Origin of the sequence: Streptomyces sp. NPDC057694 (genome assembly GCF_042799415.1) — a bacterium.
Taxonomy (GTDB): domain Bacteria; phylum Actinomycetota; class Actinomycetes; order Streptomycetales; family Streptomycetaceae; genus Streptomyces.
Genome location: NZ_JBHVIX010000016.1, coordinates 130507 through 187270 on the forward strand (window position 1 = coordinate 130507; position 56764 = coordinate 187270).

Genomic DNA, 56764 nt, shown 5'->3' on the forward strand with positions numbered 1-56764 from the left:
GGGTTCCCCCTCTCCTTGGGAGGAGGTTTTCGTCCTCCGGGGGGGGGGGGGAACTGCGCGAGAAGCGGCCACCGGCCGGCACCCGACGACGAGACCTCGATCAGCCCGTCTCCTCGACCAGCGTCAGGACGATCTTGCCCTGGGTGCGCCCGGTCTCGCTGAGTTCGTGGGCCTTGCCCGCCCCCTCCAGCGGCAGCCGGGCCGAGACGTGCGACCGGACCCGGCCGGCGGCCATCAGCGCGGCCACCTTCCCCAGCGTCGCCCCCGACGGCCGCACCGAGACCGGCACGAAGGTCACCCCGCGGGCCTGCGCGTCCCGCGTGGTCACCCCCGGATCGGAGAGCACCACCGACGCGAGCAGCCCCCCGGGCCGCAGCGTCGCCAGGGTCCGCGGCCCGTACGCGCCACCGATGAGGTCCAGGGCCACGTCGACGTCCCGGACCGTGCGGGCGAAGTCCGTCGTCGTGTAGTCCAGCGGCTCGTCGACCCCGAGACCGCGCAGGAACTCGTGCTTGTCGGCGCGGGCGGACCCGATCACGTACGCGCCCTCGGCCTTGGCGATCTGCACCGCGATGTGCCCGACACCGCCCGCCGCCGCGTGGACGAGGACCCGCCGCCCCGGCGCCATGTGCCCGGTGTCGATCAGGGCCTGCCAGGCGGTGAGCGCGGCGGCCGGGACCGCGGCGGCGTGCACATGGTCGACCGTCGCCGGTTTCGGGGCGAGGTGCTCGGTGCGGACGACGACACAGTCCGCGTAGGCCCCGCCGGGGATCATGCCGAAGACCTCGTCGCCGGGCCGTAATCCGGTCACGTCCCCGCCGCACGACTCCACCACCCCCGACAGGTCCCGGCCGAGGGTGAACGGCGGATCCCCGAAGAGCGGTGCCTCGCCGGTGCGGGCCAGCCGGTCCACCGGGTTCACCCCGGCCGCGTGCACCCGGACCAGTACCTCTCCCGCGCCCGGCACGGGCCGCCCCACCTCGACCAGCTCCAGCACTTCGGGTCCGCCGAGCCTCCGCTGAGTGATCACACGCATGGTGGACTCCCTCCCCAGGGGTCCGGCCGGGCCACCGCGGCCCGGCCGGTTCTGGGTCCATCGTGGAGTGCGGCCGCGCCCCGCGCCATGGGCCCTGTCCGGAGCGGGTCCGCCGTGAGGTCCGTCTCAGATAGTAGGAAGTCCGAGTAATTGTGGAGACAGAAGCAGAGACCTGCCCTAGCTTTGTAGGAGCCGAACGACTCGCCCGATCCGGCGAATGGCGGCCGTGAGCCGAGCACTTGGCAGGCAACCCCTGCAGCTCTGGTTCCCCGCCCCTTCCGGCGCCTCGAAATCCCCGTGGGTCAGCGCTTCCCGCGCGACCTCATGCGATCTCAAGGAGTCGATCTCCATGGCCACTGCGACGCCCGCTCGCCGCCGAGTCCGCCACGTCTCTCCCTCCACCGAAGCCGACCGCAGGGCGGCCAAGAGTGCCGCCGCCGCCCTCCAGCGCTCCTTCGACCGCAGGGACAACGGCGGGGAGACCGGTCACTGAGACCGGTCGGGCCCCTCAGGCCCCCCGCTTCACCTCGAAGTGGTCGACGCGCGTGCCGTCATGGGCCAGTGCCGACACTTTCAGGCGCGGGTGCGCGCCGGACTCCGCCTCGACCTTGAGCAGCGAGAATCCGCGATAGCGCACCCGTGACCAGTCCACGGTCTCGTTCCTGGCCTGCCCCGACTTCGTCGCCCAGACGAAGCTGTCGACGGGCCGGTGCGTCCGCTCGTGCCCCTCGTAGCTCTCCTTGGCGCCGGGCCGGAAGCCGTACAGATCGCGGCCGCCGCCGCCCGCGGTGACATAGACGATGCCGTCGCGCACGGGGTCGGCCGTGCCGCCGATCGGGACGGCCCGGCCGACGGCCCCGCCGCGCAGGGCGTCGGTGCGCTCGTAGACGTGGTTGTGCCCGTTGATCACCAGGTCCACCCGGTGGTCGTCGAAGAGGGGCAGCCACTCCTTGCGCACTCCGCCGTCGGAGGCGTGCGACGAGGTCGAGTACGCGCAGTGGTGGAAGAACACGACGACGAAGTCGATGCCGTCGGCCGCCCGGAGTTTCTTCAGCGTGCGCTCCAGCCACGCCGTCTGGCGTCCGCCGCTGTGGCCCAGGTTCGCCGTGATCTCGTAGCTGACGTCGTTGGCGTCCAGCGCGATCACGCCCACATTGCCGTACGTGAAGGTGTACGCGCCCGGTGTCGAGCGGGCGTCGAAGCCGCTGTCCGGCAGGGACCAGCGGGCCAGCTGGCCGCCGTAGCCCTCGGGGGAGTACCAGGCCTCCATGTCGTGGTTGCCGGTCGTCACCATCCAGGGGACAGTCCTGGCCACCTGTTCGTTCTGCTTCAGGAACAGGTCCCAGAACCCGGGGTCGTAGCCGTCCGTCTTCTTGCCGTGCCCGGTGCCGTCCGCGTAGCAGAGGTCGCCGGCGTGCAGATGGAAGGCCGGATCCTGCTTCAGCATCAGATGGTCGCTCGCCGCCGCCGTCTCCCCGACGCCCTGGTCGCCGAAGGCGGTGAAGGTGAAGGAGCCGGGCGCGGTCGCCGGGGCCGTGCGGAAGTGCGCGATCGTCGAGCGGTGCGCGGCGGCGGCCGGGTCGTAGCCGTCGTGGCCGACGCCGTAGTAGTACGTCGTGCCCGGCGTCAGCCGGTCGAGGGCCGCGTGCACATAGAACTGGTCGAGCGCCGGGCGGACCCCGGTGACCCCGGGGGTGTGCAGATCGCGCACCTCCGCCGCGATCTTCCGGCTCAGGTCGTCGGGGCGCAGCCCGATGCGCACGTAGGGAGTGCGGACCGCGCGCGGCACCTGCCAGGAGATCCGCATCTGGGTCCGCGGGTCCGCGCCGAAGGCGAGATGGCGGCCGAACGGCGGCAGCGCCGAGCCGCTCGTCGCGGAGGCGGCGGGCGACGCCTGCGTGCCTGTCGCGGAGCCGTCGCCCGAACAGCCGGTGAGCAGCCCGCCCGCGACCGCGCCGGCCGTCACCAGCGCCCGGCGCCTGCCGAACGCCGCCCGCAGATACTCGTACTGCTCCGGCATGCTCATCCGCCGCGCGAGTCGCGGCGGGATGCCGACGTCGGGGGTCTCCGTGCCGGGGGTCTCCATGCGGGTCAACTTCCCAGCAGGCCCCAACTCCCGCCACACCGGGGGGTGAACAGCAGACGACCGTACGGGAGCCTGTCCGGATGATGGACAGCGAGTGTCATCCCATGGGACTGGGAGTACGGTCTTGGCCATGTCGGCAAGCTCTCGCATCCTCAATCTCGCAGTGATCCCCGGTGACGGTATCGGCCAGGAGGTCGTGGCCCAGGGTCTCAAGGTCCTCTCCGCCGTCCTTCCCCAGGACGTGAAGCTGGAGACCGAGGATTACGACTTCGGCGCCAAGCGCTACCACGCGACGGGTGAGACCCTCACCGACGCCGACCTCGACTCGCTCAAGAAGCACGACGCGATCCTGCTCGGCGCCATCGGCGACCCGTCGGTGCCGTCCGGTGTCCTGGAGCGCGGCTTCCTGCTCAAGCTCCGCTTCGCCTTCGACCACCACGTGAACCTGCGCCCGTCGAAGCTGCTGCCCGGCGTCTCCACCCCGCTCGCCGGTCAGCCCGAGATCGACTTCGTCGTCGTCCGCGAGGGCACCGAAGGCCCGTACACCGGCAACGGTGGCGTGATCCGCAAGGGCACCGAGCACGAGGTCGCCACCGAGGTCTCCGTCAACACCGCGTTCGGTGTGGAGCGTGTGGTGCGCGACGCGTTCGCCCGCGCCCAGGCCCGCCCGCGCAAGAAGCTCACGCTGGTCCACAAGAACAACGTGCTGACCTTCGCCGGACACCTCTGGACGAACATCTTCAACAAGGTGGCCAAGGAGTTCCCCGAGGTCACCACCGACTACATCCACGTCGACGCCGCGACCATCTACCTGGTCACCGACCCGGCCCGGTTCGACGTGATCGTCACCGACAACCTCTTCGGCGACATCATCACCGACCTCGCCGCTGCCGTCTCCGGCGGCATCGGCGTCGCGGCCTCCGGGAACATCAACCCGGGCCGCGAGTTCCCGTCGATGTTCGAGCCCGTCCACGGCTCGGCCCCGGACATCGCCGGACAGGGCAAGGCCGACCCGACCGCCACGGTCCTCTCGGTCGCCCTCCTCCTGCGTCACCTCGGCTACGAGTCGCAGGCCGAGCGCATCGAGACCGCCGTCTCCGCCGACCTCGGCGAGCGCGGCGACACTCCGCGCTCGACCGACGAGATCGGCGACGCGCTCGTCGCCCGAGTAGTAGCCGGCTGACCCGGCGCGCATTCAGCAAGAGAAGCCGCCGGGTCGCCCACCAGCACCCGGCGGCTTCTCCTGTGCGGCCCCAGGTGCCACCATCGACCCCGGGCCGCATCACCCTCCGCACCCGTCCGGAATGTTTCGAGCACAGCCCCGCGCGCGCGATAATCGAACGCGGGGCCGCGATCTACGCGAAAGCTCGGACGTCCTAGTACAAGGAGTGCAGACGTGAGCGCGGTCCGTCACAACCAACGGTGAAGGACACGCAACCATGACGACGCCCACGATCGAGCTCAAGCCCTCTTCGACCCCGCTGTCCGCCGCGGAGCGCGAGGCGATCCTGGAGAGCCCGGGATTCGGCCGGCACTTCACCGACCACATGGTGACGATCCGGTGGACCGAGGGCCGCGGCTGGCACGACGGACAGCTCGTGCCGTACGGCCCGCTCTCCATCGACCCGGCGACGAACGTCCTGCACTACGCGCAGGAGATCTTCGAGGGCCTCAAGGCCTACCGGCAGCCCGACGGCACCGTCGCCACGTTCCGCCCCGACATGAACGCCAAGCGCTTCCAGCACTCGGCCTGGCGCCTGGGCATGCCCGAGCTGCCCGTCGAGACGTTCGTCGAAGCCTGTGACCTGCTCGTCCAGCAGGACAGGGACTGGGTCCCGGCGCACGGCGGCGAGGAGTCCCTGTACCTCCGCCCGTTCATGATCGCGACCGAGGTCGGGCTCGGCGTGAAGCCGGCCTCCGAGTACCTCTTCATCGTCATCGCCTCGCCGGCCGGCGCGTACTTCTCCGGTGGCGTGAAGCCCGTCTCCATCTGGCTCTCCGAGGACCGCGTGCGCGCCGTCCCCGGCGGCGTCGGCGACGCCAAGACCGGCGGCAACTACGCCGCGTCCCTGCTCGCGCAGGCCGAGGCCGCCGCCAAGGGCTGCGACCAGGTCGCCTACCTCGACGCCGTCGAGCACAAGTGGGTCGAGGAACTGGGCGGCATGAACCTGTACTTCGTGTACGGCGACCGGATCGTCACGCCGACCCTGACCGGCTCGCTCCTCGCGGGCGTCACCCGTGACTCGCTCCTCCAGGTCGCCCGCGACCTCGGCTACTCGTCGCAGGAGGATCGCGTCTCCATCGAGCAGTGGCAGGCCGACGCCGCCTCCGGCGAGCTGACCGAGGTCTTCGCCTGCGGCACCGCCGCCGTCATCACCCCCGTCGGCACCGTCAAGCGCGCGGGCGCCGAGTGGCAGCAGTCCGGCGGCGAGGCCGGCGAGGTCACCATGAAGCTGCGCAACGCCCTGCTGGACATCCAGCGCGGCAAGACGGCGGACGAGCACGGCTGGATGCACAAGCTGGGCTGAGCACGCGACGCCGGACGGCCCCCGCACCGCGATCCGCGGTACGGGGGCCGTCCGTCGTTCTCAGGCCTGCTCGGGGCCGAACCCCGCGAACAGGTCGAGCAGCCTCCGCTGCGCGTCGGAGCCGAACATCATCTCCAGGTTGGCCGCCGACTCGGCCGCCGTCTCCGCGCTGCGCGGGAAGAGCTCCTTCTCGTACGCGGTCAGCGCGGCCTCCGGGTCGTCCGGGTGCTCGACGATCGCGCGGGCCAGCTCGGCGCCGTCGAACATGGCGAGGTTGGCGCCCTCGCCGGCGAACGGCGACATCAGGTGCGCCGCGTCGCCGAGCAGCGTGACGCCGGGCACCCGCTCCCAGGAGATGCCGACCGGCAGGGCGTGGATCAGGCGCGGCACCAGGGGTCCGTCGGCGTCCGCGATCAGCGCGCGCAGCCGGTCGTCCCAGCCGTCGAACCGGGCGAGCACCGCGGTGCGCGCCGCCTCGGTGTCCGTGAAGTCGATCGAGCCGAGCCAGTCCTCGGGCGCCTTCACCGCGACGTAGGTGTGCACGCGGTCGTCGCTCTCGCGGTGCGTGAGCAGGGCGCGCTCGTCGCCGAGGGCGAAGGCGCTGCCGCCGCCGTTGAACGCGGCGATCTCCGCGTGCCGCGCGTTGCCCGGCAGCACATCGGCCTCCACGAAGGAGATGCCGGTGTACGCGGGCCGGGCGTCGGTCAGCAGCGGACGGATCCGGGACCAGGCGCCGTCGGCGCCGATCAGCAGGTCCGTGGTGAAGCGGCGGCCGTCGGCGAGGGTGACCAGGTGGCGGCCCGGGACGTCGGCGGGCTCGGCGCCGGTGACCTTCGCGCCCCACCGGATGGTGCCGTCGGGCAGCGAGTCGAGGAGCAGACGGCGCAGCTCGGCACGGTTGACCTCGGGGCGGCCGCCGTCGCCGGTGTCCGGCTCGTGGCTGACCAGAGTGCCGTCGGGGGCGATGACCCGGGTCTCCTCGCCGCCGGACAGGACGATGGCGCGGAACGCGTCGTGGAGTCCGGCCGCGCGCAGCGCCGCCTGCGCCGTCTCCTCGTGCAGGTCGAGCATGCCGCCCTGGGTGCGGGCGTCGGCCGAGGCGTCCAGGTCGAGGACGGTGCAGTCGATGCCGTTCACGTGCAGGACGCGTGCGAGCACGAGGCCGCCGAGTCCCGCGCCGACGACGGCGACAGGGAGGTGCGGGGTGTGCGGGGTGGTGGTCGTGGTGTTCATGGTGGCCTCCCTGGGTGCCGCGGTGTCCGGTCTTGCCCTTCCACGGTAACGAACATGTTCGTAACGAACAAGTTCGTTAAGGGGTGCGGGTGTGTACGTGCGTGTGCGGAGAGGCGGTGCCGCGCAGGTCAGACGGGCGGCTCGGGTGCGGCCTCGATGCCCGCGATCAGGGTCGTGATCCCCCAGTCGAGGCGTCCCGGGGCGCCCGCGACGAGCACGTCGGCGAGCCGGACGATCTCCGGGTGCCGGGCGGGCGATGCCTCGGCGATCGCGGTGAACGTGGCGTCCATCGTGTCCGTGCCGCTGTCGCCCGCGTGCTCGGCGGCCGTCGCTGTCGCGTACTGCAGGAGCAGGTCCACGCCCCAGGCGGCCCGGGCGTCCGGCACCCCGCCCTCGCGCAGCAGTACGAGCACGGCCTCCACCAGGTCCAGGTAGTGCTCGCCCGAGGGGTGCACGGTCAGCGCGGAGCGGGCCAGTGACGGATGGCGGAACAGCATGTCGCGGTACGAGGCGAGCAGCCGGGTCAGCCGCTCGCGCCAGTCGCCCGCGGTGTCCCGGGCGGGCCCGAGGTCGACCTCGTCGAGGAGCGCGTCGAGCACGGCGGCGTGCAGCTCGTCGGTGTTGCGGACGTAGACGTACAGCGAGGCGGGACCGGTGTCGAGTTCGGCCGCGAGGCGCCGCATCGTCACCTTGCCGAGCCCCTCGGCGCGCAGGACGCGCACGGCGGCGGTGACGATGGCGCTCCGGCTCAGGGCGGGCTTGGCGGGCCGCTCGCGGCGGCTGCGCGGGGTGCTGGTCCGGTCGGTGCCGGTCCGGTCGCTGCTGGTCACGGGCCCACGGTAGTCGCCCGCTCCTGCGTCCAGATATTTAGAGCGCCGCTCAATGAGGTCTGCTTCCAGCTTGCGGGGCATGGGTTCCCATGTCTTCGGTCAGCATTTAGAGTGGCATTCAAATCTTGAGGAGGTAGGACGGCGTGCGACTCACCCCCACCGAGCGCGACCGGCTGCTGCTGTTCGGCGCCGCGGAGCTGGCCCGGGCGCGCAGGGCCCGTGGGCTGCGGCTCAATGTGCCCGAGGCGACCGCGCTGATCGCGGACACCGTCTGCGAGGCGGCCCGTGACGGGAAGCGGCTCGCGGAGGCGATCGAGGCGGCGCGGTCCGTGCTCGGGCCCGACGACGTGCTGCCCGGTGTCGCCGACGTCGTCACCGAGGTGCATGTCGAGGCCGTCTTCGACGACGGGTCGCGGCTCGCGATCGTGAGCGGCCCGATCGCGGGGGACGGGCTCGGCGACGATGCTCCGGGCGCGCTGCTGCCGGGCCCCGAGCACGCCGACCCGGAGCCGGAGCTGACGCTGACCGTCACCAACACGGCGTCCGTCCCCGTCTCCGTGACGTCCCACTTCCACTTCTTCGAGGCGAACCCGCGCCTGGACTTCCTCCGGGCGAAGGCCTACGGCATGCGGCTCGCGGTGCCCGCGGGCTCGTCCGTGCGGTTCGGGCCCGGCGAGTCCGCCGACGTGCCCCTCGTGCCGATCGGCGGTGCGCGGATCGCCATCGGCTTCGCCGGTCTCGTGGACGGGCCGCTCGACGCGCCCGGCGCCCGCGAGGAGGCGCTGCGCCGCGCCGCCGCCTGCGGATACCTCGGAGTCGACACAGAGGAGGCCGGCCGATGAGCCGCCCCGGAGGCCACCCCGCCGAAGCCCGCAGGCTGACCCCGTACGAGTACGCGGCCACGCACGGCCCGCGCGCCGGTGACCGGATCCGCCTCGGCGACTCCGGGCTCACGGTCAAGGTCGAGTCGGACTCGCAGGCGTACGGCGACGAGTTCCTGGCCGGATTCGGCAAGACCGCCCGCGACGGACTGCACCTGAAGGCCGCCGCCGTCCGCGAGACCTGCGACGTGGTCATCTCGAACGTCGTGGTGATCGACGCCGCGCTGGGGATCAGGAAGGTCTCCATCGGCATCCGCGAGGGCCGCATCCACGCCATCGGGCGGGCCGGCAACCCGGACACCCTCGACGGCGTCGACGTCGTCGTCGGCACGGGCACGTCCATCGTGTCGGGGGAGGGGCTGATCGCCACCGCCGGAGCCGTCGACACGCACGTCCACCTGCTCTCCCCGCGCATCATGGAGGCCTCCCTCGCCTCCGGCGTCACCACGATCATCGGGCAGGAGTTCGGCCCGGTCTGGGGCGTCGGCGTGAACTCGCCGTGGGCGCTGAAGCACGCCTTCTCCGCGTTCGACGCCTGGCCCGTCAACATCGGCTTCCTGGGCCGTGGCTCGTCCTCGCACGACGCCCCGCTGGTGGAGGCGCTCGCCGAGGGCGGGGCCTGCGGGTTCAAGGTGCACGAGGACATGGGCGCGCACACCCGCGCGCTCGACACCGCGCTGCGCGTCGCCGAGGAGCACGACGTCCAAGTCGCGCTGCACAGCGACGGGTTGAATGAATGCCTGTCGGTCGAGGACACCCTCAGGGTGCTGGAAGGCCGCACCATCCACGCCTTCCACATCGAGGGCTGCGGCGGCGGCCACGTGCCGAACGTGCTGAAGATGGCGGGTGTCCCGAACGTCATCGGGTCCTCCACCAACCCCACGCTGCCCTTCGGCCGGGACGCCGTCGCCGAGCACTACGGCATGATCGTCTCCGTCCACGACCTCAAGCCCGACCTGCCCGGCGACGCCGCGATGGCCCGGGACCGGATCCGCGCCGGGACGATGGGCGCCGAGGACGTGCTGCACGACCTGGGCGCCATCGGCATCACCTCGTCCGACGCGCAGGGCATGGGCCGGGCGGGCGAGACCGTCCGTCGTACGTTCGCCATGGCGGGCAAGATGAAGGGCGAGCTGGGCGACCCCGGCGTCGGCCACGACAACGACCGCGTCCTGCGCTACATGGCGAAGCTGACCATCAACCCCGCCATCGCCCACGGCCTCTCGCACGAGATCGGCTCCATCGAGCCCGGCAAGATGGCCGACATCGTGCTGTGGCGCCCGGAGTTCTTCGGCGCGAAGCCGCAGCTCGTGCTGAAGTCCGGCTTCCCCGCGTACGGCGTCGTCGGCGACCCGAACGCGGCCACCGACACCTGTGAACCCCTCGTCCTCGGACCGCAGTTCGGGGCGCACGGCGCGACCGCCGCCGAGCTGTCGGTGGCCTTCGTCGCGCAGGCCGCCGTCGACGACGGGCACGACACGATGCCCACGCGACGGCGCCGGGTCGCGGTGCGCGGCACCCGGGGCATCGGCCCCGCCGACCTGCGGTTCAACTCCCGTACGGGAGCCGTGGACGTCGACCAGCGCACCGGCCTGGTCACCCTCGACGGCGAACCGATCCGCTCGGAACCGGCCGACTCCGTCCCCCTCAACCGTCTCTACTTCCTCTGAGGTCCCCGCGATGACGTACTTCATGCCGCCCGAGTGGGCACCGCACGAGCGCACCTGGATGGCGTGGCCGGGCCCCAACCCGACCTTCGCCGACGACGCCGAGCTGGCCGGGGCGCGTACCGCGTGGGCGGCCGTCGCCAACGCCGTGCGCGCGTACGAGCCGGTGACGATGGTCGTCGGTCCCGGACAGCACGAGAGTGCCCGCGAACTCCTCGACCCGGCCGTCGAGCTGGTCGAGCGCGACCTGGACGACGCGTGGATGCGCGACATCGGCCCCACGTTCGTGAAGCACGCGGAGTCGGGTGAACTAGCCGCCGTGGACTGGACGTTCAACGGCTGGGGCGCCCAGGACTGGGCCCGCTGGGAGCACGACGCGAAGATCGCCCGGCACATCGCCGACCTCACCGGCGTCCCCGTCCACTCCTCGGTCCTGGTCAACGAGGGCGGCGGCATCCACGTCGACGGCGAGGGCACCGTGCTCCTCACCGAGACCGTCCAGCTCGACCCGGACCGCAACAACGGCTGGACCAAGGAGCGCGTCGAGGCCGAGATCCACGCCCGGCTCGGCACGACGAAGGCGATCTGGCTGCCGCGCGGACTCACCGGCGACTACGGCCAGTTCGGCACCCGCGGCCACGTCGACATCGTCGCCGCCTTCGCCGCGCCGGGCGTCGTCCTCGTCCACGCGCAGCAGGACCCCGCCCACCCCGACTTCGAGGTCAGCCGGCAGATCATCGAGGTGCTGTCCGGGCAGACGGACGCGCAGGGCCGCCCGCTGGAGATCGTCGAGGTCCCGGCCCCGACCGTCCTCACCGACGACGAGGGCTGGGTCGACTACTCGTACATCAACCACTACCTCTGCAACGACGGCGTGGTCCTGTGCGGCTTCGACGACCCGAACGACGAGAAGGCCGCGGCGATCTTCCGCCGCCTCTTCCCGTCCCGTACGGTCACGCTGGTCGACGCCCGTACGATCTTCGCGGCCGGCGGCGGCATCCACTGCATCACCCAGCAGCAGCCCGCGACGTGACCCGCCGCCACACGCCCGCCCCGCCCCGGGAGAACGTGCTCGCGGCGACCATGGCGATGATCGCCGAGAGCGGCCTGGAGAAGCTCACCATGGCCGCGCTCGGGCGCGAGGTCGGCATGAGCAGCGGGCATCTCGCCTACCACTTCGGGTCCAAGGACGAACTGCTGCTGCGCACCCTGGAGTGGAGCGAGGGGAAACTCGGCGCGCAGCGGCGGGAGTTGCTGGTGCGGGGCGGCAGCGCGCGCGAACGGGTCGACGCGTACGTCGATCTGTACGTGCCCGGCGCGCACCGGGACCCGCACTGGTCGCTGTGGCTGGAGGTGTTCAACCGCTCGCAGAACTTCGACGACGACGCCCGCACCCGGCAGGCCGCCATCGAGGGGGCCTGGCACCGCGACCTGGTGGCGCTGCTCGCCGAGGGGATCTCGCGCGGGGAGTTCCGCGCCGGGGTGGACCCGGACCGGTTCGCCACCCGGCTGCGGGCGCTGCTCGACGGGTTCTCGATCCATGTCGTGATCGGCCTGCGCGGTACCGACCGCACCGAAGTCCTCGCCCACGTGGGGGAGTTCCTGGACGACGGGCTCGCGGTCAGCGACTCGGCGTGAACCGGACGGGGACACCGGGCGCCGCCTGCGCCGCCGCGGCCAGGGCCTCCGGCGCCACCACGGCGATCACCGGGTAGCCGCCGGTCGTCGGATGGTCGTGCAGGAACACCACCGGGCGGCCGTCCGGCGGCACCTGCACCGCGCCGAGGACCATGCCCTCGCTGGGCAGTTCCCCCTCGAACTCCCTCTCCAGGGACGGCCCTTCGGTGCGCAGGCCGATGCGGTTGCTGTGCGCCGACACGGTGAACGCGGCCGTCAGGAACGTACGCACTCCCGCCGCCGTGAACCAGTCCGCGCGCGGGCCGAGCCGCACCGGCAGCACCAGTTCGGCGGGCGGGGCCGGCCAGGGCGCCGCCGCGGGAAGCACGGGGACGGTGTGCGCCCGGCCCACCGGGAGCACCGTGCCCTCGGCGAGCGGGGCCGGGCCCAGGCCCGACAGGAGATCGGTGGCGCGGCTGCCCAGAACCGGGTCGACGGCGATGCCGCCGGACACGGCCAGGTAGGAGCGCAGGCCGCTGGTCGGCGGGCCCGCGTCGAGGACGGCCCCGGCGGGCACCCGCACCGGGGCGCCCCACGGCGCCGGGCGGCCGTCGACGGTGACCGGGCAGGGCGCGCCGCCGACCACGACCGTGACCGTCCGGTCGGGGCGCAGCCCGCAGCCGGTCAGGGTGGTCTCCAGAACGGCGGCGTCCTCCGGATTCCCGGCGAGCCGGTTCGCGAGGTGCATCGCGGGGGCGTCCAGGGCGCCGCTGCGGGGGACTCCCAGGTGGGCGTGGCCTGCGCGGCCGGCGTCCTGGACGGTGGTGAGGGCGCCGGGTCGTGTCACTGTGATTTTGGCGGTCATGGCATCTCGCCGTCGTTGCTGTTGCCGGTGGCCGACAGCGGGTTGTTCGTGGCTGGTCGCGCAGTTCCCCGCGCCCCTGACGGGGCGCCTGTTTTAAGCCCCTCCGGCGATTGAGGAGCGGGGTCCGGGGCGGAGCCCCGTGGCAGGGGCTGATAGCGGACCCGCACCCCGGGGGCCAGCAGCGCCGCCCGCTCCCGCGCCGGATCCCACAGCGGAGTCGGATCCGGCATGGTCCCGATGATCTGCCAGCCCCCGGGGGTCGCCCTCGGGTACACCGCCGAGTAAGGCCCCGCGAGAGCCACCGAGCCAACCGGCACCCGCGTACGCGGAGTAGCGCGGCGCGGCACGTGCAACTCCTCGGGCAGCCCGGTGAGATACCCGAAGCCCGGAGCGAACCCGCAGAACGCGACGCGGTACGTGAAAGAGGAGTGCAGCGCCGCCACCTCATCCTCGGCGACACCCCACAGCGCGGCCACGTCGGCCAGGTCAGGGCCGTCGTAGACCACGGGGATCGTGATCACGTCGCCTTCCTGCGGCGGGGCCGACGGCACGTCCCAGGCGGCCAGCTCGCGGGCGAAAGATTCCGGGTCCCGCACTCCGTCGAGCAGTACGGTGCGCGCGCCCGGAACGATCTCGGCGACCGGAGGCAGCGTCCCGGCCGCGCGACGGCGCAGCAGCTCCGCGTGCAGGGCGCCGGTGCGATCGGAGTCCGGCAGCTCGACGAGCAGGGCCTGCCGCCCGACGGGCCGCACGACCAGATCGCCGCTCACGTGAACGCACCCACGGTGACCCCGGCGTCCTCCAGAGCGGCACGCACCCGCGCCGCGATCCGGGCCGCGCCCGGGGTGTCGCCGTGCACGCACAGCGAGCGGGCGGCGACCGCGACCCGGCTGCCGTCCGCCGCCTCGACCCCGCCGTCCACGGCGAAGCCGACCGCGCGGCGCACCACGGCGTCCGCGTCCTCGACCACGGCGCCGGGCTCGCGGCGCGGGACGAGGGTGGCCTCCGGGGTGTAGGCGCGGTCGGCGAAGGCCTCGCGGACCGGGGTGAGGCCCGCCTCCCCGGCGGCGCCGAGCAGCTCCGATCCCGGCAGGCCGAGCACGGGCAGCCCGCCACCGGCCAGCAGCACGCCCTCGACCACCGCGCGGGCCTGGCCGGCGTCGCGCACGGTGCGGTTGTAGAGCGCGCCGTGCGGCTTCACGTACGAGACCGTGGACCCGGCCGCCTCCGCGAAGACCCGCAACGCGCCGATCTGGTACGCCACTTCGGCCGCCAGCTCGTCCGCCGGCACGTCCATGGCGCGGCGCCCGAACCCGGCGAGGTCGCGGTACGACACCTGCGCGCCGATCCGCACCCCGCGCTCGGCGGCGAGGGCGCAGACCCGGCGCATCACGGTGGGGTCGCCCGCGTGGAAGCCGCAGGCGACGTTGGCACTGGTGACGACGGAGAGCAGTGCCTCGTCGTCGGTCAGGGTCCAGCGGCCGAAGCCTTCGCCGAGGTCTGCGTTGAGGTCCATCACGTCCTGGATCACCTGCTCAACGTAAGCGATTGTTGAACGATTCGACAAGAGCCCGAAATGGGCGAAGGGTCGCCGCGATGCCGTCCGGTTATCGGACGCCCCTTGTTCGATCGTTCAACGATCGCCTAGGGTCCGGGCGTCGCCTCCGGAATTCCATCATCCGGTTCCGTGCGCCCTGCGCTGCCCTGCCCGTACCGCCCCTCCCCGTGAAGGCCGCCGCATGATCGTTCTGCTCGGCGTGCTCGTGGTGATCCTCGGATTCGTCACGCGCCGCAACCCCGTCCTCGTGGTCGGTGTCGCCGGTATCGCCACCGGACTGCTCGCCAGGATGGATCCGTCGGCGATCCTCGCCGCCTTCGGCACGGCGTTCGCCGACAGCCGGTCCGTCACCGTCTTCGCCATCGTGCTGCCCGTGATCGGCCTGCTGGAGCGGTACGGCCTGCGCGAGCAGGCCCGCACCCTCATCGGCAGGCTCGGCCGGCTCAGCGCGGGCCGGTTCCTCACCGTGTACCTGCTGGTCCGCCAGATAACCGCGGCCTTCGGCCTCAACAACCTCGGCGGCCCGGCCCAGACCGTGCGCCCGCTCGTGGCGCCGATGGCCGAGGCCGCCGCCGAACGCACCGCCGGGGCGAAACTGCCCGACCGGCTGCGCGAGAAGGTCCGCTCCTACGCCGCCTCCGCCGACAACGTCGGCCTCTTCTTCGGCGAGGACTGCTTCATCGCGATCGGCTCGATCCTGCTCATCACCGGCTTCGTGAACTCCACGTACCACCAGAACCTCGAACCCACCCAGCTCGCCCTGTGGGCCATCCCGTCGGCGGTCTGCGCCTTCGTCATCCACGGCGCCCGGCTGCTCCTGCTCGACCGGAGGCTGGAGCGCGAGATGGCCGCCACGGCCGCCGAGAACGCCTACCCGCTGCCCCACGCGTCCGAGGAGGCCGGCAAGTGATCAGGGTCGAGTGGCTGTACTGGCTCGTCGGTCTCGTCTTCGTCGTCATGGCCGTGCAGATGGCGAAGGACCGCACCAATCCCAAGCGCTGGACGTCCGCCGCCTTCTGGGGACTGCTCGGCCTGACCTTCCCCTACGGCACCGGGGTCACCGGCACCGAGGGCTTCACGCTCCCCGCGCAGCCGCTCGGCGTCGCCGTGCTCGCGCTGATCGTGCTCGCCGGGTTCAACTTCATCGGCAAGGGCGTGCCCGTCACCACGACGGGACAGGAGCGCGAGGCGTCCGCCGCGAAACTCGGCAACAAGCTGTTCGTCCCCGCGCTGACGATCCCCCTCGTCGCGATCGTCTGCGCCTCCCTCCTCGACGACTCAGGCCTCTTCGAGACCGGCAAGGCCACGCTCATCGGGCTCGGCGTCGGCTGTGTCGCCGCGCTGATCGTCGGCATGCTCGTCACCGGCGAGCGCAAGCTGTCCGTGCCGCTGCACTCCGGCCGCTCGATGCTGGAGTCGATGGGCGCGGCGCTGCTGCTGCCGCAGCTCCTGTCGGTCCTCGGGTCGATCTTCGCGCTCGCCGGGGTCGGCACCCAGGTCGGTGACCTGGTGAACGACGTGCTGCCCGACGGGTCCAAGTACGCCGCCGTGCTCGCCTACTGCCTCGGCATGTTCCTGTTCACCGTGATCATGGGCAACGCGTTCGCCGCGTTCCCGGTCATGACCGCCGCCATCGGCTGGCCCGTGCTCATCCAGCAGATGCACGGCAACGAGGTCGCGGTGCTCGCGATCGGCATGCTCGCCGGGTTCAGCGGCACCCTGTGCACGCCCATGGCGGCCAACTTCAACATCGTTCCCGCGTCGCTGCTCGAACTGAAGGACCAGTACGGGCCGATCAAGGCGCAACTGCCAACGGCGCTCGCGCTGCTCGGCTGCAACATCGTGTTCATGGCCGTCTTCGCGGTCTGACATCGCGGTCCGGCGTCGCGGTCCGAAGGAGACAAGGAGACACAGTGGCAACCCGAGTTCTGCTCACCGGATTCGAACCCTTCGGCGGGGAGTCCGTGAACCCGTCCTGGCAGGCGGCCGAGCTGGTCGCCGCCGCGCCGCCGGAGGGGATCGCCGTGACAGCGGTCCAGCTCCCTTGCGTGTTCGGGGAATCGCTCAGCGCCCTGCGGGCCGCCGTCGACGAGGTGCGGCCCGAACTCGTGGTCTGCCTCGGGCAGGCGGGCGGGCGCCACGGGGTCACCGTGGAGCGGGTCGCGGTCAATGTCGACGACGCGCGCATCCCCGACAACGCCGGGGCGCGACCGATCGACTCCGCCGTGGTGCCGGGGGGTCCGGCGGCGTACTTCTCCACGCTGCCGGTGAAGCGGTGCGTCGCCGCGATGCGCTCCGCGGGGGTTCCCGGGGCCGTGTCGAACACGGCCGGAACCTTTGTCTGCAACCACGTCGCGTACGGTCTCGCCCACTTGCTGGCGACCGAACTGCCCGGGGTGCGGGGTGGGTTCGTGCACGTGCCGTGGGCGCCGGAACAGGTGGTGGACGGTGGGGCTCCGTCGCTGCCGGTGGAGACGGTGGCGAGGGGGGTCGCCGCGCTGCTGCTGGCCGCAGTGGTCACGGGGGACGATCTGCGGGTCAGCGAGGGGGCTACGCACTGAGGGGTGTGTGGTCGGCTGACGGCCGGTGGCCGCTTCTCGCGCAGTTCCCCGCGCCCCTGAAGCATGCGCTGCGCGCAGCTTCCCCTGAAGGCCACAGGCCTTTCAGGGGCGCGGGGAACTGCGCGACCAGCCCCCACCGGCCTGCGCACGAACGACAACCCGATAAGGGGCGCGGGGAACTGCGCGATCAGCCGCCTCGCAGCCGCGCTGTGAACACAATGAACACAAGTACGCTCGATCGTTGCCGGATACACCCTTGTCAGCGCCCGTGCAGGTCACCCAAGGTGACCGGTCATGGGACGAGAGCAATGGAAGAAGATCCTGGTCGGGTCGGCCGGGAACATGGTCGAGTGGTTCGACTGGTTCGTGTACGCGAGCTTCGCCACCTACTTCGCGGGAGCCTTCTTCCCCGACGGCAACCCGACGGCCCAGCTGATGAACACGGCCGGCATCTTCGCCGTCGGCTTCTTCATGCGCCCGGTGGGCGGCTGGCTGCTCGGCCGGGTCGGCGACCGCAAGGGACGTAAGGCGGCACTGACCCTCACGGTCACCCTCATGTCCGCGTCGGCCGTGCTGATCGCGATCGCGCCGACCTACGCCGTGGCCGGATACGGCGGCGCCGTGGTCCTCCTCATCGCCCGCCTCCTGCAAGGACTCTCGGTCGGCGGCGAGTACGCGGCCAGCGCCACCTACCTCACCGAGGCCTCCGACCCCAAGAAGCGCGGCTTCGCCTCCAGCTTCCAGTACGTGTCGATGACGGCGGGACAGATCGTCGGCCTGGGCCTGCTGATCATCCTCCAGCGCACGATGAGCGACGACGCGCTGCACGGCTGGGGCTGGCGCATCCCGTTCATCATCGGCGCGCTCGGCGCCGCGATCATCTTCTGGCTGCGCCGCTCGATGCTGGAGACCGAGGTCTACGCGGAGTCGGCCGACGACGACGCCACCGTGGGCGGCGACGACAAGGGCACGATGAAGGCCCTGTGGGCGCACCGGCGCGAGGCGTTCCTCGTCATCGCGCTCACCATGGGCGGCACCGTGGCGTACTACACGTACACCACCTACCTCACCAAGTACCTGTCCAATTCGGCCGGGCTGAGCAAGGAGACCGCCACCCTCGTCTCGTTCTGCGCGCTCGTCGTCTTCGCCTGCATCCAGCCGCTCGCGGGCGCCCTCTCCGACCGCATCGGACGCCGCCCCCTCCTGATCACCTTCGCCGTCGGCTCCACCTTCCTGACGGTCCCGATCATGACGCTGCTGAAGCACGCGGGGTCCTTCTGGCCGGCCCTCGGGCTCGCCCTGCTCGCCCTGGTCGTCGTCACCGGCTACACCTCCATCAACGCCTGTGTGAAGGCCGAACTCTTCCCGACCGGCATCCGCGCCCTCGGCGTCGCCCTGCCGTACGCCATCGCCAACGCGCTGTTCGGCGGCACCGCCGAATACGTCGCCCTGTGGTTCAAGGACGGCGGCATGGAGTCGGGCTTCTACTGGTACGTCGCCGGCTGCGCGGCCGTGTCGCTGATCGTCTACCTGACGATGCGCGAGACCCGCGACATCGACCTGAGCCGGGTCAAGTCGGCGGAAGGCGTGATGGAGTCGGCGGTCTGAAACCAATGCGCTGAACAGCTGAGTGACGAATACCTTGGGCGGGGTTGTTGCCGCTGGGGCTGGTGGCCTACTCGAGGTTGCTGATCAGCTGGCCGACGCGTGGTTGGTCGAGCAGTGAGTAGATACGGGCGATCCGGCCGTGAGCAATCACGAAGGCCATGATCGAGACGGGCCGCTGGTTGGCGCGGACGATGACTGCTGCGGTGCTGTTGACCGTGATCGGCTCGAACGTGGTGTCCGAGACCGCGAATGTCGCTGCTCGTCGGGTCACGTCCTCGGGGCCGCGGATCGTGGCGGTCGCGGCAGGCCGGGTGGCTCCGCCGTCGGCGTGGAATGTGATCTCGGGGTGCAGCAGGGTGAGCAGGGTGTCGAGGTCACCGGCGCGGGATGCTGCGAAGAAGGCGTTGACCAGGCTGCGCTGAACGGCGGGATCGGTCTCGATCTCGTCCGGGTCGACGGCGTGTACCCGCCTGCGGGCGCGGCTGGCGAGTTTGCGGGTGGCTTCGACCGACTTGCCGATCACGGCGGCGATCTCGCTGAACGACATGCCGAAGGAATCGTGCAGCACGAACGCGAGGCGCTCGGGTGGTGTGAGGCTTTCCAGGACGATGTGGAGCGCCAGGCTGACCTGTTCGGCGAGAAGGGCGTGTTCCTCTGGGTTCAGCGCCTGGACGGGGCGCGTGTGCAGCTCGGGCCCGGTCGCGTCTGCTGGGTTTTCGGGACGCGCGGCTCGGGCTCTGAGCTTGTTGAGGCATGTGCGTGAGACGGCCGTGGTCATCCATCTGTCGAGGTTGGTGACGGCGGCGATGTCAATTGCGCCGGGGCGGCTGAGGCGAACCCAGGCATCTTGGACGGCATCTTCAGCATCGGTGCGGTTGCCGAGGATCCGGTAAGCCAGCGCAGACAGGCGTTGACGGTTCTCCTCGAAGTGGCGGCTGAGCTGTTCAGCAGGGTCCATCGGTCACGTCCTCGTGTCGCGGGGTGTCAATGCCTATGACACGCCTACGACCGAGAACGTGACAGGAGTTCGATGTGATGGCCGCGAACCAATCAGCACGAGCCCTGGGTGACCGCCGGCGACGTCGGACGGCGCTTCTTGCGCTGTGTCTGGCCGGTTTCGTCATCCAGCTCGATGTCACCATCGTCAATGTCGCCCTTCCGACGGTCCAACATCAGCTCCATGCTGGCACCGGGGCGTTGGAGTGGGTCATCAGCGGTTACGCCCTCGGGCTGGCTGCGTTGATCCCCTTGATGGGCGCGCTCGGCGATCGGCTTGGTCATCGGCTGGTCCTGTTGGCCGGTCTCATCGTCTTCGGCCTCTGCTCTGTGGCAGCAGCGCTGGCGCCAAGCCCAGCGGCGCTCATCAACGCACGTGTCGGACAAGGAGCCGGCGGAGCGGCCATCCTGGCGCTCGCCCTCGCCGTCCTGACCGATGCCTACCCGCCCCAACAGCGCGGTCACGCGATCGGCTGGTGGGCAGCGATCGGTGGCATCGGCTTCGGCGCGGGCCCGATCGTCGGCGGCGTGCTCCTGGCGGGCTTCGATTGGTCAACGATCTTCTGGATCAATCTCCCGATCATCGTCGTCACGGTCGTCTTGATCCTGCTCGCGGTCCCGCCGGCCGCCGCGACCTCCGATCCACGGCCGCTTGACGTTCCTGGCGTCGTGCTCGTGTCGGTGGGGCTGGCCGCTACGACCTTCGGCCTGATCACATTGACCGATGTCCCCTGGGGGCCAGCGCGAACACTGGTGCCGCTCGCCGTCGGCGGGCTCGTTCTGGCTGCGTTCGTGCAGTGGCAACGCCGGGCCAGTGATCCTTTGGTGCCGAGGACGGTGCGGAGCAACTCGGCGTTCATCGGTGCCTGCGTCATCTACTTCACCAGCTACGTAGCCTTCAGCGGCACGCTTTACTACGTCACCTTGATGTTCCAGAACCTGCTCGGCTGGTCCGCACTTCGCACCGGCCTGTCATGGCTGTTGATGAACACCCCGTTCCTCGTCGCCGCTCAGATGGCCGGCAAACTCAGTCAGCGCTTCACGCCACGAGTCATCGTCACCACCGGCTGCGCGGCCGGAGCGCTCGGCGTGGCCGCACTGAGCACCCTGACATCAACTACGCCGTTCATTGTGGCCGGCATCGGCTATCTGGTCGCGGGAGTCGGCTTCGGACTGTTGGTTCCCGGGATCACGCATGTGGCCATGCGCGATATCGCTGGACCTGTCGCAGGCACCGCCTCGGCGGTCCTGAACTCGTCCCGTCAGCTCGGCGCGGCGGCAGGACTCGCGCTCGTCGGTGCCATCGGTTCGGTAGCGACCCGCTGTAGCTGGGGCGCGTCGCGCTCCGGGCACACGTCCACTGCCTCCGGCCCTGTCGCGACCGGGAACCTCCGCGGAGTCCCGTCGTCTACGCAGGCCGCGGCCCGCAACGCGTTCGAGACCGGGTACCACGTGGCCCTCGGGATCTGCACTGCGAGCCTCCTGGTCGCCGTATGGCTCTCGCTAAAGGTGTTCAAGCAACGGAAGACACCCACCGAGGCGGCACGCACGAAGGAGAGCCAGTGAGCCACACCAATGCGGCCGATTCTCGACTAGGAGTCGGCGGCTTCCTACGGTTGCGAGTGGCCACTCGACGGGGCTCCTTCGAGTCGGATGGTGTAGCCGTAACCGTCCGCTCGTTGCAGGAGGCGGAAGTATTGATGGCCGATGCCTTGGATGAGCCCGAGGTCGGTCTTGACGTTGAAGCGGCCGGTGGCGCGGACGGCGATCCGGCCGACGTGGGTGCCGGTCTTCTTGCCGGTGGGGACGACGGCGCGGGCGAGGTCTCCTGTCTGGTAGCCGAAGACCCGCTTCTGCCTGGGGAGACGTAGGCGGGGAAAGCCGTACTTGTCAGTGCGGGTACGGGTATATGTACCGCGCCCGGTAGCCTCGACCGCGAGGACGTGGGTCGGCGTTCGGGTGAGAGCTCCGAAGCGGCCTACGCACAGGGCGTCCAGCGTGTGGGTCTTCGGAGTGCTCGTCCGGCGCCGGTTCCACTTGGTACGGCCGCCGGACGCGGTATGCACTGTGGTGAAGGCGGTATCCAGAGCGCGCCACAGCGCCCATCGAGTGGAATTGACGGCTGCCGCATCTCGTAGCGGGGCCTTGGCCTGAGCAAGGACACGGGCCAACCTGCGCGGAGACTCTTTGAGGAAGTCCTCGACAGGTCGGCTGGATTTCTTCTCGTTGCAGGGGACGCAGGCCGTGCACAGGTTGGAGATGCGGTCGCTGCCACCGCGTGAGCGGGGGTAGATGTGGTCGATGTTGAGGGGCACGCCAGTGGCGCCGCAGTATGCGCAGGCCCTGCCCCACTTGGCGAGGAGGTACTCGCGGACCTCGATCCCGGCCAGAGTGCCGTGCTGGTACTCGGCCCTTCCCAGTGGGCCACCGTGGGCCATGGCATGTACGTCGAAGGCGACGCGTTCCACGTGCACGGCACGCACGGGCGCCCAGCGAGCGAGCCGCGTTGCCCACGACATGGTGGTGTCCACGCGGTGACGAAGAGATGGGGCCAACCAGCCTTCAAGGCGGGCCCGGTTGGCAAACCGCGGCGCGCGGTAGCGCAGGTTGCGCGTTCGGCGCCCACGCCGGTAGGCGGCGCGGGCGGCCAGCTTGTCCCGGATGATTCCGCCCCGGTGGGACAACTCGATCGCGTAGAGGCCGCGGCGCTCACCATCCTTGGCGGTGAACAAGGCGACCCCGGTGTACCTGGAACCGGGGTCGATGCCAAGTTCCACACCGTCCACCTCGGACAGGTCAATGGTGCGGCCCTTGAGTCGAATGACGAACGGAGTGTGCCGCGCCACGACGGCCCGGTCCTGCTTGAGGAGCTTCCGGGCCCGTGCGGGGCTGGTCGGCTGCAATGGGCGGCCATGCTTGTCCAGGACGAACACGACGGGGTGGCCCTCACGGGCCTTCTCCCCAGCCGGAGGGCTGGGGGTGACGCGCCCGATGTCAGGTGAGGCATCGGGCATCTCCCCTCGCACATGTTCCACGCCGGTTACCGCGCGAGTGCGGTGTCCGAGCCCTGTTTCGTCCCCGATCCGGGGGGTGTCTACTGACTCGGATTCCAGAGCAGACCGCTGAGGAAGCACGGACTGGTGGGTCTTCTCGCCTACGTGAAACGTAGCCAACCTTGTTCACCTCCAATGACGCTGTGTTGGCTGGTGCTGGTAACGGCGACCCTCAGCGAGGAGGGGGATCCCGTTACGGCGAACGAGAGCACGGAAGAAGATCCTTGCCACGTCGTGAACCTAGCCGCCGTGTTGAACTCCAGCCCGTACAACTGATCCGCTTAGCGCATGTGGGTGACATCGCCGGGCTGACCGCATCGTGAGACCACAGTTTGGGCCTCGCCCGGGCTGTGGCAGACTGCCGCCGTGCTCTCGTTCGCCAGCATTATTGGCAGCAGGCGCGCCGGTCCGCAGTGACCGCTCCGTACGACCCGGTACGGGCGGACACCGTCGTCCTCGACCCGCGCGCAGACCTCTCGCACCCGCGAGGGGTTTTTCTGTTTCTCGGCCCACCCACAGCCGGGAGAAGAGCGCGAGGGATCATAGATGGACGGTGGAGCCGGTCATTCCGGTACGAAGACCGAGATCCCCAACAGGAGCCAGATCAGCATGAGCAGCAGCCCGAGCGAACGCACCGGCGAACTCGACGCCTCCCACGACGCTTTTGACGCCCACGATGCCTTCCACGTCTTCGACACCACGCTGCGCGACGGAGCGCAGCGCGAGGGCATCAACCTCACCGTCGCGGACAAGCTGACCATCGCCCGGCACCTGGACGACTTCGGCGTGGGCTTCATCGAGGGCGGCTGGCCCGGTGCCAACCCCCGCGACACCGAGTTCTTCGCCCGCGCGCAGGACGAGATCGACTTCAAGCACGCCCAGCTGGTCGCCTTCGGCGCGACCCGCAGGGCCGGCGGCAAGGCCAGCGAGGACCCGCAGGTCAAGGCGCTGCTCGACTCGGGCGCCCCGGTGATCACGCTGGTCGCCAAGTCCCACGACCGGCATGTCGAACTGGCGCTGCGCACCACCCTCGACGAGAACCTGGAGATGGTCCGCGACACCGTCTCGTACCTGGTCGCCCAGGGCCGCCGCGTCTTCGTCGACTGCGAGCACTTCTTCGACGGATACCGCGCCAACCCCGGGTACGCCAAGGCCGTCGTCCGCGCCGCGCACGAGGCCGGCGCCTCGGTCGTCGTGCTCTGCGACACCAACGGCGGGATGCTGCCCGCCCAGGTCCAGGCGATCACCCACACCGTCCTCGACGACACCGGCGCGCGGCTCGGCATCCACGCCCAGGACGACACGGGCTGCGCCGTCGCCAACACCCTCGCCGCCGTCGACGCCGGCGCCACCCACGTGCAGTGCACGGCCAACGGCTACGGCGAGCGCGTCGGCAACTCCAACCTGTTCCCGGTCGTCGCCGCCCTGGAGCTGAAGTACGGCAAGAAGGTGCTGCCCGAGGGCGCGCTGCGCGAGATGACCCGGATCTCGCACGCCATCGCCGAGGTCGTGAACCTCACCCCGTCCACGCACCAGCCCTACGTCGGCGTCTCGGCGTTCGCCCACAAGGCGGGCCTGCACGCCTCCGCCATCAAGGTCGACCCGGACCTGTACCAGCACATCGACCCCGAGCTGGTCGGCAACCGCATCCGCATGCTGGTCTCCGACATGGCGGGCCGCGCCTCCATCGAGCTCAAGGGCAAGGAGCTCGGCGTCGACCTCGGCGGCGACCGCGAGCTGGTCGGCCGGGTCGTGGCCCGGGTCAAGGAGCGCGAGCTCCAGGGCTACACGTACGAGGCCGCCGACGCCTCCTTCGAGCTGCTGCTCCGTGAAGAGGCCGAGGGCCGGGCGCGGCGCTACTTCCGCGTCGAGTCCTGGCGGGCCATCGTCGAGGACCGCCCCGACGGCACCCACGCCAACGAGGCCACCGTGAAGCTCTGGGCCAAGGGCGAGCGCATCGTCGCCACGGCGGAGGGCAACGGCCCGGTCAACGCCCTGGACCGCGCCCTGCGCGTCGGCCTGGAGCGCATCTACCCGCAGCTCGCCAAGCTGGAACTGGTCGACTACAAGGTCCGCATCCTGGAGGGCAAGCACGGCACGTCCTCCACGACCCGCGTCCTGATCTCCACGACCGACGGCTCCGGCGGCGGCTGGTCCACGGTGGGCGTCGCCGAGAACGTGATCGCGGCGTCCTGGGGCGCCCTGGAGGACGCGTACACGTACGGTCTGCTGCGTGCCGGGGTGGAGCCGGTCGAGTAGCGGCCCCCTGCTGGGAGCGGGGAGCGGGGCTCTGCCCCGGACCCCGCTCCTCAATCGCCGGAGGGGCTTGGTGGTGCTACTGGAGTGTCCACTTCTGGTTGCCGGCCCCCGTGCACGACCAGATCTGCGTGACCGTCCCGTCCGCCGACGAATTGCCGGTCACATCAAGGCATTTGTCGGCTGCCGCGTTCACCAGGTCGCCGGACGCTTGGAGCCGCCACTGCTGGGCGCCCGTCCCGTTGCAGTCGTAGAGCTGCACCTTCGCGCCGTTCGCCGTCGAACCCGACGCCACGTCCAGGCACTTGCCGAGCGCCCGGACCGTGCCGTCGGCCTTGAGGGTCCACGTCTGGTTCTGCGAACCGGTGTAGCAGGTCCAGATCTGCGCGGCCGTCCCGTTGGCCGTGGAGCCGTCCTTCACGTCCAGGCACTTGCCGCCGAGGCCGTGCAGCGCGCCGGTGCGGTCCGCGGCGCCGGACGGCGTCCCGCTCCACGTGAACGTCGCCGACGTCTTGCCCGGAAGCGAGTAAGTGACGTGCTGGCCGCCCCAGTTGATCGTGACGTCCTTCGCGCCGGAGGCGTCGTTGTAGGCGATCAGCGCCTTCGAGCCGTCGGTGTTGCGCCAGGCGACGTTCGGCACCGTGGACGACGCCGTCGAGGCGATCCGGGAGGCCCCCGGCCGGACGAACTTCGTCAGGTGGCCCATCGTGTAGTACTCGATGTTGTAGTCGACCTTGCCGCTGTTCGCGTCGCCGTTGTGGACGGTGATCAGCCCGTCGCACGTACCACAGCCGCCGTTGTGCGGACCGCGGTTCTGGTCCACGGCCAGCGACCACTTCGTCACCGACTTCGCCCAGTTACGGGTGTAGTCGATGATGTTCATCATGTCCTCGCGCTGCTGGTTCGCGATCCAGGTGCCGCCGGAGTGCTCGGTCTGGAAGGCGTCCAGGGACGGGTACTTGTCGTGGATCTCGGTCTGTTTGGCGACGTCGCCGCCGTAGCCGTGCCAGGCGATACCGCCGAAGTTCGGGTGGCTGCGCACCGCCGCGTCGTCCACGGTCGGGGCGGCGTAGGAGTCGTAGGTGTCCCAGTTCCAGTCGTGCGCCAGGACCTTGGTCTTCACGCCCGCGGCCGCCAGCTTCGGCAGCAGCTCGCTCTTGGTGAAGTACGCGAGCCCGGATCCGTTCCAGCTCATCGACGGATAGCCCGAGCAACAGGTCGGCTCGTTCTGCGCGGTGACGTAGTCGATCGGCACGCCGGCCGCCTGGTAGCCCTGGATGTACTTCACGAAGTACGAGGCGTACGCGCCGTAGTTCTCCGCCTTCAGCCAGCCGCCGTTCAGCTGGCCGCTGTCCTTCATCCAGGCCGGGGCGGTCCACGGCGACGCCATCACGGTCGCGGCCGGATTGAGCTGCTTGGCCTGCTTCGTCAGCGGCAGCACGTCGGCCTGGTCGTGCGCGAGGGAGAACTTCGCCAGCGAGGGGTCCGTCTGACCGGCGGCGACATCGTCGTACGTGTAACCGGAGCGGGCCAGGTCCGAGCCGCCCATGGGGTTGCGGATGAAGGAGAGCCCGATGCCGTCGGTCGGAGAGAACAGCTTCTTCATCGTCGCGTCCCGGGTGGCCTGGGACAGCGCGCCGCTGCTGTTCATCAGCCAGGCCGCGGTGTCGGTGAAGGACGCGCCGCCGCCGGTGAACGTCTGGTAGCGGGTGTTCTCGTCGACGGTGATCGTCGTGCCGGACGAGCCCGAGCCCGACTGGAACGCCGTCGGGGTCTGCTCCGCCAGCCCGCGGGTGACGTGCCGGCCGCCGCCGTCGTCGGTGGTGGTCAGCCAGACGGCGACCGGTTCTCCGGCGGCCTGGGCCGGGCCCGCGGAGGCTCCGAAGAGCCCGGCGGCGGTGAGGACCCCGGCCAGCAGCACCCGGGCCGACCGGCCCGATCCCGCCTGTCCGCGCGTTTTCCTGGGTGAACGTTCCGCTCGTGCCGATCTCGGTGATCGCGTGGGGGTGTGCACGATGCCTCCTGTGTCCCGTGACGCTCAACAGTGCACTCTCATGGCTTAGTTCAAGACGTGAGTTAAAGGGCGTTCCATGTGCGCGTCAAGACTTCACGTCACGAATGCTCCGACCCGCCATTCACACCCCGGCTGGGTTAGCGTCGAAGTATGAGGCCCTCACTGGCGGCCCTCGCCGCGACCCTTCTCGCGTTCGGCGCCCCGGTGGCCATGGCGCCCGGCGCCGCGGCCGCCACGGACGTCTCCACGGTCGCGGACGCCCTGGAAAAGAGCCCGGTCTACGTCGATCCGGCCGTCCGCACCTCGCTGACCTCGGCGAATATCGACTCCCTCACCAAGACGATCAAGGACGCGGACAAGCCGGTGATGGTGGCGGTGCTGCCCGCGGACTTCCCCCGGCAGGACCTGTTCACCGATCTGCGGACCAAGACGGGCGTCGTCGGCGTCTACGGCGTCCGGCTCGGGGACGCCTTCGACGCGCGCGCCGACAGCACGGTGATGTCCGGTTCGGCCGTTCACAACTTGACCACGAGCGTCCGGGGTGAGCCGGTGGGGCAGCAGCTCGACGACTTCGTCGACGCCGCCGTACGGACCGCCAAGGGCTCGGCGCCGTCCTCCTGGGGCGTGCACGACGACTCCGGCGGGGTCCCCGTCGGCGCGCTCGCCGGCCTCGGCGGTGTCCTCGTCGTCGGCGGCGCGGGCGCGTACGCCCTGGTCAGGCGCAACCGACGCAGGCGCGAGGCCGAGCGGCGGGCCGCCCTGGACAAGCTCCGGGTCGCCGTCGACGAGGACATCACGGCCTTCGGCGAGGAACTGGACCGGCTCGACTTCCACCCGGCCGAGGCGGGCGCCGACGACTCGATGCGGGCGGACTACGAGCGGGCGCTCGACGCCTACGAGAAGGCCAAGCAGTACATGGCGGCCGCCGAGCGCCCGGAGGACGTGCGCGGAGTGACCGAGGCGATCGAGGACGGCCGCTTCTCGCTCGCCCTGCTGGCCGCCCGCCGCGAGGGCCGCCCGCTGCCCGAGCGCCGCGCGCCCTGCTTCTTCGACCCGCGCCACGGCCCCTCGGCCGAGGACGCCGAGTGGGCACCGCCCGGGGGCGCGCCCCGCCAGGTGCCGGTGTGCGCGGCGGACGCGGTACGGCTGCGCGAGGGCGAGGACCCGATGGTGCGGACGGTGGACACGGGCGCGGGGGAGCGGCGCCCCTACTACGACGCGGGCCCGGCGTACGGGCCGTGGGCGGGCGGCTACTTCGGCGGCGGCATCCTGCCGGGGCTGCTGCTCGGCACGGTCCTCGGCTCGATGATGGCAAGCCCCGCGTACGCGGCGGACTACGGCTCCGGGTACGGGGACTTCGGGGGCGGCTACGAGGGCGGCGACGTCTCCGGGGCCGACTTCGACACCTCGGACTTCGGTGACTTCGGCGGAGGCGGAGGCGGCGACTTCGGCGGTGGTGGGGGCGGCGGGGACTTCGGGGGCGGTTTCTGAGGGGGCCCCAACTCGCCTCCCCGGCAGGGCAGTTGTGCCCGTGCCGCTACGGTGAGGTCATGAGCAGTGACATACGTGATGGGTGGGCGCGGCAGGGAGCCATCGAGGCGCGGCAGGTGGACGACGCCTGGCAGCGCATCGAGACGTGGCTGCACCGCAACGCCCCGGCGACCGCGGCCGTGCTCCGCCCCGGAGTCCCGGACGACGAACTCGCGGCCTTCGAGCGGGACCTCGGTGTCCGTATCCCCGCCGGGCTGAAGGCGCTCTGGCGGCGGTGCGCGGGGATGAGTGCGGGTCCCGGAGAAGGGACGTCGTTCCTGCTGGGGGAGTGGGCCCCGATGAGCCTGGACGCGGTGCTCGCGACCTATCGGTTGCAGATGAACATCCTTGTCACCATGGACGAATACGTCTCCTGGCGGCCCTCCTGGATCCCCTTCGCCGCCTTCGACCCGCACGACATCCTCGACGGGCTGTGCCTGGACGCGGAGACGGGACGGATCTGGCGCTGGAGCGAGTACGCCGAGCGCACCCTCGTCCACGAGTCGCTCACCGTGTACCTGGAGGACATGGCGGACGCCCTCGACGTGCCCGAACTGTCCCTCGGGGCCGGGCCCCGGGTGCGCGAGGGCGCGCTCGTGTGGGGATGATCGGCGCCCCCCAAAAAACAGCCCTAGTTACGGCTCAGGGTGCGGGTCACGCCGGCCACCACCGCCGTGGTCAGCACCCAGCCGACCACGACGAGCGCGTACGCGAGGGTCTGCGGTCCGGTGCCGGCCCAGTGCCAGGCGTCGCGCTGACCGAACCCGCCGATCGGGACGAGCAGATCGAGGGTGTAGACGAGCGCGTGGAACGGCGGCCCCTCGCCCGCCTTGTTCGGCACCGGGCTGTGGGTGGTGAAGACGCCCCAGCCGGCGGCGGTGAGCAGCGCCAGCCAGAGCCCGGCGAGCCAGGGCCGGTAGCCGTAGCCGACGGTCGCGTCGAGGAGGAACCCCCACAGGCGGCTCGCGGTGCCGAGGGTCGCGCGGCGGTGCCGCTGCCGGTGCAGCAGCACTCTGCGTGCCTCGTCGTCGTGGCCCAAGCGCCGGTAATTGAGGCCCAGTTGCTCGTACGGCTGCGGGTAGTACTCGTCGTCGCGGCGCAGCCAGTCCAGCCGGTTCGTGACGTCGTCGCGGCGCCGGGGCGTGGTGGGCTCCAGCCAGTCGTACGTCAGCCCGTCCAGGCCGAGCGACGGGGGCCAGGTCCGCGGGGTGTCCTGGATGCGGGTGAAGTGGGCGTTGCGCAGGTTCACCCGGCCGCGTGGGGCGGACGCGAAGCGCAGGTCGAGCGCCTCGGCCCGGGCGCCCACGCACATCAACGAGCGGTCGGTGCCGGTGAGTTCGGCCCCGTTGAACGTCAGCAGGTCCGCTATCTGTGCGCCCCGCAGCCGTATCCGTCCGTCGGTGCGGAAGCCGGTCGAGAGTCTGACGGTCGACGCGGTCAGGTTGTCCCCGTCGAACGCGATCGCGTCCGGCGCCCCGACCGTGATCCGCGCCCCGCGCATCCACAGCCCGCCCGGCAACTGCGCCCCGGGGAAGCCGACGAGCCCCTCGGACTCGAACCCGCCGTCGCAGAACACCCCGCCCTGCATCACCAGACCGCCGGCCTCCAGCGCGACGCCCCCCGGGTTGACCAGACGGGCCCCGTCGAGCCGCAGCCCGCCCCCGATGTGCGCGTGCACGAGATCCAGCGCGCCCTCGACCGTCGTGCCGCGCAGATCGACGCGCCCGCCGAAATGGGCCGTCGACGCCAGCAGCCCGGGCAGCCGGCTGTCTGTGATAGCCAGCGCGAGGGTGGAGGCGGCCTCCAGACCGACGGGCCCGTCGAACTCGCACTCCTCGAACCGCAGAAGCGCCTTGATCTCGGTGCCGTCGAGGTTCAACGGGCCGGTGATGCGGGCCCGCCGGATCCGTACGGTGCCGGTCGCTTCGAGCAGTCTGTCCCGCAGCACGTCCGGGTCAAGCCGCATGGGCGCTGCCGGATGTGGACCGTGCGCGTGGGGTGCTGCTCTCGTGCGGTCGTGCTGCGGTGTTCATGACGCTCCTAGCGGTCCGTCCGGCAGGCGTGCGCTCTTCGTAGGAGATAGTGCCCGACACCCCGACGGCGAGGTGCCGTTCCGCGAGATCCACTTCTCCGAACCGGGCCGCAGGGCGGGGCTCGCCCTAGGGCGTGTGTCGAAAGTCCTGCCTGCCCCGCGGCGTCTGGCACGCACTCCCCCAAGCTCTTCGAGCAGGGGGGACCCCCGGCGGCGTTGCCGAAACGCCCTAATAGCTCCGCTATGAGGACGCTCCGGCGCCTTGCGATCGCACGCACCAGACGCCGCGGGGCCCGCCCTTCGGGCGAACGGCAGGACTTTCGACACACGCCCTAGGAACGGTCCGAGCGGCCCCAGAGGTCGTGCCCCAGCACCAGCAGGCTGAGCCCGAACATCGTCACACCCAGCGGGACGTGCACCGACGGCACGTGCGCGACCCCGAGCACCACCTGCGCCGAGGCGAGGACGAGGAAGCCCGACGAGTAGAGGATCGGCCGGGGCGAACCGCCGCCCGGCTTCCACGCGAGGACCGCGGCGAGGACGTAGAGCATCGACGCGGCGTACATCACGCGCGCCCCGACGCTGTGGATCACCTCGCCGTAGTGGGCGGTGAGCAACAGCCCGGCGCTGACGGCCTGGGCGAAGATCGTCGCGGTCTGCGCCGCGACCGCGACCCGGAGGAACGTGGTGCCGCGGCGAGCCCCCACCGGCCGGCTGATCCCGTCGACCCGGCTGACCCGATGGGCGGTCTGGCTGACCATGGTGCTGCCTTCTCTCTCCGGCTTTCCCCGGACTCCGGCCTCGCGGCGGTGGATCTTGTGTACGGTCTCGATACGTCGACGACGCAGGTCCGTGAAATGTCAGGCCAGGGGGGGCGGACACGATGGATGTGGATGCGGATGTGGATGTGGCGCAGGGCGCGGTGCTGGGGGAGCGGCGCCGGCTGACGAACCTCACCTACCGGTTCCTCGGCTCGCTGACCGAGGCCGAGGACGCCGTGCAGGAGACGTACGCCCGCTGGTACGCGATGTCACCGGGCCGGCAGGCGGCCGTCGAGAAACCCGGCGCGTGGCTGACGACGGTGGCGAGCCGGATCTGCCTCGATCAGCTCGGCTCGGCGCGGGCGCGGCGGGAGAGTTACGTCGGCGAGTGGATCCCCGAGCCGCTGCCGGACCGCACCCGGGGCGCCGGATCGGCGGCGGCCGACGACCCGGCCGACCGGATCACCCTCGACGAGTCGGTGAGCATGGCGTTCCTCGTCGTCCTGGAGTCGATGACCCCGGCCGAGCGGGTGGCGTTCGTCCTGCACGACGTCTTCCGGTACGCGTTCGCGGAGGTCGCCGAGATCCTCGGGCGGACCCCGGCGGCCTGCCGCCAGCTGGCGTCGTCGGGGCGCGGCAGGGTCCGGGCGGCCCGCACCGCGACCACCGGCCCCGCCCAACAGGCCGTACTGGTCAGCGACTTCAAACGGGCCTGGCAGGCCCAGGACATCACGGCACTGATCGGCCTGCTCGACCCCGACGCCACGATGACCGCCGACGGCGGTGGCGTGGTCGCCGCCGCGCTGCACCCGGTCGTCGGCGGCGAGAAGATCGCCCAGTACCTGGCCTTCTTCGCCCAGAAGGCCACCGGGCTCGTCCTGCTGGAGCGGACGGTCAACGGAGCGCCGGGCCTGGTGGCCGAGGTCGGCGGAGCCCCGGCGACAGTCGCGGCGTTCGGCTGCGCGGACGGCCGGGTCACCCACATCTGGGCGGTGCGCAACCCCGAGAAGCTGGGGGCGTGGGCCGGCTGAGCCCCGGCCGCCGCCGGATATCGGATTGCCCGGGCCCGCCCGGGCCGGATAGGAAACTCGCATGCTGAAGGGCGACAAGATCGGGCTCAGAGCCCGGCGCGACGACGACATCCCGGCCCTGGAGGCCGGGCTCCACGACGACGTGGCCACCACGGCGCGGGCCGACAGCAACCCGTGGCGGCCCCTCGCACCCGGCTCACCGCACAGCCGGTTCCGGGTGGACGAGGAGAACCAGGAGCACCTCGTGTTCTCCGTGGTGGAGCTGGCCGGCGGCGCCCTGGTCGGCGGCGCGAACCTGTGGGGCATCGACCTCCACCACCGCTTCGCGCACATCGGCCTCGGCCTGCTCCCGGCCGCCCGCGGCAAGGGCTACGGCACCGACGTGGTCGCGGCGCTGTGCCACTACGCGTTCGTCGTACGCGGCCTGCACCGGCTCCAGATCGAGACCCTGGCCGACAACACCGCGATGCTGCGCTCCGCCGAACGCAACGGCTTCGTCCGCGAGGGCGTGCTGCGCTCCTCGGCCTGGGTGATGGGCACGTTCCAGGACGACGTCGTGCTCGGCCTGCTCGCCGAGGAGTGGCAGCCCCGCTGACCGTGTCACGGCCGTAGCGACGGGCGCCGCCGTTCCCCCTCCGCCTGCGGCGGCCCGGCCTTCGGCACCTGCGCCCCCGCCCCGAACATCCACCGCGACAGCGCCCCCCGCAGCCGGTGCGCGGCCCGCACCCGGCGACGTACCCCGTGTTCGTCCGTGTCGGGAAGGGGCTCCAGCGCCGTCGGCTGCTCGTGCTGGGTGAGACGGAACGACTCCGCCCGGTCCAGGGGTTCGTGGATCTCCACGTACTCCCCGTGCGGCAGCCGCTTGATCCGGCCCGTCTCCCGGCCGTGCAGCACCTTGTCCCGGTCCCGCCGCTGCAGCCCGAGACAGATCCGCCGGGTCACGACGAACGCGAGGACCGGACCGGCGAACAGCGACACCCGCGCGGACCAGGTGATGGCGTTCACCGAGAGATGGAAGTGCGTGGCCCACAGGTCGTTGCCGCCGGCCGCCATCGCGACGAGGAAACCGGTCAGCCAGGCCACCCCGAGCGCGGTGCGCACCGGACGGTTGCGCGGCCGGTCGAGCAGATGGTGCTCGCGCCGGTCGCCCGTGATCCACGCCTCCACGAACGGATACATCCCGATGAGGAGCAGCCACAGCGGGAACGCCAGGAACGGGACGAGGACGCCGAGCGCGAGGGTGTGCCCGCCGAGCACGATCTCCCACCCCGGCATCACGCGCACCAGCCCCTCGGCGAACCCCAGGTACCAGTCGGGCTGCGCGCCCGTGGACACCTGGTCGGGGCGGTAGGGCCCGTACACCCAGACCGGGTTGACGGTCGCGACGGCGGCGACGGCCGCCACCACGCCGAAGACCAGGAAGAAGAAGCCGCCCGCCTTGGCCACGTAGACCGGGAAGAAGGGCTGGCCCACCACATTGCGCTCGGTCTTTCCCGGCCCGGGGAACTGGGTGTGCTTGTGGTAGAAGACGAGGATCAGATGGGTGACCACGAGCGCCGCCATGATGCCCGGCAGCAGCAGCACGTGGATCGAGTAGAAGCGGGCCACGATGTCGTGGCCGGGGAACTCGCCGCCGAAGAGGAAGAACGACAGATACGTCCCGACGACCGGGACGGCCAGGGTCATGCCCTCGATGAGCCGCATCCCCGCGCCGGAGAGCAGATCGTCGGGCAGCGAGTACCCGAGCAGCCCCTCGAACAGGGCGAGGAACAGCAGCAGCCAGCCGAACAGCCAGTTCAGCTCGCGCGGCTTGCGGAACGACCCCGTGAAGAAGTGCCGCATCATGTGCACGAACATCGCCGCCACGAAGATCAGCGCGGCCCAGTGGTGGATCTGCCGGATCAGCAGCCCGCCGCGCACGTCGAAGCTGATGTCGAGCGTCGAGGAGTACGCCTCCGACATCCGTACGCCGCTCAGCGGCAGGTAACTGCCGTGGTACTCCACCTCGTTCATCGACGGATGGAAGAACAGGGTCAGATAGACGCCGGTCAGAATCAGGATGACGAAGGTGTAGAGGCAGATCTCGCCCAGCAGGAACGACCAGTGGTCGGGGAAGACCTTGCGCAGATACTTGCGGCCGAGACCGTAGATCCCGAGCCGGCCGTCGGCCCAGTCCGCGAGCCGTTCGCCCGCCGCCGTCGCGTCCGTACTCCGGCTGCTCCCGCTCATCGTGAACCTCCCATGGGTGCTCACGAGAACGACGGGACAGCCGCCCCGTTCGTGACATCGGGCGGCCCCCTGTGACGTGCTTCACAGGGGGCCGCCCGATGTCACGAACGGCGGGGTGGTGGCTCAGGCGCTCTTGATGGCCGAGATGTCGAAGCTCAGCTTGATCTTGTCGGAGACGAGGACGCCGCCGGTCTCCAGCGCCGCGTTCCAGGTCAGGCCCCACTCCGAGCGGAGGATGTCGGCCTTGCCCTCGAAGCCCACGCGCTCGTTGCCGAACGGGTCCTTCGCCGAGCCGTTGAACTCCAGGTCGATGGAGAGCGGCTTCGTGGTGCCGAGGATCGTCAGGTCACCCGTGATGCGGTAGTCGTCGCCGCCCAGCGACTCGGCGGCCGTCGAGCGGAACGTCATCGTCGGGAACTCGTCGATCTTGAAGAAGTCGGCGCTCTTCAGGTGACCGTCACGGTCGGCGCTGCCGGTGTCGATGCTGGCCATCTGCACATCGAAGGACGCGGTGGACTTGGCCGGGTCCGAGCCGTCGAGGTGCAGCTCGCCGGTGAAGTCGGTGAAGCTGCCCTTCACGTTCGTCACCATCGCGTGCCGGGCGACGAAACCGAGCGTCGTGTGCGCGGGGTCGACCGTGTAGTCGCCCGTGACGGCGCTCAGGTCCGGGCCGGCCGGCGCGGCGGTGGCGGCGGTGGTGTCGGTGGTCTCGTTCTTGCGGCCGAAGATGCCCATGACGTGCTCCTTGGGGACGGGCGGCACGGGGTGCCGACGTGATGTTGAAGGTTGAACTATCAACTGAGGACGACTGTAGCGCGATGATGTTCAACTTTCAACATCAAACGCGGTGTGTCGCTCCGGTGACGTACGGGTGGGCGACCGATAGGAAAGTCCCGTTAACTCCATAAGTCTCCATTGTGTGAGAAAGGTCGGGTTTGCGCGTGCTGCGGACGGGCGAGGCGACGGAACTCCAGGGCGGGCTCCGGGGCGGGCCGGTCCCGGCCCGGCGGTGGCGCGGCGGGAACCCGCCCGGGGTGCTGCGCGCCCTCGCCGTCTTCGCGGCGGTCCGCGCCGTCGGCGTCGTCCTGGTGGTCCTCACCGACCTGAGCGGCGGCCACTCCGCCACCCGGACGCTCACCCGTGCCTGGGACGCCGTCTGGTACCTGCACATCGCCGAGCACGGCTACGGCACCCGCGAGTACCTCTCCTCGTTCGGGACCGTGCAGACCGACTGGGCGTTCTTCCCGCTGTTCCCGCTGCTGACCCGATGGGCCGACGTCGTCCTGCCGGGCGGCGTCGGCCCGGCCGCGCTGCTCGTCGCCTGGGCCGCCGCCCTCGCCGCGGCCTGGGGGGTCTACGCCGTCGGCCACCGCCTCTACGGCACCGCGACGGCCACCTTTCTCGTCGTCCTGTGGGCCCTGCTGCCCCAGGCGGTCGTCCTCACCCTGGCCTACAGCGAGTCGCTGTTCGCGGCGCTCGCCGCCTGGGCGCTGTACGCGCTGCTCAGCCGGAACTGGCCGCTCGCCGGAGTGCTCGCCGCCCTCGCGGGCCTGACCCGGCCCACCGGGGTCGCCGTCGCCGCCGCGGTCGTGGTCACCGCCGGGTGGGAACTCGTCCGCCGCCGTGGCCGCGGCCGCGGCCCTTGGCTCGCGGTGCTGCTCGCCCCCGCGGGCTGGCTCGGTTACGTGCTGTGGGTCGGGGCCCGCACGGGGGACCTGCTGCACGGCTATTTCACGGTGCAGGACGCCTGGAAGTCGGGGCTCGACTTCGGCGCGAGTTCGCTGCGCTTCCTGCGGGTGCTGTTCCTGTACGGCGGCAAGGTCGTCTATCCGGTGTCCGTGCTGCTCGTCGCGGCCGCCGTGGTGCTGTTCTGCCTGCTCTGCCTGGAACGCTCACCCCGAGCGGCCCTCCCGCTGCTCGTCTTCAGCGGGATGCTGGTCCTGATGGTGCTGCTCCTGGGCGGCCCCTTCGCCTCCAAACCACGCTTCGTACTGCCCGCCTTCCCCCTGCTCATCCCAGTGGCCCGGACCATGGCACGGGGGTGGCCGCGGCGCCGGGCCCAGGTCCTGGTGGTGACGGGAGCGGTGGCCTGTGCCGGCCTGTCGTACGGGGCGTGGGTGGCGGCGGCCGTGAAGACTCCGCTGTGAGCGAGGTTGCCCTTCGTGTGCGGGTGGCGTCGTGGCTGGTCGCGCAGTTCCCCGCGCCCCTTGTGGGGTTGTCGGTCGTGCGCGGGCCGGTGGGGCTTCTCGCGCAGTTCCCCGCGCCCCTGAGATGCGCACTTCGTGCGGCATCTCATCAAGGCGCGCCACCCACCCTTCAGGAGAGGCGCGCCCCCCTGCCCAGGGTGAAGGCGCGCCTTTTTCCGAGGGGGAGGCGCACCCCCTGCCCAAGGTGGAGGCGCGCCCCGTCCCGCAGGAGAGGCGCGCGCGCCCCGCCCCTCATCAGAGGCGCGCGCAGCGCAGCCTCAAGGGGAGGCGGCGCGAAGCGCCTGCCTCAGGGGCGCGGGGAACTGCGCGAGAAGAGGCCACCGGCCGTCAGTCGACCGTCAACCCCGCAAGGGGCGCGGGGAACTGCGCGACCAGCCCCCACCGGACCGGCACCCGGCGACGGGAAGAGTCCGGTCAGCGCTCGGCGAGTCGCTCCATCAGGGCCGCACCCCGGGACAGCAACTCCCGCTCATCGGCGCTGAGTTCAACCTCGATCGCCTGCGCGAGCCACCCGGCCCGACGCCCCCGCTCCGCCTCCAGCGCGCCCCGCCCCGCCCCGGTCAGCTCCACCAGCGACTTGCGCCCGTCGGTGGGATGCGCGCGGCGCGTGACAAGGCCCTGCTCGGTGAGCAGCCCGACGGCGCGGGCCATCGACTGCGGCCTGACCCGCTGATCGGCGGCGAGATCGCTGGTGGTCATGGCGCCGTCGCGGTCCAGCACACCGAGCACCGCGACCTGACCGTGCGGAATCAGGTCCTCGTGCTTCACGCGCCGGGTGAGCCGGCCCATCGCGGTACGCAGATCGGCGGCGACGGCGGCGGATTCCGGGGCAGACATGAGCGCACTTTACCCGGCGGTATCCAGCGAAACTGCACAGCGCAACTGCGCAGCACAACTGAACAGCGGAACTGAACAGCAAGGCTGTATAGTTTCGCTCTGTCGCGGCACGCGCCACCGTCGTCGCAGCAGAGCCGCGGCACGCAGCAACGGGAAGGACCTCCCATGCCCGACATCGTCTCCGTCACCGCCCTCGCCGTCCTCGACAGCCGCGGCAACCCCACCGTCGAGGCCGACGTCACCCTGGCCGACGGATCGCAGGGCCGCGCGACCGTCCCCTCCGGCGCCTCCACCGGCGCCCGCGAAGCCGTCGAACTGCGCGACGGAGACCCCGCCCGCTGGCACGGCAAGGGTGTCGACCGGGCCGTGTCCCACGTCGAGGGCGAGATCGCCCGGGCCGTCATCGGCCGCGACGCCGACGACCAAGCGGGCCTGGACGCCGCCCTGATCGCCCTCGACGGCACCCCCGCCAAGTCCCGGCTCGGCGCCAACGCCCTGCTGGGCGTCTCCCTCGCCGCCGCCAAGGCGGCCGCCGCCGCGCACCGCCTGCCGCTCTACCGCCACCTCGGCGGCGCCGAAGCCCACCTCCTGCCGCTGCCGATGATGAACATCGTCAACGGCGGTGCACACGCCGACAATCCGCTGGACTTCCAGGAGTTCATGATCGCGCCGATCGGCGCCCCCACCTTCGCCGAAGCCGTCCGGATGGGCTCCGAGGTCTTCCACACCCTGCGCCGCGACCTGCTCGCCGCCGGGCACTCCACCGGCGTCGGCGACGAGGGCGGCTTCGCCCCCGCGCTGCGCACCGCCGAGGAGGCGCTCGACTTCGTCATGGCGGCGATCGAGCGCACCGGTTACCGGCCCGGCACGGACCTCGGCCTGATCATGGACCCGGCGTCGTCGGAGTTCTACCGCGACGGCGTCTACGCCTACCGGGGCGAGGGCGTCGACCGCAGCACGGCCCAGCAGGTCGACTACCTGACCGGGCTGATCGACGCGTACCCGATCCTGTCCATCGAGGACCCGATGGCGGAGGACGACCTCGACGGCTGGCGCGAGCTGACCGCGCGCGTCGGCGACCGCTGCCAGCTCACCGGCGACGACGTCTTCTGCACCAACCCCGAGCTGCTGCGCGAGGGCATCCGCACGGGGGTCGGCAACGCGGTCCTGGTCAAGGTCAACCAGATCGGTACGTTGACGGAGGCGCTGGAGACGGTGGACATCGCCCACCGGGCCGGCTGGAAGGCCGTGATGTCGCACCGCTCCGGCGAGACCGAGGACACGACCATCGCCGACCTCGCGGTCGCGACCGGCTGCGGCCAGATCAAAACGGGCTCCCTGTCCCGCTCCGACCGCACGGCCAAGTACAACCGCCTCATCCGCATCGAGCGGGAACTGGGCAGCGCCGCCAAGTACTAAGCCCCGTAAGGGGGCGCGGGGAACGGCGCGAGAAGCCCCACCGAGCCGCGGACGCGTCTGCTCATGCACCACGCAGACGCGTCCGCGGCTTGTACGTGGCCGGCTCGGGGCTTGGACTTACGGCAACGGACAGTTGGACTCTCAACTCCATTACCGAGGCCACCCGTTGACCCGGAGGGCACCCCGCGGATACCCAGAACGGCATGTCCCCAAGATCCCGGGCCCCCTACGCCCTGGCCGTCGCGGCCGTACTAGGAGCCACCCTCACCCCGGTGGCGAGCGCCACCGCCACCACGGAGCCGGCCGGCACGGTCCTCGCCACCAGCCGGCTGAAGGTCACCGTCGCCGACGACTTCCCCCGCGTCCTGTCCTACGAGAACCGGTCCGACGGCGCCCGCCTCCTCGGCAGCACCCGGCCCGTCACCGAGGTCACCCTCAACGGAAAGGCGTACGCCGCCGAGGTCAAGGCCGCGCCGAAGATCACCGGGTCCACGGCCGCGTACACACTCGCCTTCCCGGACCTGCCCGGCACGGAGATCGACGCCACCCTCGGGGTCAGCGGCCGGACCACGACGTTCAGGATCACCGCGATCCGCGACACGGACGCCTTCCGCGTCGGGACCGTCGACATCCCCGGGCAGGACCTCGTCTCGGTCGGCAGCGCGGACGGCGGCGCCCAGACCGCGTTCACCAAGCTCGACGCGGACTCCACCCGCACCGCGGACGTCTTCGGCAAGGTCAACGCCGACACCCCGGCCGAGGCCTCCGCGACCGGCGCCTCCTACGCGATCGTCAACACCGGGCGGCTGGCCGCGGCCGTCGAGTCCAACTCCGCGTACGACAAGCCGAGCGGCGCGACCGGCGGCGACGACGCCCGGTTCTGGCACCAGGCGCGCAAGGACGCCGACGGCGGCACCCGCGTCGGCGTCTGGTCCGGGCAGTGGACGTACCGCGGCGCCGGCTCCCCGACCCACGCCACCGGCAAGGACCTCCCCTGGGCGAAGGTCGTCGTCACCCCGGACGCCAACGGCGACAGCGCCGTCGACTGGCAGGACGGCGCCGTCGCCTTCCGCTCCATCGGCATCGAGCCGCAGGGCGGCGAGGACACCGCCGACCGCGTCATCACCCACATCCCGTTCAACTTCGCCAGCCAGGCCCAGCACCCTTTCCTGCGCACCCTCGACGACGTCAAGCGGATCTCGCTCGCGACGGACGACCTGGGCCAGTTCGCCCTGCTCAAGGGGTACGCGTCCGAGGGCCACGACTCCGCGCACCCCGACTACGGCGGCAACACCAACGAGCGCGCGGGCGGCCTGAAGGACCTCAACAAGCTGCTCAAGACCGGCAAGAAGTACGGCGCCGAGTTCGGCGTCCACGTCAACGCCACCGAGGCGTACCCGGTCGCGAAGCACTTCAAGGACGACCTGATCGACCCCAAGTCGCCGGGCTGGAACTGGCTCGACCAGAGCTACTACATCGACCAGCGCCGCGACATCGAGAGCGGCGACCTCGCGGACCGCTTCAAGCAGTTGCGCGACGAGACCGACAAGAACCTCACCACGGTCTACGTCGACGTGTACTACACCCACGGCTGGATCGCCGAGCAGACCGCGAAGGCGATCAACGGCCAGGGCTGGAACATGGCCACCGAGTGGGCCGACAAGTTCGAGCGGCAGTCCCTGTGGTCGCACTGGGCCAACGACCTCGACTACGGCGGCGCCACCAACAAGGGCCTCAACTCGAAGATCATCCGGTTCATCCGCAACAGCGAGAAGGACGTCTGGAACAACGACCCCGTCCTCGGCCAGAGTGCGCTGGTCGACTTCGAGGGCTGGACCGGCGAGAACGACTGGCACGACTTCTACGCCAACGTCTGGCAGCGCGACCTGCCCGCCAAGTACCTCCAGCACCAGCAGATCACCCGCTGGGACGGCGACGACATCACCTTCACCGGCGGCCTGCGCGGCACCGTCGAGGACGGCCGGCGCACGTTCTACGACCACGACCGCAAGGTCCTCGACGGGGACAGCTATCTGCTGCCCTGGCAGTCCGACGACGGCGAGAAGAAGCTCTACCACTACAACAAGCAGGGCGGCAGCAGCAGTTGGGCGGTGCCCACGGGCTCGTACACCGTCTACAAGCTCACCGACAACGGCCGCGTGAAGACCGGCACCGTGCGCACCGGCGCCGACGGAAAGCTCACCCTCAAGGCCGAGGCCGGACAGCCGTACGTCCTCTACCCGACCGCCGACAGCCCCCGCGCCGCCGACCCCGCCTGGGGCGAGGGCACCAGCCTGAAGGACCCGGGCTTCAACGACGCCCGCCTCGGCGGCTGGGACACCACCGGCGCCGTCGCCCGCGACACCGACGGCAACGGCCGCAACAGCGCCGCCCTCACCGGCAAGGGAGCCGCCTCCGTCGCCCAGCGGATCACCGGGCTCGCCCCCGGCAAGCGCTACACCGCCTCCGCCTGGACCGAGATCGAGCCCGGAGCCTCCCGGCGCACGACCCTGAGCGCGGGCGGCGCCACCACCGGGATCGACCGGTCCACCCTGCCCAACACCATGGCCGCGAGCGACTGGCACGGCACGAACATGCAGCGGATGAAGGTCAACTTCACCGCCGACCGGCACGGCACGGCGACCCTGCGCGTCGCGACGGCCGCCGACGACGGCGCCGCGAAGGTCCGCGTCGACGACGTACGGGTCGTGCGCAACGCCCCGGCCACCACACCCGGCACCGTGGTGCACGAGGACTTCGAGGACGTCGACCAGGGCTGGGGCCCGTTCGACAAGGGCGACGCGGGCGGCGTCACCGACCCGCGCACCCACATCGCGCAGAAGAACGCCCCGTACACCCAGGCCGGCTGGAACGGGAAGCTCGTCGACGACGTCATCGGCGGCGGCGAGTCCCTCAAGTCGCACGAGGAGAACGACGGCGTCGTCTACCGCACCTCGGCCTCGTCCGTGCCGATGAAGAACGGGCACGCGTACAAGGTCGACTTCGCCTACCAGTCCAGCCATTCCGGCGCCTACCAGTGGATCAGCGGCTACGACCGGGGCGAGGACGCCGTCGAGACCGCCGCCGAGCCGGTCGGGCAGCAGCGGACCACCGGCCGCTTCACCACCACCGTCACCGCCGGGTGCGGCGACACCTGGACCGGTCTGCGCAAGCTGCCCGGCGCCCCGGACGGCGCCGACTTCGTGCTCGACGACTTCACCGTGACCGACCTCGGCCCGGCGAAGGAACCGGCCGCCTGCGGCACGCTCGCGCTCAAGGCGGGGGACACCCTCGAACCGGGACAGCCGAACAAGGTCCAGGCCACCTTCACCAACTACGAGTCCGCCCCGGTCGAGGACGCGTCCGTCACGCTCGGCCTGCCGGCCGGCTGGAAGGCCGAACCCGCCGGTCCGGTCACCCTCGACCCGGTCGCCCCCGGCGCCCGCGCCACCACGACCTGGCAGGTGACCCCGCCGGTCGACGCCGCCTACGAGCCCTACGAGCTGACCGCGAAGGCGGCGTACACCGTCGAGGGCACCGCGCGCGCCCTCACGGCGGGCGCCTCGGTCCGCACCCTCCCGCCGCCGCCCACCAAGGACACGTACGCGAGCGACCTGGACTGGACGACGGCGGACAACGGCTGGGGGCCCGTCGAGAAGGACCAGTCCGTCGGTGAACAGGGCCAGGGCGACGGCACCCCGCTGAAGATCGGCGGCACCTCCTACGACAAGGGCCTGGGCACCCACGCCCCCGCCAAGATCCGCTACTACCTCGGCGGGCGGTGCACCTCCTTCACGGCCGAGGTCGGCGTCGACGACGTGCAGACCACCCGCGGAAGCGTGCGATTCTCGGTGGCGGCCGACGGCACCGAGAAGGTGGCCTCACCCGTCCTCAAGGCCACCGACCCGGCCTGGTCGCTTTCGGCCGATGTCACCGGCGCCCGCTACGTCGACCTGATCGTCGGAGACGGCGGCGACGGCAACGGCAACGACCACGCCGACTGGGGAGCGGCCCGCTTCCATTGCGACGGGTGAAAAGCTGTGTGAACAGTTGGGTGGCCACAGTCCGGCGAAAACCCGACGTGACGCGGCTCTCACCGCACCTCTTTGTGTGACCCCTACAAGCCGAGGGGGCCCTGAGCAGTAACTTCGGCTGCATCGCGGCCGGGTTCTGTTCGGGGCTACCAGGAAAACGGGCCGGAGACTGTACGGAGTCGACGGCCCGTTTCCTTGGTCGGCTTCGTAAGGTCACTACATGACCGTTTTGGACGACACCGCCTCGAACCCCGGGGACGAGCCCACCGACGCCCGCGGGCGCACGGCCGAACTGCACGCGATCCGCGCACAGGCTCTGGCCGGTCCCAGCGACAAGGCGACCGAGGCCCAGCACGCGAAGGGCAAGCTGACGTCGCGCGAGCGCATCGAGCTGCTCCTGGACGAGGGGTCGTTCAACGAGGTCGAGCAGTTGCGCCGGCACCGCGCGGTCGGCTTCGGCCTGGAGGCCAAGCGGCCGTACACCGATGGTGTCGTCACGGGCTGGGGCACGGTCGAGGGCCGTACGGTCTTCGTCTACGCGCACGACTTCCGGATCTTCGGCGGCGCGCTGGGCGAGGCCCACGCCGCGAAGATCCACAAGATCATGGACATGGCGATCGCGGCGGGTGCCCCGCTGGTCTCGCTGAACGACGGCGCGGGCGCCCGCATCCAGGAGGGCGTCTCCGCCCTCGCCGGCTACGGCGGCATCTTCCAGCGCAACACCAGGGCGTCCGGTGTCATCCCGCAGATCAGCGTGATGCTCGGCCCGTGCGCGGGCGGCGCGGCCTACAGCCCCGCCCTCACCGACTTCGTCTTCATGGTCCGTGAGACCTCGCAGATGTTCATCACCGGCCCCGACGTCGTCAAGGCGGTCACGGGTGAGGAGATCACCCAGAACGGTCTGGGCGGCGCCGACGTCCACGCCGAGACCTCCGGCGTGTGCCACTTCGCCTACGACGACGAAGAGACCTGCATCGCCGAGGTCCGCTACCTGATCTCGCTGCTCCCGCAGAACAACCGGGAGAACCCGCCGACCGTCGACTCCGACGACCCGGCGGACCGCCGCTCGGACGTCCTGCTCGACCTGGTCCCGGCGGACGGCAACCGGCCCTACGACATGACCAAGGTCATCGAGGAGCTCGTCGACGACGGCGACTACCTGGAGGTCCACGAGCGCTGGGCGCGCAACATCATCTGCGCCCTGGCCCGGCTCGACGGCCAGGTCGTGGGCATCGTCGCCAACCAGCCGCAGTCGCTGGCGGGTGTCCTGGACATCGAGGCATCCGAAAAAGCTGCCCGATTCGTGCAGATGTGCGACGCTTTCAATATCCCGATCGTGACGCTGCTGGATGTGCCGGGGTTCCTGCCCGGCGTCGACCAGGAGCACGGCGGGATCATCCGCCACGGCGCGAAGCTGCTGTACGCGTACTGCAACGCCACCGTCCCGAGGATCTCGCTGATTCTCCGCAAGGCGTACGGAGGTGCCTACATCGTCATGGATTCCCAGTCCATCGGCGCGGACCTCACCTACGCCTGGCCGACCAACGAGATCGCGGTGATGGGTGCCGAGGGCGCGGCCAACGTGATCTTCCGCCGGCAGATCGCCGGTGCCGAGGACCCCGAGGCCATGCGCCAGAAGATGGTCAAGGAGTACAAGGCCGAGCTGATGCACCCCTACTACGCGGCCGAGCGCGGTCTGGTCGACGACGTCATCGACCCCGCCGAGACCCGCGAGGTGCTCATCAAGTCCCTGGCCATGCTGCGCACCAAGCACGCCGACCTGCCGTCCCGCAAGCACGGCAACCCGCCGCAGTAGCGGCCCTTCGATCGTAGGAGATCCGACCCATGTCCCTGCCCGACATCCGTGTAGAGAAGGGCAACGCCGGGCCTGAGGAGGTCGCGGCCATCACCGCCCTCCTGATCGCCCGCGCCGCCGCCCAGCCGTCCGCGCCGGCGGCCGCCCGCCAGTCCCGGGCCGGCTGGCGCCGCCTGGAGCGCCAGCACGGCTTCCGTGCCCCGCACTCCTGGCAGGGCTGAGCCCGACCACGAAGAAGGCGTGAGCCCCGTCCACAGGGACGGGGCTCACGCCTTCTTCGTGTTACGGGGACTCAGTCGAACTCGCCCTCCAGCACCCCGAGTTTGAACGCCTCCCACTCGTGAGCGGTGAAGCGCAGGACGGGCCCGTGCGGGACCGCCGGGTTACGCATGGCCACGGCGCCGCCTCCGAGTGAGGCGACCTCCACAGGGCCGCGGGAGGCGTCTCCCGGGGCCCTCAGCCATTCGGCGCCGGAGAGATCGAGAGCGTAGAGCCGCGCTTTCTCCCGATCCAGATCGGCGTCGGAGGAAACGCTGTTCTCCGTACGAATGGTCATAGCGGCAGAACTCCTGAGTTGACGCTTGAAATGAATGCGTCCCAGGAAGGTGAATCGAAGACGATCGCACCGAACCCACGGTTCTTTGTGTCCCGGACCGCGCGGCGGTCCCCGGTGAGTTTCGCGTGCTCCACGCAGCCGTTGGAAGCGCCGCTGAACGTGCTTTTGTGCCAGGCCGCCGACCCGATCTCGCGGTGCGAGGCGGAGGGTGCGGAAGTGGGGGACATCATGATTCGCTCTCTTGCTTGATTCGGTCAATGAGGTACCGGCGGGACTCTGCCGGAGAGAACGCGGCCGCCGTCAGGTCGTCCCACGCCTTGGTGTAAGTCGCCACGTCAGGCCGCTGTTCGAGGAGCGTGCCGCCGGTCATGTGCTCCAGCCATGCCACTTGCACGGACGGTTCGCCGCGCATGGTGAAGAGCGTATAGGGAGCGTACTGGGAGAGCGGCAGAGTGATGTCCAAGGGCAGGATCTGAATGGTGACATTGGGCAACTCGCCGATCTCCATGAGATGTTCGAACTGCTCACGGATCAGAGCCCGCGGACCAGGTATTCGGTGCAGCGCGGGTGTGTCGATGACCACTCTCAAGCGGAATTCATTGGTTCCGTTGAGCAGATCCTTGCGCCTCATCCGAGTCTTCACAAGGGGTTCCACGTGATCCGCGTCGGCCCCTGCCGTGAATACCTCACGCATATATGCCTCTGTCTGCAACAGACCCGGAAGCACGGAAGGTTCGAAGGAGCGGACGAGTGAAGAATCCGCCTCCAGCGTGAGGTAGTCGCGCAGGTCGTCACTGAGCAGGGGGCCCTGGCCGGACCACCAGTCGACCTTGTGGACGTCCCGGGCCAGTCGCTTGAGGTTGGCCCGCTGGCGCTCGTCCGTGACGTTGTAGAGGTTCAGCAGGGTCGTCAGGTCGAGCTGGCGGATGCCGCGTTTGCCGGTCTCGATCTGACTGATCTTCGGCTGCCCGCACTCCAGTGCCAGGGCCGCGTCGTTGACCTTCAGGCCGGCGTCATTGCGCAGCTGTCGCAGTTCGGCTCCGAGCCGGCGGCTGCGCATCGTGGGCATCTCGCTCTGGGACATGGCCACATGATGTCCCGCCCCCTCGGGCCACACAACTGTCATATGCAATCCCATCGCAGTGGCAAGGTACTGACGCGTAATACTTGCCTAAGGCATAGTTTCGGCGCCATGCTGTCCAGGCAACGCCCTTTGTCCGCAAGCGAGTTGACCGCCGATGAACCCCCGGAGGGGTAATGCCGGACCAGCCGACGGATGAGATCGAGCTGATGGACATGCTCGATCGGCCGTGCGCGATCCGTATGGAGTACAGCCCGCAGCGTCTGGAGCAGATCCGCAGAATCGTGGGCGCCCGCCTGCGCTGCTGGGGACTGCACAAGCTCGTCCACGACACGTCGTTCGTGGCCACGGAGCTGTGCAGCAATGTGCGGCACTGCGACGACAGCACCTTCGACTTCGTCATCAGCCGGACCGCCGACGGCGTGCGCCTCGAGGTGGCGGACACGTCCCCCGAGATGGTGCCCGTCCCCACGGAGCCCCCGGACTTCTTCCAGACCGGCGGGCGGGGCCTGTTCCTGGTCGCCGCCCACGCCTCGGCCTTCGGCATGACGCCGACGGCGACCGGCAAGGTGGTCTGGGCCGAGCTGGGCCTCGGGGACGTGGACGTGATCGGCTGCGACTGACGAGGGGGCCGGTTCGCCGGACCCCCTCAGGAGACCGGGTGTCGCCCTGGTCGCCGTCCTCAGGGACGGCGGCCAGGGCGGCACCTTTCTGCTTCTGTGCGTGTTCATTCGTATCCTCTGTGTGGTCGAACGCGGACGTGCGTGGGTGCCGCCCCCGGCACGGGCCGCACGGGCGGCCGGGACGGGCGGGCGGGCACGGACGTGCGGTCCGTCGAGCGGGACGGGAACGAGGCGCTTACGGCCCGCAGAGCGGGCGGCGCGGGGCCACAGGGTCGTCCCGCACGGGCGGTTGCCGTCGAGCGGGCCCTGATCCGCGGTGAGTTCGCGGCGGCGGGTGCCGGCGGCTGCCGTGCTGCGCCGGGGGCCTGGGCGCCGGGTCCGCGCGAGGCGGACGACGTTAGGGGTGCCGGGGCTCGGCGCACCGGGTGGGCGGCCGGAGTTCCCGGGGGCGGTCGAGGGGCGTCGCCGGGGCAGGGGCGACGCGGGACCGGTCTTGGCGCGGGCGGGGGGTCGGGCCCGGCCGCGCGGAAGCGCTAGGTGTGCGCGGTCTCCGTCACGAGACCGGAAAGCCTGCGGATGCCGCGGTGGGCGGCGGTACGGACGGCGCCGACCCGCTTGCCGAGGATGTCGGCCGCGCGCTTGGCGTCGAGTCCGACGACGGCCAGCAGAACCACGGCCTCGGCCTGCTGTCGCGGCAACTGGGCCACGAGGGCCAGGGCGCGCTCGGTGCCCAGGGTGTCCAGGGCCTGCGTCGGGGTGTCGTCGGGCGCGGGCCGCTCCTGGACCGTGCTCAGGTCGTCCAGAGCCTCGGGCCGGCGCCGGTGCCAGCGCACGTGGTCCAGCGCCCGGTTGCGCACGATCCGGCTGCACCAGCCGTGGAAGCCGGCGCCGTCACCCCGGAACTTGTGCAGGTCCCGGGCGATCTGCAGCCAGCTGTCCGACAGGACGTCCTCGGCCTCCGTCGCGCCCACCAGGGCCCGCGCGTAGCCGAGGAGCCGTGGATGCAGCGTCTGATAGACGGTGCGAAAGGCCCGTTCGTCCCCCTTCTGTGCCTGCTGGACCGCGTCGTGCAGGAGACAGCACTCCGCCTCGCGGATGGTCTGTGCCGTCCCCTTCCCGGTACTGGGAGGCCGTTCGGATCGCGCGACCGCGGCACCTGCTCTGGTGACCGCGGCGCCCGAGTAGGACAAGCTCATCGGATGACTCCGCTTCCTGCTCAGTTCGCCCTGAGGCGGGCGGGCGCGATACATCGTCCCGCCCCCATGAGGTGAGCGCGAGGGCGCGCGAAAACATCACAGCGGCAGGTATGTAGATTCGGTCAGTTGTGCCATGGGGACATCTCGACTGAACTCCACCTATAACCAAGGGTGTTACTGCGCGTACGCACCGCTGTCGTGGGCGGGAGGCGTGCGGCGGCCGCGCGGGAACGGCTGTGAACGCTCGTGCAGCATGGCCGAGAAGCAGAGGGGCGGCCTCCGGAAGGGGGCCGAAAGGGAGCGGGAACGACGACGCCCCGCTGGTTGAACCAGCGGGGCGAAGGTACCGGGTACGCGCGTACGGCTAGCGGAGCCGCGCCATGAGCGCGTGCTCGACGAGCGTGATCAGCGTCGACTTGGCGTCCGCGCGGTGCCGGGCGTCCGTCGTGATGATCGGGGTGTCCGGGCCGATCTGGAGCGCCTCGCGCACCTCGTCCGGGTTGTACGGCTGACTGCCGTCGAAGCCGTTGAGGGCGATGACGAAGGGCAGGCCGGAGTTCTCGAAGTAGTCGACGGCGGGGAAGCAGTCGGCGAGGCGGCGGGTGTCGACGAGGACGACGGCGCCGATGGCGCCGCGGACCAGGTCGTCCCACATGAACCAGAAGCGGTCCTGGCCGGGGGTGCCGAACAGGTACAGGATCAGGTCCTGGTCGAGCGTGATGCGGCCGAAGTCCATGGCGACCGTGGTGGTCGTCTTGTCCCCGGTGTGTGTCAGGTCGTCGATCCCCGCACTCGCCGAGGTCATCACGGCTTCGGTGCGCAGCGGGTTGATCTCCGACACGGCGCCGACGAAGGTCGTCTTGCCGACGCCGAAACCGCCTGCCACCACGATCTTCGCGGACGTGGTGGAACGACTTGGAGTTGCCGGCCCTCCGCTAGAGCTTGCGAAGTCCACTGAGCACCCTTTCGAGCAATGTCACGTCTGGCTGACCGCCGGCGCTCTCGTCGCCGCCGGGCTGATGGATGGCGACCAGGCCCGCCTCCGCGAGGTCCGCGACGAGAATCCTGGCCACGCCGAGAGGGATCGTCAGGAGGGCCGAGATCTCGGCCACCGACTTGATCTCCCGGCACAGGTGGCAGATCCGCTGGTGCTCGGGCAGTTGGCCCTGCAACTGGTGCGGCTGCGCGGTGGTGTGCACCAGCGCCTCGATGGCGAGCTGGTATCGCGGCCTGGTGCGGCCGCCCGTCATGGCGTACGGGCGCACCAGGGGGTTGTTCTTCGCAGGGGGTGCGGGATTCGCGTCGGGACGCGGCTGCGGCTGCACGGGCTGGATGCGCGGCGCCGGCGGCTGGTCGTAGGGACCGGGCTGCCGGGTCGGCCGGGCGTGGCTCGGCGTGGAGGGGAAGTTGTACCGGTTCCGCGACCCGTCCTCGTTGCCGCGGCCACGGCCGTCCGTGCCGGCCTGGCCCTGGGCAGGCCCGTAGGGCGGCCAGTTGGCCGACGAACCGCTCGGGGATGTTGCTGAACCAGACACGTACTTCCTCCTCCGACTGCGCTGGGCACCATCACTGTGGAGCCGCGTCCCGAAACCTTACGGCCACGGGGCGCGAAAACGCACCGCCTGTCTGCTAGTTGAGAAGGCTCCCCTGAAGCTCCGCACGCAGGTCGGGCGTGAGAACCGTGCCCGCGCGGTCGACAAGAAGGGCCATTTCGTACCCGACGAGGCCGATGTCCGCCTCCGGGTGTGCGAGGACGGCGAGCGAAGAACCATCAGAAACGGACATGATGAAGAGGAATCCTCGCTCCATCTCCACAACTGTCTGGTTCACGGCGCCGCCCTCGAAGATGCGGGACGCGCCCGCGGTCAGCGAGGTCAGGCCCGACGCGACGGCCGCCAGCTGGTCGGCACGGTCGCGGGGGAAACCTTCGGACATCGCCAGAAGGAGTCCGTCGGCGGAGACCACCACCGTGTGGGACACCCCGGGGGTGTTGTCCACGAAGTTGGTGATCAACCAGTTCAGGTTCTGTGCCGCCTGGCTCATCGGGCTCACACTAACGCTCCTGGTTGTAGGTGCTGTCAGGCCCATCGGGATACCCGCTGACCTGGCCGTTCGAATCACTGTTGCCTTCACTGCGGCCCCGCTGCACACCGCGGCGCAGGTTGCTCAGCCTGCCCCGCACGTCCTCGGGGGCGCGGGAGATCTGGGGACCACCCTGGGGGGTCGCCTCCGCGGTGCCCTCGACCAGGTTGGCCTTGGGTACCCGGCGCGGAAGACCGGAGGAGGTGACTCCGCCCGCCTTCGGCTTCTTCAGCGCCTCCGCCCGCTCCCAGCGCTCGTCGTTGGACGAGCGCCAGGTGTCACTGTCGCCGTCACCGGTGGCCGGTGCCGGGGTTTCCTCGCGCTGGGGGGCGCTGGATCCGCGGCGCGGCAGACCGGCGTCGGTCGTGTCGTGCGCGACGGAGGGCGAGGGACCGGCCGGGGTCGCGGGAGTGTGCGGGTCGAAGCCTACGCTGTCCCGCTCCGCCGCGGCAGTGTCCTGCGCGGATTCCGCTTCCGGGGCGTAGGAGGGGTGGAAATCGCCCTGGTAGGCGTCCTGCGCCTGCCAGTCGGCCTGCCGCTGCGGCTGCTGGAAGGCGCTGAACGTCTCCGCGGGCGCCTCCGCATAGCCGCCCTGCGGGGCGTAGCCCGGCTCGTAGCCGCCCTGCCGGCCGGTGGAGTGGCCGGACTGCGCCGCTGCGGGGAAGTCGTAGCCCGACTGCTGCACATCGTCGTACCCGCCCTGCGGCTGTACGTCGTAGCCCGACTGCTGCTGTTCGTCGTACCCGACCGGCTGCTGGTTGTCGTACCCGAACTGCTGACCGTCGTACGAGTTCTGTTCGGGATAACCGGGGTGCTGCTGGTCCTGCCGTGGCTGCTGAGGCTGTGCCTCGTCGCGGAAGAGCGGGCGGTCGGCCTCCCCGGCGTACTCGGCGCCCTGCGTCTGGGCCTCCAGGGCCGCACGGCGCTCCTCGCGCATCAGGGAGCGGCCGACCGGGTCCAGCTCGCGGGCGTCGTCCGGGACGTCGTAGCGGCTGTCGTCGAAGCCGAGTTCGGCGGCGGTGCGCAGCGGAGCCTTCTCGAAGACGGGCTGCTGCGGAATCATCGTGGAGACGGTGAACTCGCCGCCGGCGCTCTGCTGGTGGTCGCCGCCACCGCCGTGCGTGATCACGTCCGGGAGCATGACCAGCGAGGTCGTGCCCGCCTGCTCGCCCGAGGGGCGCAGCTGGACGCGGATGCTGTGCCGGTCGGACAGCCGGCCGACCACGAACAGGCCCATGCGCTGCGAGATCGCGGCGTCCACGGTCGGCGGGTTGGCCAGCTTGTGGTTGATGTCCGCGAAGTCCTCGGCGGTGAGGCCGATGCCCTTGTCGTGGATCTCGATCATGATGCGGCCGTCGGGCAGCCGGGTCGCGGTGACGCGGACCTTGGTCTGCGGGGAGGAGAACGAGGTGGCGTTCTCCAGCAGCTCGGCGAGCAGGTGCACGAGGTCGGTGACCGCGCGGCCGTGGATCTCGGCCTCCGGCACGCCCTGCAGCTCAATGCGCTCGTACTGCTCCACCTCGGAGGTGGCGGCGCGCAGCACGTCCACCAGCGGGACCGGCTGGTCCCAGCGGCGGCCGGGCTCCTCGCCGGCGAGGACCAGGAGGTTCTCGCCGTTGCGGCGCATACGGGTCGCGAGGTGGTCCAGGCGGAAGAGGCTCTCCAGCTGGTCCGGGTCGGCCTCGTTGTTCTCCAGGTCGGTGATGAGGGTCAGCTGGCCCTCGATCAGCGACTGGTTGCGGATCGACAGGTTGGTGAAGATCGCGTTGATGTTGCCGCGCAGGAGGGCCTGCTCGGCCGCGAGCCGGACCGCCTCGCGGTGCACCTGGTCGAAGGCGCGGGCGACCTCGCCGATCTCGTCGGTGGTGGTGATCGGGATCGGCTGGACACGGGTGTCCACGCGGCCCGGCTCGGTGCGCGAGAGCTGGTCGACCAGCATCGGCAGCCGCTGCTCGGCCACGTCGAAGGCGGCGGAGCGCAGCCGGCGCATCGAGCGGGACATCTGGCGGGCCATGAGCCCGGCGATCAGGAACGCGGCGAGGACGGCGAGCACGGTGGCGCCCGCGGTGATGTACGCGTCGCGCTGGGCGTCGTCGGCGATGCCGGAGGCGTCGGTCACGGCCCGGTCGATCAGCTCGTTCTCGACCTGGGTGTAGCCGTCGAACTTGCTGGTGGTGGCGAACTGCCAGGTCTCCGGGGTCACGCCCTTCGCGGCGAGGGCCTGCGGGGTCTGGCCCTGGGCGACCGCGGCGACCATGCCGTCGTAGACGCTGCCGTCCTTGCTGGGCAGCTTCGTGGGCAGCTTCTTGCCCTGGGTCGCGGCCTTCTGGACGAGCGCCGGATACTCCTTGACGCCTTCGGCGGCCTTCTCCTTGAAGACCTGCTTGAGCTTCGCCACGTCCGCGGGCTCGGCGCCGGAGACGAACTCCTGCGTCGCGATGCCCTCCAGGTACGTGTACGAGTTGAAGGAGACGACCTGGCGCTGGAACGTCGCCTTGTCGGTGCTGGGCCGCACCAGCAGGTGCATGCCGATGGAGCGGTTGAGCGACTCGGCGGCCTTGGCCAGCTGGATCGCGTACACGGTGCGGCCGTACGCGGTCACGTTGCTGTTGCCGAGGTTCAGCTCGTTGGCGACTTCCATGAGGTAGTGCTGGACGGAGACATACCCCTCCTCCGTCTTCACCGGGTCCATGTCGCGCCCGTAGGCCTTCTTGCGCAACACGGCGAGTTGCGGCTCGGCCTTCTCGATGAGACCGAGGCGCCGCTGGAGACCGGCGTTGTCGGGGGCGCCCCTGACCTCATCGGCGAACGCGTTCTTGGCTTCGTCCGTGGCGGCGTAGAGCTTCTTCACGGTCGCGGAGTCGCGCTCGCCCGAGAGGATGGGCTCGGCCGACAGGTCGCGCTCGTTGAGCAGGGCCTGTCCGTACGCGGCGGCGGCCTTGACGATCTTGGCCGTCTTCTCCGCGTCCTGCGCCTCGTTCAGGGTGTCGATCTTGCCCTTGACCTGGAAGCCGCCCATGACGAGGGCGACGAGTACCGGTATGAGCAGAATCGCGTTCAGCTTGGTGGGCACGCGCCAGTTGCGCGGGGACATCCGTCCGCCGGACGGGGCCGGCACCACGGTCTCGGCCACGGGTGCGGCCCCCGCCGCCGTGCGCGGCGGCGGGGTGAAGTTGCCCCGTGCCCCCGACGCGGGCTCGGGGCCGTTCTTGCTTCGCCTCACTCGACCAACAACCTCTCGGCGTCGGCACCTACGTTGTGCCGCGGTATGTCTCCAGGCCCGTTCTTACTGGGCAGTTCAGCGCATTCCAGCACGTCAGGAGGCGCACTTCCAAACAGTCGGAAGCGGAACCTCCACGTGACCCATGCCCCAGATAAAACGGTCATAAAGAGCGAGCCCCGCCAAAAGGCGGGGCTCTTGTGAGCGCAGTGGAACCGGGTGTGCGCGACCCGTGGTGGGACCCCTGGAATTCTCTGTCGAAACGTTATGAACACAGAGGCCCCGCGTGTCAAAGGCCACAGGGGCCTCTCGCGGGCCTACGGCAACTGCCGTACGGATCCAGCCACTTACTGGCCGGTTTCCGGCCGCTCCCGGCTACTTCAGCCGGGCCATCAGCGCGTGCTCCACCAGCGTGATCAGCGCACTCTTTGCATCCGCACGGTGCCGGGCGTCCGTCGTGATGATCGGCGAGTCGGGGCCGATCTGGAGCGCCTCACGGACCTCGTCGGGCGTGTAGGGCTGGTGTCCGTCGAAGCCGTTGAGGGCGATGACGAAGGGCAGGCCGGAGTTCTCGAAGTAGTCGACGGCGGGGAAGCAGTCGGCGAGGCGGCGGGTGTCGACGAGGACGACGGCGCCGATGGCGCCGCGGACCAGGTCGTCCCACATGAACCAGAAGCGGTCCTGGCCGGGGGTGCCGAACAGGTACAGGATCAGGTCCTGGTCGAGCGTGATGCGGCCGAAGTCCATGGCGACCGTGGTGGTCGTCTTGCCGCCGGTGTGCGTCAGGTCGTCGATCCCGGCGCTCGCCGAGGTCATCACGGCCTCGGTGCGCAGCGGATTGATCTCGGAGACCGCACCGACGAACGTGGTCTTGCCGACGCCGAAGCCGCCCGCCACCACGATCTTCGCCGATGTGGTGGGACGGGGGTCCGCGCCGAGCGCGCCGTCAGAGCTTGCGAAGTCCACTGAGCACCCTTTCGAGCAGAGTCACGTCCGGCGCACCGCCGTTGGCCTCGTCGCCACCCGGCTGGTGGATGGCGACGAGCCCGGCCTCCGCGAGGTCCGCGACGAGGATCCGGGCCACACCGAGCGGCATCGACAGCAGGGCCGACACCTCGGCCACCGACTTGACCTCGCGGCACAGGTGGCAGATGCGCTGGTGCTCGGGGAGCAGGGTCACCAGCTGCGCCGGGTCGGCGGTGGTGGAGACGAGCGCCTCGATGGCGAGCTGGTAGCGCGGCCTGGTCCGGCCGCCGGTCATCGCGTAGGGGCGGACCAGCGGCTGGTCGCCCTCATGACCGTAACCGGCATGTGCGGCACTGCCGTACGGATCGTGAGGAGCGGTGGGCGGGGTCATGGATCCTCCGGGCGGGACGGCGGGGTCGGGGCCTGCCGTCTGAGGGTGGGCCGGTGGGGGAGTTGTGACGGCCGGACGGGGGTTACGTAAGTGCTGTGGCATTCGGGGCTGTTGGTGCGTAAGACTGGATGCGTGGTCGGGGTTACCGGCCGTCACACGGGCCTTCGCCGGTCAGTGCAGCAGGGTGCCCTGCAGCTCGGCGCGGAGGTCCGGGGTGAGGACGGCGCCCGCGCGGTCGACGAGGAGCGCCATCTCGTACCCGACGAGGCCGATGTCGCAGTCGGGGTGCGCGAGCACGGCCAGCGACGAGCCGTCCGAGACGGACATGATGAAGAGGAAGCCGCGCTCCATCTCCACGACCGTCTGATTCACCGGACCGCCCTCGAAGATTCTCGAGGCCCCGGCCGTCAGCGAGGTCAGCCCCGAGGCGACCGCCGCCAGTTGGTCCGCGCGGTCGCGCGGGAATCCTTCCGACATCGCGAGCAGCAGACCGTCCGCGGACACCACCACCGTGTGCGAGACACCCGGGGTGTTGTCCACGAAGTTGGTGATCAACCAGTTCAGGTTCTGTGCCGCCTGGCTCATCTGGCTCAACTAACGCTCCTGCTGGTGAGTGGGGCGAGGGTAGCTGCCGGTCTGGCCGCTGTTGCCGGCCTGCCGGCCCTGCTGGATGCCCCGACGGAGATTGGTCAGCCGTCCGCGCACGTCGTCGGGCGCACGAGAGACCTGGGGTCCGGTCTGGTGCTGCTGCTGTTCCTGTGCCGTGCCCGCCACGAGGTTCGCCCGCGGGACACGGCGCGGCAGACCCGAGACGGTGACGCCGCCCGCGGCGGGCTTGCGCACCCGCTCGGCCTGACGCATCAGCTCGTCGTTCGGGGACTGACGCCAGTTCGCCTGGTCCTGCCCGGCCTCGGGCGCCACCGGAGCGGCCTCCGGGGCCCGCGCCCGCAGACGCTGCGGCGGTACGGGGGCCTGCGGCTGGGCCGGCGCGGCGGACTGCTGCGCACCACCGCGCTGCGGGAGCTGCTGCCCCTGCCGCGGCTGCTGGTCCTGCGGCCGGCCCTGCTGCTGCGCCTGCGGTGCTTGCTGCGCCTGCTGTGCCTGTTGGGCCTGCTGGGCTTGTTGGGCCTGCTGCTGGCCGTGGAACCAGTTGGTCTCCAGGGTGTCGTACAGCGGCGTACGACCGTCACCCGGCTGGTCCGCGGGCGGCAGGTAGCCCTGCGGCTGCGCGGGCTGCGCCGGGATGCCCTGGTTCCGGCCCTGGTCCTGACCGCGATCCTGAGCGCCGAAGTCCTGGCCACCGAAGTCCTGGCCACCGAAGTCGTCGCGCTGCCGCGGGGCGGCCGGGCGCTCGAACTGACCGGTGCTCGCGGGGTCCTGCGGACGCTCGTACTGGCCGGTCTCGTACTGACCCGTCTCGTACTGGCCGGTCTGGAACTGGCCCGTGTCGTACTGGCCCGTCTGGAACTGGCCGGTCGACGCGGGCTGGTCCTGACGGCCCGACTGGCTGTTGTCGCGGAAGGCGCCGAAGTCCTGGCCGTCGTTGTACGAGCCGCCGTTGGCCTGCGAGCCGCCGTTGGCCTGCGAACCACCGTTGTACGAGCTGCCGTTGGTCTGCGGCGCGCCACCGTGGCGCGGGCCGGAGGCCGGGGCGCCGCCGTTGGGCGCGCCGCCGAAGACGTCCGAGCGGACGAACTGACCGGTGCCCTGGCCCGGCTGCTGGCCCTGACCCTGAGCGGGCCCCTGCTGGTCGTCCTGGATTCGCGGGAACTGCGTGGTGGAGTCGACGGAGTCCGTCTCCTCGTGCCCACGCGGCGCGTCCAGGTTCGGCTGTGCGTTCTCGTCGCTCCAGCTCGGCACCCGGGGCTGCGGGTTGCCGCCCGGCAGCTCGGCGCGCGGGCCACCGCGCGGGGGCAGCACGGGACGTCCGCCCCGGCCCTGACCCTGCTGGCCGCGGCCCTGGT

The 56764-nt window shown here is 70.8% G+C and carries 50 protein-coding genes (1 of these 50 cut by a window edge); 23 read left to right on the forward strand and 27 right to left on the reverse strand.

Translation table 11 applies throughout. From position 1 onward, the window contains the following. Positions 1-100: 100 nt before the first annotated feature. Positions 101-1036, reverse strand: coding sequence for an NADP-dependent oxidoreductase (locus ACFVDP_RS29385; RefSeq protein ID WP_383496020.1), 936 nt, complete (start codon positions 1034-1036; stop codon positions 101-103). 349 nt (positions 1037-1385) lie between these two features. Between ACFVDP_RS29385 and ACFVDP_RS29390 the strand changes: the two genes are divergently transcribed. Continuing rightward, positions 1386-1529 carry a hypothetical protein gene (locus tag ACFVDP_RS29390; protein WP_353944889.1) on the forward strand — a complete coding sequence of 48 codons (144 nt, stop codon included), beginning with the start codon at positions 1386-1388 and terminating at the stop codon, positions 1527-1529. A 15-nt stretch (positions 1530-1544) separates the two neighbouring features. Here ACFVDP_RS29390 and ACFVDP_RS29395 read toward each other — a convergent pair whose 3' ends face one another. After that, complete coding sequence (locus ACFVDP_RS29395; RefSeq protein ID WP_383496024.1) at positions 1545-3122, reverse strand: purple acid phosphatase family protein; 1578 nt, start codon at positions 3120-3122, stop codon at positions 1545-1547. Positions 3123-3252: 130 nt separating this feature from the next. On the opposite strand from ACFVDP_RS29395, the gene ACFVDP_RS29400 reads away from it, so the two are divergent. Beyond that, positions 3253-4305, forward strand: coding sequence for a 3-isopropylmalate dehydrogenase (locus ACFVDP_RS29400; protein WP_383496027.1), 1053 nt, complete (start codon positions 3253-3255; stop codon positions 4303-4305). 256 nt (positions 4306-4561) lie between these two features. Then, positions 4562-5650, forward strand: coding sequence for a branched-chain amino acid aminotransferase (locus ACFVDP_RS29405; RefSeq protein WP_383496030.1), 1089 nt, complete (start codon positions 4562-4564; stop codon positions 5648-5650). A 60-nt stretch (positions 5651-5710) separates the two neighbouring features. Here the strand turns inward: ACFVDP_RS29405 and ACFVDP_RS29410 are convergent, their stop codons facing one another. Beyond that, positions 5711-6883: an FAD-dependent oxidoreductase gene (locus tag ACFVDP_RS29410; RefSeq protein ID WP_383496033.1), complete on the reverse strand. Its 1173-nt coding sequence runs from the start codon at positions 6881-6883 to the stop codon at positions 5711-5713. 128 nt (positions 6884-7011) lie between these two features. Beyond that, the gene (locus ACFVDP_RS29415) at positions 7012-7713 is read right to left on the reverse strand and encodes a TetR/AcrR family transcriptional regulator (RefSeq protein ID WP_383496036.1); all 702 of its coding nucleotides are present in this window, start codon (positions 7711-7713) and stop codon (positions 7012-7014) included. A 143-nt stretch (positions 7714-7856) separates the two neighbouring features. On the opposite strand from ACFVDP_RS29415, the gene ureA reads away from it, so the two are divergent. The 4 genes from ureA to ACFVDP_RS29435 are packed head-to-tail and all read left to right on the forward strand — an operon-like array spanning position 7857 to position 11899. After that, on the forward strand, positions 7857-8555 hold the full coding sequence (gene ureA, locus ACFVDP_RS29420; RefSeq protein WP_383496039.1) for an urease subunit gamma: 699 nt from the start codon (positions 7857-7859) through the stop codon (positions 8553-8555). Continuing rightward, entirely contained in the window at positions 8552-10264 is a 1713-nt protein-coding gene (locus tag ACFVDP_RS29425; RefSeq protein ID WP_383496042.1) for an urease subunit alpha, read from the forward strand. The genes ureA and ACFVDP_RS29425 overlap by 4 nt, the downstream gene beginning before the upstream one ends. Before the next feature lie 10 nt (positions 10265-10274). After that, a complete protein-coding gene (locus tag ACFVDP_RS29430) occupies positions 10275-11294 on the forward strand; it encodes an agmatine/peptidylarginine deiminase (RefSeq protein ID WP_383496045.1) in 1020 nt (339 codons plus the stop codon). Between the two features lie 50 nt (positions 11295-11344). Further along, positions 11345-11899, forward strand: a complete 555-nt coding sequence (locus ACFVDP_RS29435) for a TetR/AcrR family transcriptional regulator (RefSeq protein ID WP_383496213.1) — start codon at positions 11345-11347, stop codon at positions 11897-11899. On the opposite strand, the gene ACFVDP_RS29440 is transcribed toward ACFVDP_RS29435, so the two are convergent. From ACFVDP_RS29440 to ACFVDP_RS29450, 3 genes are read right to left on the reverse strand one after another with little or no spacing between them, the layout of a single operon-like run. After that, the gene (locus ACFVDP_RS29440; protein WP_383496049.1) at positions 11883-12743 is read right to left on the reverse strand and encodes a biotin-dependent carboxyltransferase family protein; all 861 of its coding nucleotides are present in this window, start codon (positions 12741-12743) and stop codon (positions 11883-11885) included. The genes ACFVDP_RS29435 and ACFVDP_RS29440 overlap by 17 nt on opposite strands. Further along, a complete protein-coding gene (locus tag ACFVDP_RS29445) occupies positions 12740-13513 on the reverse strand; it encodes an allophanate hydrolase subunit 1 (protein WP_383496051.1) in 774 nt (257 codons plus the stop codon). Before ACFVDP_RS29445 ends, ACFVDP_RS29440 begins: the two co-directional genes overlap by 4 nt. Continuing rightward, positions 13510-14262, reverse strand: a complete 753-nt coding sequence (locus ACFVDP_RS29450) for a LamB/YcsF family protein (RefSeq protein WP_383496217.1) — start codon at positions 14260-14262, stop codon at positions 13510-13512. The genes ACFVDP_RS29445 and ACFVDP_RS29450 overlap by 4 nt, the downstream gene beginning before the upstream one ends. Before the next feature lie 220 nt (positions 14263-14482). Here ACFVDP_RS29450 and ACFVDP_RS29455 point away from each other — a divergent pair, with 220 nt between their 5' ends. The 4 genes from ACFVDP_RS29455 (at position 14483) to ACFVDP_RS29470 (ending at position 18470) form a co-directional block, all read left to right on the forward strand. Beyond that, positions 14483-15211 (forward strand): DUF969 domain-containing protein, encoded by a 729-nt coding sequence (locus ACFVDP_RS29455; RefSeq protein WP_383496054.1) that lies wholly within the window; start codon positions 14483-14485, stop codon positions 15209-15211. Further along, complete coding sequence (locus tag ACFVDP_RS29460) at positions 15208-16170, forward strand: DUF979 domain-containing protein (protein WP_383496057.1); 963 nt, start codon at positions 15208-15210, stop codon at positions 16168-16170. The genes ACFVDP_RS29455 and ACFVDP_RS29460 overlap by 4 nt, the downstream gene beginning before the upstream one ends. A 44-nt stretch (positions 16171-16214) precedes the next feature. Then, complete coding sequence (gene pcp / locus ACFVDP_RS29465) at positions 16215-16862, forward strand: pyroglutamyl-peptidase I (RefSeq protein ID WP_383496060.1); 648 nt, start codon at positions 16215-16217, stop codon at positions 16860-16862. Positions 16863-17156: 294 nt separating this feature from the next. Beyond that, positions 17157-18470 carry an MFS transporter gene (locus ACFVDP_RS29470; RefSeq protein ID WP_383496063.1) on the forward strand — a complete coding sequence of 438 codons (1314 nt, stop codon included), beginning with the start codon at positions 17157-17159 and terminating at the stop codon, positions 18468-18470. A gap of 67 nt (positions 18471-18537) precedes the next feature. Here ACFVDP_RS29470 and ACFVDP_RS29475 read toward each other — a convergent pair whose 3' ends face one another. Then, positions 18538-19428 (reverse strand): sigma-70 family RNA polymerase sigma factor, encoded by an 891-nt coding sequence (locus tag ACFVDP_RS29475; protein ID WP_383496067.1) that lies wholly within the window; start codon positions 19426-19428, stop codon positions 18538-18540. Between the two features lie 77 nt (positions 19429-19505). Here ACFVDP_RS29475 and ACFVDP_RS29480 point away from each other — a divergent pair, with 77 nt between their 5' ends. Further along, the gene (locus ACFVDP_RS29480; protein WP_383496070.1) at positions 19506-21032 is read left to right on the forward strand and encodes an MFS transporter; all 1527 of its coding nucleotides are present in this window, start codon (positions 19506-19508) and stop codon (positions 21030-21032) included. A gap of 44 nt (positions 21033-21076) precedes the next feature. Here ACFVDP_RS29480 and iscB read toward each other — a convergent pair whose 3' ends face one another. After that, complete coding sequence (gene iscB, locus ACFVDP_RS29485) at positions 21077-22399, reverse strand: RNA-guided endonuclease IscB (RefSeq protein ID WP_383496073.1); 1323 nt, start codon at positions 22397-22399, stop codon at positions 21077-21079. A 666-nt stretch (positions 22400-23065) separates the two neighbouring features. Between iscB and cimA the strand changes: the two genes are divergently transcribed. Next, positions 23066-24778, forward strand: coding sequence for a citramalate synthase (gene cimA, locus ACFVDP_RS29490; protein WP_383496076.1), 1713 nt, complete (start codon positions 23066-23068; stop codon positions 24776-24778). A gap of 76 nt (positions 24779-24854) precedes the next feature. Here the strand turns inward: cimA and ACFVDP_RS29495 are convergent, their stop codons facing one another. Next, positions 24855-26696 (reverse strand): ricin-type beta-trefoil lectin domain protein, encoded by a 1842-nt coding sequence (locus ACFVDP_RS29495; protein ID WP_383496079.1) that lies wholly within the window; start codon positions 26694-26696, stop codon positions 24855-24857. Positions 26697-26939: 243 nt separating this feature from the next. Here ACFVDP_RS29495 and ACFVDP_RS29500 point away from each other — a divergent pair, with 243 nt between their 5' ends. Both ACFVDP_RS29500 and ACFVDP_RS29505 read left to right on the forward strand, forming a co-directional pair. Beyond that, complete coding sequence (locus tag ACFVDP_RS29500) at positions 26940-28280, forward strand: hypothetical protein (protein WP_383496082.1); 1341 nt, start codon at positions 26940-26942, stop codon at positions 28278-28280. 59 nt (positions 28281-28339) lie between these two features. Continuing rightward, on the forward strand, positions 28340-28927 hold the full coding sequence (locus tag ACFVDP_RS29505; RefSeq protein ID WP_383496084.1) for an SMI1/KNR4 family protein: 588 nt from the start codon (positions 28340-28342) through the stop codon (positions 28925-28927). A gap of 23 nt (positions 28928-28950) precedes the next feature. Here the strand turns inward: ACFVDP_RS29505 and ACFVDP_RS29510 are convergent, their stop codons facing one another. Then, entirely contained in the window at positions 28951-30285 is a 1335-nt protein-coding gene (locus ACFVDP_RS29510) for an oxidoreductase (RefSeq protein WP_383496087.1), read from the reverse strand. A 398-nt stretch (positions 30286-30683) separates the two neighbouring features. Further along, positions 30684-31112, reverse strand: coding sequence for a hypothetical protein (locus ACFVDP_RS29515; protein WP_383496090.1), 429 nt, complete (start codon positions 31110-31112; stop codon positions 30684-30686). Between the two features lie 122 nt (positions 31113-31234). Between ACFVDP_RS29515 and sigJ the strand changes: the two genes are divergently transcribed. Both sigJ and ACFVDP_RS29525 read left to right on the forward strand, forming a co-directional pair. Beyond that, complete coding sequence (gene sigJ, locus ACFVDP_RS29520) at positions 31235-32143, forward strand: RNA polymerase sigma factor SigJ (protein ID WP_383496092.1); 909 nt, start codon at positions 31235-31237, stop codon at positions 32141-32143. A gap of 61 nt (positions 32144-32204) precedes the next feature. Then, positions 32205-32738, forward strand: coding sequence for a GNAT family N-acetyltransferase (locus tag ACFVDP_RS29525; protein ID WP_383496095.1), 534 nt, complete (start codon positions 32205-32207; stop codon positions 32736-32738). A 5-nt stretch (positions 32739-32743) separates the two neighbouring features. Here ACFVDP_RS29525 and ACFVDP_RS29530 read toward each other — a convergent pair whose 3' ends face one another. Continuing rightward, positions 32744-34372, reverse strand: a complete 1629-nt coding sequence (locus ACFVDP_RS29530; RefSeq protein ID WP_383496098.1) for a cytochrome bc complex cytochrome b subunit — start codon at positions 34370-34372, stop codon at positions 32744-32746. A 123-nt stretch (positions 34373-34495) separates the two neighbouring features. Continuing rightward, positions 34496-35107 (reverse strand): YceI family protein, encoded by a 612-nt coding sequence (locus ACFVDP_RS29535; RefSeq protein ID WP_383496101.1) that lies wholly within the window; start codon positions 35105-35107, stop codon positions 34496-34498. 206 nt (positions 35108-35313) lie between these two features. Between ACFVDP_RS29535 and ACFVDP_RS29540 the strand changes: the two genes are divergently transcribed. Continuing rightward, positions 35314-36519 (forward strand): glycosyltransferase family 39 protein, encoded by a 1206-nt coding sequence (locus ACFVDP_RS29540; protein WP_383496104.1) that lies wholly within the window; start codon positions 35314-35316, stop codon positions 36517-36519. A 474-nt stretch (positions 36520-36993) separates the two neighbouring features. Here ACFVDP_RS29540 and ACFVDP_RS29545 read toward each other — a convergent pair whose 3' ends face one another. Then, positions 36994-37416, reverse strand: a complete 423-nt coding sequence (locus ACFVDP_RS29545) for a MarR family winged helix-turn-helix transcriptional regulator (RefSeq protein ID WP_383496107.1) — start codon at positions 37414-37416, stop codon at positions 36994-36996. A 165-nt stretch (positions 37417-37581) separates the two neighbouring features. Between ACFVDP_RS29545 and eno the strand changes: the two genes are divergently transcribed. From eno to ACFVDP_RS29565, 4 genes are all read left to right on the forward strand, one after another. Beyond that, positions 37582-38835 carry a phosphopyruvate hydratase gene (gene eno / locus ACFVDP_RS29550; RefSeq protein WP_383496109.1) on the forward strand — a complete coding sequence of 418 codons (1254 nt, stop codon included), beginning with the start codon at positions 37582-37584 and terminating at the stop codon, positions 38833-38835. Positions 38836-39038: 203 nt separating this feature from the next. Then, positions 39039-42869: an endo-alpha-N-acetylgalactosaminidase family protein gene (locus ACFVDP_RS29555; protein ID WP_383496112.1), complete on the forward strand. Its 3831-nt coding sequence runs from the start codon at positions 39039-39041 to the stop codon at positions 42867-42869. A gap of 220 nt (positions 42870-43089) precedes the next feature. Beyond that, a complete protein-coding gene (locus ACFVDP_RS29560; protein ID WP_383496115.1) occupies positions 43090-44685 on the forward strand; it encodes an acyl-CoA carboxylase subunit beta in 1596 nt (531 codons plus the stop codon). A gap of 29 nt (positions 44686-44714) precedes the next feature. Beyond that, a complete protein-coding gene (locus ACFVDP_RS29565) occupies positions 44715-44906 on the forward strand; it encodes an acyl-CoA carboxylase subunit epsilon (protein ID WP_383496118.1) in 192 nt (63 codons plus the stop codon). Positions 44907-44977: 71 nt separating this feature from the next. On the opposite strand, the gene ACFVDP_RS29570 is transcribed toward ACFVDP_RS29565, so the two are convergent. Genes ACFVDP_RS29570 through ACFVDP_RS29580 form a run of 3 tightly spaced genes read right to left on the reverse strand, consistent with a single transcriptional unit; the run spans position 44978 to position 46325 of the window. Beyond that, positions 44978-45241, reverse strand: a complete 264-nt coding sequence (locus ACFVDP_RS29570) for a DUF397 domain-containing protein (RefSeq protein WP_383496120.1) — start codon at positions 45239-45241, stop codon at positions 44978-44980. Further along, on the reverse strand, positions 45238-45471 hold the full coding sequence (locus tag ACFVDP_RS29575) for a DUF397 domain-containing protein (protein WP_383496123.1): 234 nt from the start codon (positions 45469-45471) through the stop codon (positions 45238-45240). Before ACFVDP_RS29575 ends, ACFVDP_RS29570 begins: the two co-directional genes overlap by 4 nt. Continuing rightward, on the reverse strand, positions 45468-46325 hold the full coding sequence (locus tag ACFVDP_RS29580) for a helix-turn-helix domain-containing protein (protein WP_383496126.1): 858 nt from the start codon (positions 46323-46325) through the stop codon (positions 45468-45470). The genes ACFVDP_RS29575 and ACFVDP_RS29580 overlap by 4 nt, the downstream gene beginning before the upstream one ends. A gap of 173 nt (positions 46326-46498) precedes the next feature. Between ACFVDP_RS29580 and ACFVDP_RS29585 the strand changes: the two genes are divergently transcribed. Then, complete coding sequence (locus ACFVDP_RS29585; RefSeq protein ID WP_383496129.1) at positions 46499-46945, forward strand: ATP-binding protein; 447 nt, start codon at positions 46499-46501, stop codon at positions 46943-46945. Between the two features lie 533 nt (positions 46946-47478). On the opposite strand, the gene ACFVDP_RS29590 is transcribed toward ACFVDP_RS29585, so the two are convergent. The 9 genes from ACFVDP_RS29590 to ACFVDP_RS29630 form a co-directional block, all read right to left on the reverse strand. Beyond that, a complete protein-coding gene (locus ACFVDP_RS29590; RefSeq protein WP_383496132.1) occupies positions 47479-48141 on the reverse strand; it encodes an RNA polymerase sigma factor in 663 nt (220 codons plus the stop codon). Positions 48142-48505: 364 nt separating this feature from the next. Continuing rightward, positions 48506-49096, reverse strand: a complete 591-nt coding sequence (locus ACFVDP_RS29595; RefSeq protein WP_111668156.1) for an ATP/GTP-binding protein — start codon at positions 49094-49096, stop codon at positions 48506-48508. Next, entirely contained in the window at positions 49077-49676 is a 600-nt protein-coding gene (locus tag ACFVDP_RS29600; protein WP_383496136.1) for a DUF742 domain-containing protein, read from the reverse strand. Before ACFVDP_RS29600 ends, ACFVDP_RS29595 begins: the two co-directional genes overlap by 20 nt. Positions 49677-49770: 94 nt before the next feature. Then, positions 49771-50184 (reverse strand): roadblock/LC7 domain-containing protein, encoded by a 414-nt coding sequence (locus tag ACFVDP_RS29605; protein ID WP_056644956.1) that lies wholly within the window; start codon positions 50182-50184, stop codon positions 49771-49773. Between the two features lie 10 nt (positions 50185-50194). Continuing rightward, positions 50195-53446, reverse strand: coding sequence for a nitrate- and nitrite sensing domain-containing protein (locus tag ACFVDP_RS29610; RefSeq protein WP_383496139.1), 3252 nt, complete (start codon positions 53444-53446; stop codon positions 50195-50197). Between the two features lie 372 nt (positions 53447-53818). Further along, entirely contained in the window at positions 53819-54409 is a 591-nt protein-coding gene (locus ACFVDP_RS29615) for an ATP/GTP-binding protein (protein WP_111668159.1), read from the reverse strand. Beyond that, positions 54390-54800 carry a DUF742 domain-containing protein gene (locus ACFVDP_RS29620; RefSeq protein WP_111668160.1) on the reverse strand — a complete coding sequence of 137 codons (411 nt, stop codon included), beginning with the start codon at positions 54798-54800 and terminating at the stop codon, positions 54390-54392. Before ACFVDP_RS29620 ends, ACFVDP_RS29615 begins: the two co-directional genes overlap by 20 nt. A gap of 171 nt (positions 54801-54971) precedes the next feature. Beyond that, complete coding sequence (locus ACFVDP_RS29625) at positions 54972-55385, reverse strand: roadblock/LC7 domain-containing protein (protein WP_356494565.1); 414 nt, start codon at positions 55383-55385, stop codon at positions 54972-54974. 9 nt (positions 55386-55394) lie between these two features. After that, a protein-coding gene (locus tag ACFVDP_RS29630) for a nitrate- and nitrite sensing domain-containing protein (RefSeq protein WP_383496143.1) crosses the window boundary here: on the reverse strand, positions 55395-56764 show its 3' portion. It continues 2527 nt past the right edge of the window; the window shows 1370 of its 3897 coding nt (coding positions 2528-3897); its start codon lies off the right edge, out of view; its stop codon occupies positions 55395-55397.

Coding starts and splice junctions, on each gene's coding strand:
- ACFVDP_RS29385 (WP_383496020.1), bottom strand. CDS start 1,036: ATGCGTGTGATCACTCAGCGGAGGCTCGGCGGACCCGAAGTGCTGGAG.
- ACFVDP_RS29390 (WP_353944889.1), top strand. CDS start 1,386: ATGGCCACTGCGACGCCCGCTCGCCGCCGAGTCCGCCACGTCTCTCCC.
- ACFVDP_RS29395 (WP_383496024.1), bottom strand. CDS start 3,122: ATGGAGACCCCCGGCACGGAGACCCCCGACGTCGGCATCCCGCCGCGA.
- ACFVDP_RS29400 (WP_383496027.1), top strand. CDS start 3,253: ATGTCGGCAAGCTCTCGCATCCTCAATCTCGCAGTGATCCCCGGTGAC.
- ACFVDP_RS29405 (WP_383496030.1), top strand. CDS start 4,562: ATGACGACGCCCACGATCGAGCTCAAGCCCTCTTCGACCCCGCTGTCC.
- ACFVDP_RS29410 (WP_383496033.1), bottom strand. CDS start 6,883: ATGAACACCACGACCACCACCCCGCACACCCCGCACCTCCCTGTCGCC.
- ACFVDP_RS29425 (WP_383496042.1), top strand. CDS start 8,552: ATGAGCCGCCCCGGAGGCCACCCCGCCGAAGCCCGCAGGCTGACCCCG.
- ACFVDP_RS29430 (WP_383496045.1), top strand. CDS start 10,275: ATGACGTACTTCATGCCGCCCGAGTGGGCACCGCACGAGCGCACCTGG.
- ACFVDP_RS29435 (WP_383496213.1), top strand. CDS start 11,345: ATGGCGATGATCGCCGAGAGCGGCCTGGAGAAGCTCACCATGGCCGCG.
- ACFVDP_RS29440 (WP_383496049.1), bottom strand. CDS start 12,743: ATGACCGCCAAAATCACAGTGACACGACCCGGCGCCCTCACCACCGTC.
- ACFVDP_RS29455 (WP_383496054.1), top strand. CDS start 14,483: ATGATCGTTCTGCTCGGCGTGCTCGTGGTGATCCTCGGATTCGTCACG.
- ACFVDP_RS29470 (WP_383496063.1), top strand. CDS start 17,157: ATGGGACGAGAGCAATGGAAGAAGATCCTGGTCGGGTCGGCCGGGAAC.
- ACFVDP_RS29475 (WP_383496067.1), bottom strand. CDS start 19,428: ATGGACCCTGCTGAACAGCTCAGCCGCCACTTCGAGGAGAACCGTCAA.
- ACFVDP_RS29480 (WP_383496070.1), top strand. CDS start 19,506: ATGGCCGCGAACCAATCAGCACGAGCCCTGGGTGACCGCCGGCGACGT.
- cimA (WP_383496076.1), top strand. CDS start 23,066: ATGGACGGTGGAGCCGGTCATTCCGGTACGAAGACCGAGATCCCCAAC.
- ACFVDP_RS29500 (WP_383496082.1), top strand. CDS start 26,940: ATGAGGCCCTCACTGGCGGCCCTCGCCGCGACCCTTCTCGCGTTCGGC.
- ACFVDP_RS29505 (WP_383496084.1), top strand. CDS start 28,340: ATGAGCAGTGACATACGTGATGGGTGGGCGCGGCAGGGAGCCATCGAG.
- ACFVDP_RS29510 (WP_383496087.1), bottom strand. CDS start 30,285: ATGCGGCTTGACCCGGACGTGCTGCGGGACAGACTGCTCGAAGCGACC.
- ACFVDP_RS29515 (WP_383496090.1), bottom strand. CDS start 31,112: ATGGTCAGCCAGACCGCCCATCGGGTCAGCCGGGTCGACGGGATCAGC.
- sigJ (WP_383496092.1), top strand. CDS start 31,235: ATGGATGTGGATGCGGATGTGGATGTGGCGCAGGGCGCGGTGCTGGGG.
- ACFVDP_RS29525 (WP_383496095.1), top strand. CDS start 32,205: ATGCTGAAGGGCGACAAGATCGGGCTCAGAGCCCGGCGCGACGACGAC.
- ACFVDP_RS29530 (WP_383496098.1), bottom strand. CDS start 34,372: ATGAGCGGGAGCAGCCGGAGTACGGACGCGACGGCGGCGGGCGAACGG.
- ACFVDP_RS29535 (WP_383496101.1), bottom strand. CDS start 35,107: ATGGGCATCTTCGGCCGCAAGAACGAGACCACCGACACCACCGCCGCC.
- ACFVDP_RS29545 (WP_383496107.1), bottom strand. CDS start 37,416: ATGTCTGCCCCGGAATCCGCCGCCGTCGCCGCCGATCTGCGTACCGCG.
- eno (WP_383496109.1), top strand. CDS start 37,582: ATGCCCGACATCGTCTCCGTCACCGCCCTCGCCGTCCTCGACAGCCGC.
- ACFVDP_RS29555 (WP_383496112.1), top strand. CDS start 39,039: ATGTCCCCAAGATCCCGGGCCCCCTACGCCCTGGCCGTCGCGGCCGTA.
- ACFVDP_RS29560 (WP_383496115.1), top strand. CDS start 43,090: ATGACCGTTTTGGACGACACCGCCTCGAACCCCGGGGACGAGCCCACC.
- ACFVDP_RS29565 (WP_383496118.1), top strand. CDS start 44,715: ATGTCCCTGCCCGACATCCGTGTAGAGAAGGGCAACGCCGGGCCTGAG.
- ACFVDP_RS29570 (WP_383496120.1), bottom strand. CDS start 45,241: ATGACCATTCGTACGGAGAACAGCGTTTCCTCCGACGCCGATCTGGAT.
- ACFVDP_RS29575 (WP_383496123.1), bottom strand. CDS start 45,471: ATGATGTCCCCCACTTCCGCACCCTCCGCCTCGCACCGCGAGATCGGG.
- ACFVDP_RS29580 (WP_383496126.1), bottom strand. CDS start 46,325: ATGTCCCAGAGCGAGATGCCCACGATGCGCAGCCGCCGGCTCGGAGCC.
- ACFVDP_RS29585 (WP_383496129.1), top strand. CDS start 46,499: ATGCCGGACCAGCCGACGGATGAGATCGAGCTGATGGACATGCTCGAT.
- ACFVDP_RS29590 (WP_383496132.1), bottom strand. CDS start 48,141: ATGAGCTTGTCCTACTCGGGCGCCGCGGTCACCAGAGCAGGTGCCGCG.
- ACFVDP_RS29605 (WP_056644956.1), bottom strand. CDS start 50,184: ATGAGCCAGGCGGCACAGAACCTGAACTGGTTGATCACCAACTTCGTG.
- ACFVDP_RS29620 (WP_111668160.1), bottom strand. CDS start 54,800: ATGACCCCGCCCACCGCTCCTCACGATCCGTACGGCAGTGCCGCACAT.
- ACFVDP_RS29625 (WP_356494565.1), bottom strand. CDS start 55,385: ATGAGCCAGGCGGCACAGAACCTGAACTGGTTGATCACCAACTTCGTG.